The organism is Photobacterium sp. 270122K, from assembly GCF_059941365.1.
The window spans coordinates 1-55,603 of sequence record NZ_JBPOEN010000019.1; the positions used below are offsets into that span (position 1 = coordinate 1).

The 55,603-nt window shown below is 50.5% G+C and carries 48 protein-coding genes; 14 read left to right on the forward strand and 34 right to left on the reverse strand.

Going from position 1 to position 55,603, the window contains the following annotated elements; all coding sequences use genetic code 11:
• Window positions 1-253: 253 nt before the first annotated feature.
• The 9 genes from iscX to trmJ all read right to left on the reverse strand — a co-directional run bounded on the left by iscX (window position 254) and on the right by trmJ (window position 6,740).
• The gene (gene iscX, locus ACSF8W_RS23110) at window positions 254-454 is read right to left on the reverse strand and encodes a Fe-S cluster assembly protein IscX (protein ID WP_500849442.1); all 201 of its coding nucleotides are present in this window, start codon (window positions 452-454) and stop codon (window positions 254-256) included.
• Window positions 455-538: 84 nt separating this feature from the next.
• Window positions 539-877: an ISC system 2Fe-2S type ferredoxin gene (fdx, locus tag ACSF8W_RS23115; protein ID WP_500849443.1), complete on the reverse strand. Its 339-nt coding sequence runs from the start codon at window positions 875-877 to the stop codon at window positions 539-541.
• A 2-nt stretch (window positions 878-879) separates the two neighbouring features.
• On the reverse strand, window positions 880-2,733 hold the full coding sequence (gene hscA, locus ACSF8W_RS23120; protein WP_500849445.1) for a Fe-S protein assembly chaperone HscA: 1,854 nt from the start codon (window positions 2,731-2,733) through the stop codon (window positions 880-882).
• A 38-nt stretch (window positions 2,734-2,771) separates the two neighbouring features.
• The gene (hscB, locus tag ACSF8W_RS23125) at window positions 2,772-3,287 is read right to left on the reverse strand and encodes a co-chaperone HscB (RefSeq protein WP_428478741.1); all 516 of its coding nucleotides are present in this window, start codon (window positions 3,285-3,287) and stop codon (window positions 2,772-2,774) included.
• Between the two features lie 91 nt (window positions 3,288-3,378).
• Window positions 3,379-3,702, reverse strand: a complete 324-nt coding sequence (iscA, locus tag ACSF8W_RS23130; RefSeq protein WP_500849446.1) for an iron-sulfur cluster assembly protein IscA — start codon at window positions 3,700-3,702, stop codon at window positions 3,379-3,381.
• 17 nt (window positions 3,703-3,719) lie between these two features.
• Window positions 3,720-4,109, reverse strand: a complete 390-nt coding sequence (iscU, locus tag ACSF8W_RS23135; protein ID WP_428478743.1) for a Fe-S cluster assembly scaffold IscU — start codon at window positions 4,107-4,109, stop codon at window positions 3,720-3,722.
• 33 nt (window positions 4,110-4,142) lie between these two features.
• On the reverse strand, window positions 4,143-5,357 hold the full coding sequence (locus tag ACSF8W_RS23140) for an IscS subfamily cysteine desulfurase (protein WP_500849447.1): 1,215 nt from the start codon (window positions 5,355-5,357) through the stop codon (window positions 4,143-4,145).
• Between the two features lie 31 nt (window positions 5,358-5,388).
• Complete coding sequence (iscR, locus tag ACSF8W_RS23145; RefSeq protein WP_500849449.1) at window positions 5,389-5,895, reverse strand: Fe-S cluster assembly transcriptional regulator IscR; 507 nt, start codon at window positions 5,893-5,895, stop codon at window positions 5,389-5,391.
• Between the two features lie 113 nt (window positions 5,896-6,008).
• Window positions 6,009-6,740 carry a tRNA (cytosine(32)/uridine(32)-2'-O)-methyltransferase TrmJ gene (trmJ, locus tag ACSF8W_RS23150; RefSeq protein WP_500849450.1) on the reverse strand — a complete coding sequence of 244 codons (732 nt, stop codon included), beginning with the start codon at window positions 6,738-6,740 and terminating at the stop codon, window positions 6,009-6,011.
• A 241-nt stretch (window positions 6,741-6,981) separates the two neighbouring features.
• Between trmJ and suhB the strand changes: the two genes are divergently transcribed.
• Complete coding sequence (suhB, locus tag ACSF8W_RS23155) at window positions 6,982-7,782, forward strand: inositol-1-monophosphatase (RefSeq protein ID WP_428478746.1); 801 nt, start codon at window positions 6,982-6,984, stop codon at window positions 7,780-7,782.
• A 353-nt stretch (window positions 7,783-8,135) separates the two neighbouring features.
• Here suhB and ACSF8W_RS23160 read toward each other — a convergent pair whose 3' ends face one another.
• From ACSF8W_RS23160 to ACSF8W_RS23190, 7 genes are all read right to left on the reverse strand, one after another.
• The gene (locus tag ACSF8W_RS23160; protein WP_500845256.1) at window positions 8,136-9,173 is read right to left on the reverse strand and encodes an IS110 family RNA-guided transposase; all 1,038 of its coding nucleotides are present in this window, start codon (window positions 9,171-9,173) and stop codon (window positions 8,136-8,138) included.
• A 470-nt stretch (window positions 9,174-9,643) separates the two neighbouring features.
• Complete coding sequence (secF, locus tag ACSF8W_RS23165) at window positions 9,644-10,591, reverse strand: protein translocase subunit SecF (protein WP_500849451.1); 948 nt, start codon at window positions 10,589-10,591, stop codon at window positions 9,644-9,646.
• A gap of 12 nt (window positions 10,592-10,603) precedes the next feature.
• Window positions 10,604-12,457, reverse strand: a complete 1,854-nt coding sequence (gene secD / locus ACSF8W_RS23170) for a protein translocase subunit SecD (RefSeq protein WP_500849452.1) — start codon at window positions 12,455-12,457, stop codon at window positions 10,604-10,606.
• 25 nt (window positions 12,458-12,482) lie between these two features.
• Window positions 12,483-12,815, reverse strand: a complete 333-nt coding sequence (yajC, locus tag ACSF8W_RS23175) for a preprotein translocase subunit YajC (protein ID WP_500849453.1) — start codon at window positions 12,813-12,815, stop codon at window positions 12,483-12,485.
• A gap of 16 nt (window positions 12,816-12,831) precedes the next feature.
• Window positions 12,832-13,962, reverse strand: coding sequence for a tRNA guanosine(34) transglycosylase Tgt (gene tgt, locus ACSF8W_RS23180; RefSeq protein ID WP_500849454.1), 1,131 nt, complete (start codon window positions 13,960-13,962; stop codon window positions 12,832-12,834).
• Between the two features lie 278 nt (window positions 13,963-14,240).
• Entirely contained in the window at window positions 14,241-15,293 is a 1,053-nt protein-coding gene (gene queA / locus ACSF8W_RS23185; RefSeq protein WP_500849455.1) for a tRNA preQ1(34) S-adenosylmethionine ribosyltransferase-isomerase QueA, read from the reverse strand.
• A 110-nt stretch (window positions 15,294-15,403) separates the two neighbouring features.
• A complete protein-coding gene (locus ACSF8W_RS23190) occupies window positions 15,404-16,486 on the reverse strand; it encodes a trypsin-like serine protease (RefSeq protein ID WP_500849456.1) in 1,083 nt (360 codons plus the stop codon).
• A gap of 212 nt (window positions 16,487-16,698) precedes the next feature.
• On the opposite strand from ACSF8W_RS23190, the gene ACSF8W_RS23195 reads away from it, so the two are divergent.
• Both ACSF8W_RS23195 and ACSF8W_RS23200 read left to right on the forward strand, forming a co-directional pair.
• A complete protein-coding gene (locus tag ACSF8W_RS23195; RefSeq protein ID WP_500849457.1) occupies window positions 16,699-17,154 on the forward strand; it encodes a CBS domain-containing protein in 456 nt (151 codons plus the stop codon).
• A 45-nt stretch (window positions 17,155-17,199) separates the two neighbouring features.
• On the forward strand, window positions 17,200-17,799 hold the full coding sequence (locus tag ACSF8W_RS23200) for an acyl carrier protein phosphodiesterase (RefSeq protein ID WP_500849458.1): 600 nt from the start codon (window positions 17,200-17,202) through the stop codon (window positions 17,797-17,799).
• Here the strand turns inward: ACSF8W_RS23200 and ACSF8W_RS23205 are convergent.
• The 4 genes from ACSF8W_RS23205 to ACSF8W_RS23220 all read right to left on the reverse strand — a co-directional run bounded on the left by ACSF8W_RS23205 (window position 17,791) and on the right by ACSF8W_RS23220 (window position 23,159).
• Window positions 17,791-18,261, reverse strand: a complete 471-nt coding sequence (locus ACSF8W_RS23205) for a hypothetical protein (RefSeq protein ID WP_500849459.1) — start codon at window positions 18,259-18,261, stop codon at window positions 17,791-17,793. The two genes, ACSF8W_RS23200 and ACSF8W_RS23205, sit on opposite strands and share 9 nt — an antisense overlap.
• Before the next feature lie 301 nt (window positions 18,262-18,562).
• Window positions 18,563-19,867, reverse strand: a complete 1,305-nt coding sequence (gene aceA, locus ACSF8W_RS23210) for an isocitrate lyase (protein ID WP_500849461.1) — start codon at window positions 19,865-19,867, stop codon at window positions 18,563-18,565.
• A gap of 161 nt (window positions 19,868-20,028) precedes the next feature.
• Complete coding sequence (gene aceB, locus ACSF8W_RS23215) at window positions 20,029-21,636, reverse strand: malate synthase A (protein ID WP_500849462.1); 1,608 nt, start codon at window positions 21,634-21,636, stop codon at window positions 20,029-20,031.
• A 623-nt stretch (window positions 21,637-22,259) separates the two neighbouring features.
• The gene (locus ACSF8W_RS23220) at window positions 22,260-23,159 is read right to left on the reverse strand and encodes a hydrogen peroxide-inducible genes activator (RefSeq protein ID WP_428478758.1); all 900 of its coding nucleotides are present in this window, start codon (window positions 23,157-23,159) and stop codon (window positions 22,260-22,262) included.
• A gap of 131 nt (window positions 23,160-23,290) precedes the next feature.
• On the opposite strand from ACSF8W_RS23220, the gene ACSF8W_RS23225 reads away from it, so the two are divergent.
• The 5 genes from ACSF8W_RS23225 (at window position 23,291) to ACSF8W_RS23245 (ending at window position 28,077) form a co-directional block, all read left to right on the forward strand.
• Window positions 23,291-23,899 carry a peroxiredoxin C gene (locus ACSF8W_RS23225; RefSeq protein ID WP_500849463.1) on the forward strand — a complete coding sequence of 203 codons (609 nt, stop codon included), beginning with the start codon at window positions 23,291-23,293 and terminating at the stop codon, window positions 23,897-23,899.
• A 230-nt stretch (window positions 23,900-24,129) separates the two neighbouring features.
• Window positions 24,130-24,870 carry a copper homeostasis protein CutC gene (locus ACSF8W_RS23230; protein ID WP_500849465.1) on the forward strand — a complete coding sequence of 247 codons (741 nt, stop codon included), beginning with the start codon at window positions 24,130-24,132 and terminating at the stop codon, window positions 24,868-24,870.
• Window positions 24,871-25,028: 158 nt separating this feature from the next.
• Window positions 25,029-25,826, forward strand: coding sequence for a polyphosphate kinase 2 (gene ppk2 / locus ACSF8W_RS23235; RefSeq protein WP_500849466.1), 798 nt, complete (start codon window positions 25,029-25,031; stop codon window positions 25,824-25,826).
• A 325-nt stretch (window positions 25,827-26,151) separates the two neighbouring features.
• Window positions 26,152-26,865, forward strand: coding sequence for a YadA C-terminal domain-containing protein (locus ACSF8W_RS23240; RefSeq protein ID WP_500849467.1), 714 nt, complete (start codon window positions 26,152-26,154; stop codon window positions 26,863-26,865).
• Window positions 26,866-27,150: 285 nt separating this feature from the next.
• The gene (locus ACSF8W_RS23245; protein WP_500849468.1) at window positions 27,151-28,077 is read left to right on the forward strand and encodes a LysR family transcriptional regulator; all 927 of its coding nucleotides are present in this window, start codon (window positions 27,151-27,153) and stop codon (window positions 28,075-28,077) included.
• 42 nt (window positions 28,078-28,119) lie between these two features.
• Here ACSF8W_RS23245 and phoU read toward each other — a convergent pair whose 3' ends face one another.
• Genes phoU through ACSF8W_RS23265 form a run of 4 tightly spaced genes read right to left on the reverse strand, consistent with a single transcriptional unit; the run spans window position 28,120 to window position 33,607 of the window.
• Window positions 28,120-28,836, reverse strand: coding sequence for a phosphate signaling complex protein PhoU (phoU, locus tag ACSF8W_RS23250; protein ID WP_428478764.1), 717 nt, complete (start codon window positions 28,834-28,836; stop codon window positions 28,120-28,122).
• Between the two features lie 10 nt (window positions 28,837-28,846).
• The gene (gene pstB / locus ACSF8W_RS23255) at window positions 28,847-29,665 is read right to left on the reverse strand and encodes a phosphate ABC transporter ATP-binding protein PstB (RefSeq protein WP_500849469.1); all 819 of its coding nucleotides are present in this window, start codon (window positions 29,663-29,665) and stop codon (window positions 28,847-28,849) included.
• Between the two features lie 18 nt (window positions 29,666-29,683).
• The gene (gene pstA / locus ACSF8W_RS23260; RefSeq protein ID WP_500849470.1) at window positions 29,684-31,297 is read right to left on the reverse strand and encodes a phosphate ABC transporter permease PstA; all 1,614 of its coding nucleotides are present in this window, start codon (window positions 31,295-31,297) and stop codon (window positions 29,684-29,686) included.
• A gap of 60 nt (window positions 31,298-31,357) precedes the next feature.
• Window positions 31,358-33,607, reverse strand: a complete 2,250-nt coding sequence (locus tag ACSF8W_RS23265) for an ABC transporter permease subunit (RefSeq protein ID WP_500849471.1) — start codon at window positions 33,605-33,607, stop codon at window positions 31,358-31,360.
• 274 nt (window positions 33,608-33,881) lie between these two features.
• Between ACSF8W_RS23265 and ACSF8W_RS23270 the strand changes: the two genes are divergently transcribed.
• Genes ACSF8W_RS23270 through ppx form a run of 3 tightly spaced genes read left to right on the forward strand, consistent with a single transcriptional unit; the run spans window position 33,882 to window position 38,020 of the window.
• Complete coding sequence (locus tag ACSF8W_RS23270) at window positions 33,882-34,388, forward strand: glycine cleavage system transcriptional repressor (RefSeq protein ID WP_500849472.1); 507 nt, start codon at window positions 33,882-33,884, stop codon at window positions 34,386-34,388.
• A gap of 30 nt (window positions 34,389-34,418) precedes the next feature.
• Window positions 34,419-36,500: a polyphosphate kinase 1 gene (gene ppk1 / locus ACSF8W_RS23275; protein WP_500849483.1), complete on the forward strand. Its 2,082-nt coding sequence runs from the start codon at window positions 34,419-34,421 to the stop codon at window positions 36,498-36,500.
• Window positions 36,501-36,508: 8 nt separating this feature from the next.
• A complete protein-coding gene (gene ppx, locus ACSF8W_RS23280) occupies window positions 36,509-38,020 on the forward strand; it encodes an exopolyphosphatase (RefSeq protein ID WP_428478770.1) in 1,512 nt (503 codons plus the stop codon).
• 152 nt (window positions 38,021-38,172) lie between these two features.
• Here ppx and ACSF8W_RS23285 read toward each other — a convergent pair whose 3' ends face one another.
• The 5 genes from ACSF8W_RS23285 to ACSF8W_RS23305 all read right to left on the reverse strand — a co-directional run bounded on the left by ACSF8W_RS23285 (window position 38,173) and on the right by ACSF8W_RS23305 (window position 46,617).
• Complete coding sequence (locus tag ACSF8W_RS23285; RefSeq protein ID WP_500849474.1) at window positions 38,173-39,243, reverse strand: PstS family phosphate ABC transporter substrate-binding protein; 1,071 nt, start codon at window positions 39,241-39,243, stop codon at window positions 38,173-38,175.
• A gap of 64 nt (window positions 39,244-39,307) precedes the next feature.
• Complete coding sequence (gene phoR, locus ACSF8W_RS23290) at window positions 39,308-40,621, reverse strand: phosphate regulon sensor histidine kinase PhoR (RefSeq protein WP_500849475.1); 1,314 nt, start codon at window positions 40,619-40,621, stop codon at window positions 39,308-39,310.
• Between the two features lie 60 nt (window positions 40,622-40,681).
• Window positions 40,682-41,371 (reverse strand): phosphate regulon transcriptional regulator PhoB, encoded by a 690-nt coding sequence (gene phoB, locus ACSF8W_RS23295; RefSeq protein ID WP_047875890.1) that lies wholly within the window; start codon window positions 41,369-41,371, stop codon window positions 40,682-40,684.
• 204 nt (window positions 41,372-41,575) lie between these two features.
• Complete coding sequence (locus tag ACSF8W_RS23300) at window positions 41,576-45,346, reverse strand: AAA family ATPase (RefSeq protein ID WP_500849476.1); 3,771 nt, start codon at window positions 45,344-45,346, stop codon at window positions 41,576-41,578.
• Window positions 45,347-45,378: 32 nt separating this feature from the next.
• Window positions 45,379-46,617, reverse strand: a complete 1,239-nt coding sequence (locus ACSF8W_RS23305; protein ID WP_500849477.1) for an exonuclease SbcCD subunit D — start codon at window positions 46,615-46,617, stop codon at window positions 45,379-45,381.
• 164 nt (window positions 46,618-46,781) lie between these two features.
• Here ACSF8W_RS23305 and rdgC point away from each other — a divergent pair, with 164 nt between their 5' ends.
• The 3 genes from rdgC (at window position 46,782) to ACSF8W_RS23320 (ending at window position 49,585) form a co-directional block, all read left to right on the forward strand.
• Window positions 46,782-47,693 (forward strand): recombination-associated protein RdgC, encoded by a 912-nt coding sequence (gene rdgC / locus ACSF8W_RS23310; protein ID WP_500849484.1) that lies wholly within the window; start codon window positions 46,782-46,784, stop codon window positions 47,691-47,693.
• Window positions 47,694-47,930: 237 nt separating this feature from the next.
• Window positions 47,931-49,325 carry a prephenate-dependent tRNA uridine(34) hydroxylase TrhP gene (trhP, locus tag ACSF8W_RS23315; protein ID WP_500849478.1) on the forward strand — a complete coding sequence of 465 codons (1,395 nt, stop codon included), beginning with the start codon at window positions 47,931-47,933 and terminating at the stop codon, window positions 49,323-49,325.
• A 5-nt stretch (window positions 49,326-49,330) separates the two neighbouring features.
• Window positions 49,331-49,585: a YfhL family 4Fe-4S dicluster ferredoxin gene (locus tag ACSF8W_RS23320; protein WP_428478777.1), complete on the forward strand. Its 255-nt coding sequence runs from the start codon at window positions 49,331-49,333 to the stop codon at window positions 49,583-49,585.
• Between the two features lie 84 nt (window positions 49,586-49,669).
• Here the strand turns inward: ACSF8W_RS23320 and mepA are convergent, their stop codons facing one another.
• The 5 genes from mepA to ACSF8W_RS23345 form a co-directional block, all read right to left on the reverse strand.
• The gene (mepA, locus tag ACSF8W_RS23325) at window positions 49,670-50,488 is read right to left on the reverse strand and encodes a penicillin-insensitive murein endopeptidase (protein ID WP_500849486.1); all 819 of its coding nucleotides are present in this window, start codon (window positions 50,486-50,488) and stop codon (window positions 49,670-49,672) included.
• A gap of 133 nt (window positions 50,489-50,621) precedes the next feature.
• Window positions 50,622-52,571 (reverse strand): TonB-dependent receptor domain-containing protein, encoded by a 1,950-nt coding sequence (locus ACSF8W_RS23330; protein WP_500849480.1) that lies wholly within the window; start codon window positions 52,569-52,571, stop codon window positions 50,622-50,624.
• 131 nt (window positions 52,572-52,702) lie between these two features.
• Window positions 52,703-53,437, reverse strand: a complete 735-nt coding sequence (locus ACSF8W_RS23335) for a winged helix-turn-helix domain-containing protein (protein WP_500849481.1) — start codon at window positions 53,435-53,437, stop codon at window positions 52,703-52,705.
• Between the two features lie 133 nt (window positions 53,438-53,570).
• The gene (locus ACSF8W_RS23340) at window positions 53,571-54,551 is read right to left on the reverse strand and encodes a sugar-binding transcriptional regulator (protein ID WP_428478780.1); all 981 of its coding nucleotides are present in this window, start codon (window positions 54,549-54,551) and stop codon (window positions 53,571-53,573) included.
• A 127-nt stretch (window positions 54,552-54,678) separates the two neighbouring features.
• Complete coding sequence (locus ACSF8W_RS23345; RefSeq protein ID WP_500849482.1) at window positions 54,679-55,038, reverse strand: DUF2799 domain-containing protein; 360 nt, start codon at window positions 55,036-55,038, stop codon at window positions 54,679-54,681.
• Between the last annotated feature and the right edge of the window lie 565 nt (window positions 55,039-55,603).

The window sequence follows — 55,603 nt, forward strand, 5'->3', positions numbered from 1 at the left end:
TGGGGAGATGGGAATGCACGTCTGGATGGTGGGCGGGCGAGATGTAGAACATCAGATCAGGATATCAGGAAATGGGCCAAGCGGGATAAATGGAAAGAGTGAAAACGGGAGAGAGGGAGAGCGGGAAAGCGGGAACGGAGGGAAGCGGGTAAGCGGGTAAGCGGGTAAGCGGGTAAGCGGGTAAGCGTAAGGCCTAAAAAGAAAAAAGGAAGAAAAACACCGCGGTTTTCCTTCCTTCTTTTATATCAGCCCGTTAATCGGCCTCTTCAATCCAGCACATTTGCACGGCTTCTAATACTCGCTCGCTGCAATGGGCCGGATCATCATCAAAGTCATCCAGTGCTAAGATCCACTCGCGCAAATCCGTAAAACGGACGGTTTGAGGATCCACATCCGGATACGCATCCACGAGGGCAATAGCCAACTCGCGGGAATCAATCCATGTTAAGCGCATACACTTCTCCTTTTCCTGTGACACGTTGAATGGCGATGCCGGGCGACGGCTTCTCTGCCTGTTGCAACAGGCAGAGATCCCTGATTAATGGCCTTCAGAGGCCAGATTCAGGGTGTATTTCGGGATTTCAACCACAAGGTCTTCATCGGCTACTCGAGCCTGACAGCTAAGGCGCGATTCAGGCTCTAGACCCCATGCCTTATCCAGCATGTCGTCTTCCAGCTCATCACTTTCTTCCAGTGAATCAAAACCTTCACGCACAATGCAGTGACACGTCGTACATGCACAGGATTTCTCACATGCATGTTCAATGCTAATGCCATTGCGCAATGCAACGTCTAGAATCGTTTCACCTTCTTGCGCTTCCAGCACCGCCCCTTCAGGGCAAAGATCTTCGTGGGGTAGTACAACAATTTTAGGCATGCCTAAACCTCATCAATCGACTGACCAGCCAGTGCCTGACGAATAGATTTATCCATTCGACGAGAAGCAAAATCCTGACTCGCTTTATCTGTTTTCTTAATACCGGCTTCAATGGCGTACGGGTCTGTCCCCTGACGCAATGTCACCAATTCCATCATGACGGCTTCCAGTTGATCGCGTTCTTCTTTGCTCAATAACGTATCACCGTCTTGAGCCAGTGCCGCAATCAGCCCTTCGAGTACGCGATCCGCTTCCACTTGTTGCTCTGCAAGGGCGCGGGCGTCTTTATCATCTTGGGCGTAGGTCATTGAATCGCGGATCATAGTCGCGATTTCATTATCGGTCAGGCCGTAAGACGGCTTCACCTGAATAGAAGACTGAACTTCGCTGCTCTTTTCCATTGCCGTAACCGACAACAGGCCGTCCGCATCCACTTGGTACGTCACACGAATGTGTGCAGCGCCGGCTGCCATGGCAGGAATACCACGCAGGGTGAAACGGGCCAACGAACGGCAGTCACTCACCATCTCACGCTCGCCTTGCACAATATGCACAGACATCGCGGTTTGGCCGTCTTTAAACGTTGTAAATTCTTGGGCGCGCGCCACTGGGATCGTGGTATTGCGTGGAATGATTTTTTCAATCATGCCACCCATGGTTTCAATGCCGAGCGACAGCGGGATCACATCCAGCAGCAACATATCGGCATCGGGCTTATTGCCCACCAAAATATCCGCTTGAATCGCCGCGCCAATCGCCACAACCTGATCTGGGTCGATAGACGTCAAGGCCGGTTTACCGAAGAAGTTGCCGACCATGTCACGCACCAGCGGCACACGGGTCGACCCGCCGACCATGACAGTCTCGATCACTTCATCGGTGGTCACGTCCGCATCTTTCAATGCACGGCGACAGGCCATCAAGGTCTTTTTCACCAGCGGTTGGATCAATGCATCAAACTGTTCACGGCTCACGGAACCGGTCCAGCCTAATACGTCAATACTGACGCTATCTTGTGCTGACAGCGCTTCTTTCGCCGCTTGTGCCGCATCTTGCAATGCACGTTGTGCATTGGCAGTACGTACTGCATCAAAACCGGCTTGATCCGCAATCCACTCAGCCAATAGGTGGTCAAAGTCGTCACCACCCAGCGCAGAATCACCGCCGGTCGCCAACACTTCAAACACGCCTTTAGACAAACGCAGGATAGAGATATCAAACGTACCACCACCCAAGTCGTAGACCGCAATCACGCCTTCTTGACCGGAATCCAGACCGTAGGCAATCGCCGCAGCCGTGGGTTCATTAAGCAAACGCAGCACATTCAGGTTCGCCAGTTTCGCGGCATCTTTGGTGCCCGCACGCTGTGCGTCATCAAAGTACGCCGGTACCGTGATCACGACACCTTCTAGCTCGCCACCCAGTGTCTCCTGCGCACGTTGATTCAACGTTTTCAGAATTTCAGCCGACACCTGCACCGGGTTCATCTCGCCATGGCGGGTAACCAATTGCGGTAAGCCGTTATCGCTCGCCGTCAGTGCATACGGCAACTGTGGGTAACGCTGTTGGATATCGCTGAGCGAGCGTCCCATCATTCGCTTCACTGAAATGATGCTATTGGCCGGATCTTGCTGGGCAATGTCGCGTGCTTCGCGGCCCACCACAATCCCGGCTTCACCGTAGTATACCGCCGAAGGTAAGATGGCCTGCCCTTGCAGATCCTTCAATGTCTCCGGAACGCCACTACGTACCGCAGCCACGAGTGAATTAGTAGTCCCTAGGTCGATACCCACCGCCAACTTATGTTGATGCGGCGCAGCACTTTGACCCGGTTCAGCAATCTGTAACAGTGCCATTTTCTTTCCTGTGAAGTTAATACTGGGATCGGAAACCGTTAGTCAAGCAGGCTCTCTTCGAGACGCTCAACTTCCACTTGCAGCTTAACAATAAACTTAAGTTTGCGCACGGCATCTGCGGCCGCTTCCCAGTGTTCCTCGAGCAGTTGTTGCTCAAGATCTGCTAACTGTGATTTGTACAGCGAAGTCGCTTGTTGGTCGAAATCAAACAAGGCTGCTTCAGGATCGTCGGCATCGGCGATCTCCTCAAGCGCTTCGCGCAGTTCCATCTGCTGCATTAAAAAAACCGGATCTTGCAGTGTTTTTTGCTCACCGCGAATGTCCATGCCTTTTTCCGACAGCATGTATTCCGCGCGTGAGATCGGGTTTTTCAACGTTTGGAATGCATCATTGATGTGAGCGGCTTTTTGCACCGACATCAAACGGTCACGTTCTGAGGCCGTGGCAAAGTTATCGGGGTGAAAACGACGCTGCAGCTCTCGGAAGTGGGTAGCAAGAAGGCTACCGTCCAGCGGAAACTGAAAAGGTAGCCCAAAGAGTTCAAAATGATTCATATCGCGCACGCATCTAAAAAAGACGGAATCTGAAAAAGACTGAACCTGATGACCGCGATGAGGCAGTGATCAGGCTCAGTGTGTTCAGTGATTATACGTTGAAGCTTTCGCCACAGCCGCACTCACTGGATACGTTAGGGTTATTGAACTGGAAGCCTTCGTTCAGGCCTTCTTTGGCAAAGTCCAACTCAGTCCCATCGAGGTATACAAGGCTCTTGGCATCAATAATAATTTTGACCCCTTTTTCCTCAAACACCTGATCCCCTTCGTCAAGCTCGTCCACGAACTCCAGTACATAGGCCATGCCCGAACAGCCCGAAGTACGGACACCCAGTCTTAGGCCGATGCCTTTTCCTCGGGATGCTAGGAAGCTAGCGACGCGACTTGCAGCCGCTTCAGTAATCGTTATGGCCATACAACAACCCTTAGGAATTAATCTTGTTCTGCGTGTTTCTTTTTGTAATCACTTACTGCCGCTTTAATTGCATCTTCTGCAAGAATTGAGCAGTGGACTTTTACTGGTGGTAGCTCAAGCTCTTCTGCAATCGCAGAGTTCTTGATCGATGCTGCTTCGTCCAGTGTCTTACCTTTTACCCACTCAGTGATCAGTGAGCTAGAAGCAATGGCTGAGCCACAACCGTAAGTTTTGAACTTCGCATCTTCAATAATGCCTTCTTCAGTCACTTTGATCTGAAGTTTCATTACGTCGCCACAGGCAGGAGCCCCTACCATGCCGCTACCTACATTTTTGTCGTTTTTATCAAATGAGCCCACGTTACGCGGATTCTCATAATGATCGATAACTTTTTCACTATATGCCATGACCGTTTCCTCGAATATGTGATGACCGCAAGATTAGTGGTGTGCCCACTCGACCGTGTCCAGGTCAATCCCTTCTTTATACATGTCCCACAGTGGAGACATTTCACGCAGTTTATCTACCGCACCGCGGATTTGAGAAACAGCGTGGTCAATTTCTTCTTCTGTCGTGAAACGACCAAAAGAGAAACGAATTGAGCTGTGTGCCAATTCATCGTTCAAGCCCAACGCACGCAGTACATAAGACGGCTCTAGGCTTGCAGAGGTACATGCAGAACCGGATGATACGGCAAGGTCTTTCAGTGCCATCAACAGCGATTCACCTTCAACGAAAGCAAAGCTGATGTTGAGGTTATGCGGCACGCGTTGTTCCATGTCACCGTTGATTGACATTGCTTCAATGCCTTCAAGGCCAGCAAGCAGACGGTTACGTAGGGTCAACACATGTTGGTAATCTTTGTCTAAATCTTCTTTTGCTACGCGGAAGGCTTCACCCATACCCACAATCTGGTGAGTGGGCAATGTGCCTGAACGGAAACCACGTTCATGACCGCCACCGTGCATTTGTGCTTCTAGACGAATACGAGGCTTACGACGCACGTACAATGCACCGATACCTTTTGGACCATAAATTTTGTGCGCAGACAGTGAAATTAAATCCACTTTTATTGCTTGTACGTCGATTGGCAGTTTACCCGCAGATTGTGCTGCATCCACGTGGAAAATCACTTTTTTCTCGCGGCATAGTTCGCCAATCGCAGCGATATCTTGAATCACGCCAATTTCGTTATTCACGTGCATGATAGAAACCAAAACGGTATCTTCACGCATCGCATCACGCAACTTAGCCAAGTCAATAACGCCGTTTGATTCCGGCTCAAGGTAAGTGACCTCATACCCTTCACGCTCTAGCTGACGGCATGGGTCAAGCACGGCTTTATGCTCAGTTTTACACGTAATAACGTGCTTACCTTTTTTATTGTAAAAGTGCGCTGCACCTTTAATCGCTAAGTTGTCAGATTCTGTTGCACCTGAGGTGAATACGATCTCACGCGGATCGGCATTCAATAGCTCTGCAATTTGCTCACGTGCAGTGTCTACCGCTTCCTCAGCCTGCCAACCGTAACGGTGAGAACGAGAAGCCGGGTTACCAAAGTTGCCATCCATTGTCAGGCATTGCATCATTTTCTCTGCAACGCGTGGGTCAACCGGGCAAGTAGCGGAATAATCAAAATATATTGGCAGTTTCATCTTCATCTCCGAAAACACGGACGTCTGGTCTCTAGGAGCGAACATCGACACCGATTGTGGTGCTGTCGTGTGTATTTTTATGTCCAAATGATGTTTTTTGTAAGTTCTGATCCTGACGATCTGAAATGGCTTGTACATCATTATCTTGCATCAACTCACCAAGAGTGATGTTGTTCAAAAAGCCGCTGATCCGGGCACTTAAATCACGCCATAGCGTGTGTGTCAGGCAACGTACTCCGCCCTGGCAATCTCCTTTGCCGTGGCATTTCGTTGCATCAACCGATTCATCAACTGCCGCAATCACCATACCAATGGCAATGTCATTGGCATCCTCGCCGAGGCGGTAACCCCCACCGGGGCCACGCACACTGGCCACTAAGCCAGCTTTACGTAAGCGAGAAAAGAGTTGTTCCAGGTAGGATAATGAAATCCCCTGGCGCTCAGAGATATCGGCCAATGGTACCGGGCCATTCTGAGAGTGCAGCGCCACATCTAACATCGCTGTGACGGCGTATCTTCCTTTTGATGTCAATCTCATAACACACCACTACCCACGTTTATTTATGGGAAGCAGTGTCGCATACCTGACTAAAACGGTCAAGTATTTACCTGACTGTTTTAGTCAGGCTTTTAACCATAAAGATAGTGTGACTACTTATCTTTATACTCAATAGTTTTTTCAACTGAAGAAAGGATACCACGTAGAATTTGTAGCTCTTGCTCTTCCGGTCGCGCACGGGTAAATAAACGGCGCAATTTAGCCATCACCATGCCCGGATGATTTTTATTAATGAAGCGGGTTTGACGTGTCACCTTTTCTAGGTGCACGTAAAACATCTCCAACTCTTTCGCGAGCGGATACGTTTCAACCGGCGTTTGCATTGCGTTATTCTGCTGTGCAAGGAACGCCATACGCACTTCATAGCTGACGGTTTGTACCGCCATCGCAAGGTTCAGTGAGCTATAGTCAGGATTGGCAGGGATATAGACGTGACAGTGGCAGCGCTGCAATTCTTCATTCGTCAGACCGGTTTTTTCACGGCCAAACAAAATAGCGATAGGATGAGATGGCGCTTCAGCAATGACTTTTTCCCCGCATTCGCGTGGGTCAAGTTGCGGCCACTCAAGGGTGCGAGAACGCGCACTGGAGCCGATCACCAGACCGCAGTCAGCAATCGCTTCATCAAGGGTTGAAACCACCGTCGCATTGGCCACGATATCGGCAGCACCTGCCGCTAAGGCATAGGTTGTTTCGTCAATTTCACACGCAGGTGAAACCAGAATAAGTCGGGTTAATCCCATCACTTTCATGGCACGAGCCGCTGAGCCGATATTACCCGGGTGTGAGGTACCAACAAGAACCACGCTGATTTTTTCTAACATAGACGCTACGCATTCCAACAGTTCAACAGAGCCGACGGATTTTAGCACAGAGATTTTAAAAAAGGTGAAAACATGTAAAAACATTATACCATTCAAGTGTCGCCTCACAGTAAGTGGGCAAAAAGTCAGCATTCACTGCGAGACAACCGCGCCGGGTAAAAAATAACCACTTCCCTTTTGTGGTAGCTCTGCTATACTCGCCGCCGCTTTTTAGTTCTTTAACATCCGTTGGGAAGATCCTATGCATCCGATGCTTAATATCGCCATTCGTGCCGCACGAAAGGCTGGTGACCATGTCATTAAATCTCTAGAAAAACCTCAATCTATTGAAGTTGCTAACAAAGGTAATGATGTTGTTACCAATATCGATCAAGAAGCAGAAGCGCTAATTATCGAGACAATTCTGAAATCTTACCCTGACCACTGCATTATTGCCGCAGAAGGCAGTAATAAAGAAGGTCGTGACAAAGATTGTCAGTGGATCATTGACCCAGTGGATGGCACCAAGAACTTCGTTCGTGGTTACCCTCACTTCGCAATTTCTGTTGCACTACGCATGCGTGGCCGTACTGAAGTTGCCGCTGTTTACGATCCAACTCGCAATGAACTATTCACGGCAACACGTGGCTCAGGCGCACAGCTAAACAGCCAGCGTCTTCGTGTTTCTCAGCCGCGTGACCTAACTGGTACTACACTGGCAACTGGCCTACCGTTTGCTGCTAAACAGCACGCTGAAAGCTTTGCAAAAATCCAGAGTGCACTGTTCGTTGAATGTGATGACATGCGTCAATCTGGCTGTTCTGCCCTAGACCTATGCTACCTAGCTGCTGGCCGTATCGACGGTGTATTCAAGCTAGGCCTTAAGCCTTGGGAAATCGCAGCAGGTGAACTAATCGCGCGTGAAGCTGGTGCTATCTGTACTGACTTTACTGGCAACACTAACTACCTGACTTCTGGCAACATCGTTGCTGGTCCAGCTCGCGTAGTGAAGCCATTGCTTAGCAAAATCCGTGAACACGGTAGCGAAGCGCTGAACAAGTAATCTACGGATTACCGGAATATAAAAAACGCCCCTGTGCACTGCGCACAGGGGCGTTTTTTTTGGCTTGAAAGCAGGTGCGAGTCTAAAGGGGCGAGAGCCGAGTAAGGGCAAAGAGCCTAAGAACTAGGGTCCTGTGGTCCTTATATGGACTCCTAGAGAAAATCAACAAACAGCATGAAAGCAGGAATTGATACGCGCTTATATACGGGCTACTTTGAGGAGCGACCTCGCCCTACTATGTATTCGCACCAACAAGCTTATTCTATGGGGCGGTATAACTTACCATGAACCACAACGAGCTTTTGTTGGTCGGTCTGACCTGTTTCACATCGTAATTTGTTGATTACTCATATTCATAAAGCCAAACAAACAGGCTTATATTCTGAGTCATGTTTTAGTAGTGCGTACGCGGTACGCACTGTTTTGTTAGCTAACGCTATAGCTGCAATTTTCTTACCTCGACGCTCGATTAAGGATTTCAGCCAAGCTTCTTTTTGAGTTCGTGGTTGGATATGAACCACCTTACACACTACGGCAAGCGCACCTTGAAAAAGGATACTACGGAGTCGCTTGTCTGCATTACGTTTAGAGATCCGCCCTAAGCGCTCTTTCTCACCCGAACTATACTGCTTGGGGGTTAAACCGATACTGGCTGCTGCATCTTTGCCATTAACAAAATTTTCGCCTTTACCCAAGCGGATAGCTAATCCAAGCGCCCCAATTGGGCCGACGCCCTCTAACGCCATCAACTTTTGACAAGGAGCATGAGCTGCTACCAAAGCTTCCAATTGCACATTTAAACTATCTACATACTCAAGCTGCACTAATAATCTTTGCCAGGCCTGAAATAATGTCTCTCTGAAACTATGAGGTAAGCCGTTCTCGGCATCTTCTAAAATCAAAGGTAGGCTACGTTTTAACGCTGATAGACCTTGAGGAAAAATGATACCGAACTCACTGAGTAACCCCCTTAGTTGGTTACTTAATTCAACTTGTTGAGCAATCGCTAACTCACGCACTCGAGATATAGATTGTAGGCCTTGCTCCTCTTCAGATAACACCCTCACACTATGAATGTGTAATTGCGTAGCCGCTACGGCTATTGCAAGCGCATCATTTCGATCTGTTTTCTGCTTATGTTGGAATGGCTTAACAGCCCTAGCACTCATCATCTTTACTGAATGCCCGGCCGACTTTGCAAGTCTTGACCAATAATGCGCGCTGGCGCACGCTTCCATTGCGACCAGCGAAGGCTTTTCTTTCCATATCAATTCAATGAGCTTTTGTCTGGACAACTTTCGGTTGTATAGCACGTTGCCTAACGGGCCAACTTTGCAAACTTGAAAAACATTTTTTGCCAAATCGATGGCAAGCACATTATGGTTACTCATGTATGGGCTCCTCTTTGGCTAATTCTTGCTTGAATTAATACCGTACTCCCCTTGGTGGGAAGGAGTCCATACATCTGTGGTCCTGTGGTCCTGTGGTCCTGTGGTCCTGTGGTCCTGTGGTCCTGTGGTCCTGTGGTCCTGCAGGCAGGATGCCATTGCACATTCGAGATACAAGCTTCCCCTGCTCTTTTCTCCCCTACTCGAATCTCGTCACTCACCACAGCTTTATTTCCATAGGATCTCAGGGCCATAGGTCCGCTTTTGTTTTTGCTTTTTCGCTCTGACTCGTTCCTCGACGCGAAGCATGACTCGTTCCTACGCTATCCCCATAGGACCTCAGGGCCATAGCACCGCTTTTTCTCTTCCGCTCTTACTCGATACTCGTCCCTATCAACTCGCCCCTGATCTACCCATACAAAAACGGAGCCTTTCGGCTCCGTTTGTCATTTCGCGAGATTCAACACTCTGCCTTATGGCATTGCGTCAAATTCTTCGCCTTCTTTATCTACTGGCGTTGGCATCAAGTGCTCACGCTTGATACCCAACTTCAACGACAGGGCGGATGCCACGTAGATTGAAGAGTAAGTACCAACAGTGATACCGATCAGCAAGGCTGTCGCGAAGCCGTGGATCATGTTACCACCCTTCAGGAACAGCGCGATAACCACGAACAAGGTCGTCGCCGATGTGATCAGGGTACGGCTCAATGTTTGTGTGATTGAGCTGTTTAGCACTTCTACCGCATCGTCTTTACGCATCTTGAGGAAATTCTCACGAATACGGTCAAAGACCACGATGGTATCGTTGAGCGAGTAACCGACGACCGTCAGCAAGGCTGCAACAATGGTCAGGTCAATTTCGATCTGCGTGAACGAGAAGATACCAATGGTAATGATAACGTCGTGTGCCAGTGCCAATACCGCACCTGCTGCCAAACGCCATTCGAAACGTACCGATACGTACAGCAGGATACACAGCAGTGAAACCAGAATGGCCAGGCCACCCGCTTCCGCTAACTCATCACCCACGTTCGGACCGACGAATTCGATACGACGCATATCAACCGTTTGGCCAGTGCCTGTTTTCAATGCTGCGATGATCTGGTTACCCAAATCTTCACTTTTCACATTTTCACGCGGCTGCAAGCGAACCATTACATCACGTGCCGTACCGAAGTTCTGCACAATGGCATCACCAAAGCCAGCGGCTTCCAATGATTCACGGATTTTAGGCAGATTCGCCGGCTCTTCAAAGCCCACTTCGATCAGCGTACCACCGGTAAAATCCAGACCCCAGTTCAGTTTTTGAGTGGTCACTGTGGCAATCGCCGCAATGATCATCATGGCAGAAAGGAAGAAAGCTCCTTTTGACCAGCGCATAAAATCGATCGTTTTATCCGCTTTCATTAATTGAAACATGTCAGCGTCTCCTTAGATCGATAGCTTATCGACGCGCTTACCGCCGTAAACCAAGTTAACCAGTGCTCGCGTACCGACAATGGCCGTGAACATAGATGTAATGATACCGATAGACAGTGTAACGGCGAAACCTTTCACCGCACCTGTACCCACTGCGAACAAAATAATCGCGGTGATCAGGGTGGTTAAGTTGGCATCCGCAATCGTACTGAAGGCATTCGCATAACCTTGCTGAATCGCATGCTGTGGGCTGCGACCATCGCGCAGTTCTTCACGGATACGTTCGAAAATCAATACGTTGGCATCTACCGCCATACCGACGGTCAGAACGATACCGGCAATACCTGGCAACGTCATGGTTGCACCTGGAATCATCGACATCACACCAATAATCAATACCAAGTTCATCATCAATGCGACGTTAGCAAACAGACCGAATCGACGGTAGTAGAACAGGGTAAACAACATAACGGCTAGCATGCCCCACATCATCGCCTGTAGACCCATATCGATGTTCTGCTGACCCATAGATGGACCAATCGTACGTTCTTCTACAATTGAGATAGGCGCAATCAACGCACCCGCACGCAACAGTAGCGCCAGGTTGTGTGCTTCCGCTTGTGAGTCAATCCCGGTAATACGGAAGTTACGTCCCAACGCCGTTTGAATGGTCGCTTGGTTAATCACTTCTTCGTGTTTTTCCAGAATCACTTTGCCGCTTGGATCGCGCTTGCCGCTGTCTTTATATTCGGTAAAGACGGTCGCCATCAGCTTGCCCACGTTGTTACGTGAGAAGGCGGTCATCTTACTGCCCCCTTCGCTGTCTAGCGAGATGTTCACTTGAGGACGACCATATTCGTCAGCGCTTGAGCTCGCATCAGTAATATGCGAACCCGCAAGGATCACACGCTTTTTCAATACCACAGGGGTTTCGTCACGGGTGAACTTCACTTCACTGCCCGCCGGTACACGACCCGCTGCAGCGGCAGCCAAATCGACATTGCTGTCAACTTGACGGAATTCCAGTGTCGCTGTCGCGCCCAGAATTTCCTTCGCACGTGCGGTGTCTTGCACGCCCGGTAGTTCAACCACGATACGGTTTGCGCCTTGACGCTGTACCAATGGCTCAGCCACACCCAGTTCATTCACACGATTACGTAAAATGGTGATGTTCTGCTCAACCGCATAGTTGCGGATTTCTTGCAAACGGGCATCGGTGAATGTTGCGGTAAGTACAAAGCGGTTATTACGTTCGCTATCGGTGAACACCATATCAGGGTGCAAGTTCGCCAACGTCTTTTCTGCTTCGCTGAGTCGCTCACTGTCACGTAGGCGTACTTCAACCGAGTCTTTGGTTTTGCTAATGGCGCTATAACGAATTTTCGCTTCACGCAGTTCAGTTCGGAAGGTTTCTTCCTGCTGACCCAATAGCTTCTCCATCGCGGCATCCATGTCCACTTCCATCAAGAAGTGCACCCCACCACGAAGGTCAAGACCGAGTTTCATTGGAGACGCGCCAATCGACTGTAGCCATGCTGGCGTAGACGGCGCAAGGTTCAAGGCAACAACGAACTTATCGCCCAGTTCTTCATTCAGAATATCGCGAGCACTGATTTGCGTGTCAGTGTCGTTAAATCGGACCAGTACAGTACCGTTTTCGAATGCGACAGATTTGTAAGAAATGTGATTTTGTTTTAAATCTTCGGTGACTGCATCCAACGTCGACATATCTGCCGAGGCGCCACGCGCCCCGGAGATTTGTATCGCTGGATCTTCACCGTAAACATTGGGAAGTGCATAAAGCAAACCGATGATCAGTGTAAACACCACCATCAGATTCTTCCACAAGGGATAACGGTTTAGCACTGCTGTGATCCTTCAAAGCAAATTGTTACAGAGACTTCATTGTGCCTTTTGGCAAAACGGCAGAAACGAAGTCTTTCTTGATAGTAACTTCAGTTGTGTCATTTAGCGCAATAACGATGTAGTCGTTTTCTTCCGATACTTTCGTGATTTTACCCACTAGGCCACCGTTAGTCAGAACTTCATCACCCTTGCCCATAGAAGACATTAGGTTTTTATGATCCTTCACGCGCTTAGCTTGTGGACGGTAAATCATAAAGTAGAAAATTACGGCAAATAGGCCAAGCATGATGAAAAGCTGCATGCTGCCGCCTTGTGGTGCACCTTCTGCTGCTGCGTGTGCTTGAGAAATCAGACTCATTTACTAACGTCCTCTATTATTGATTATCATTTAATGGTGGAACTTCACGATCACGACGCGCGTAGAATTCTTCTACAAATGCATCGAAACGATCTTCGTCAATCGCCTTGCGGATACTTTCCATCAAACGCTGGTAGTAACGCAAGTTGTGGATTGTATTCAATCGCGCACCTAGAATTTCATTACACTTATCTAGGTGGTACAGATACGCCTTCGTATAGTTGCGACAAGTGTAACAGTCACACTGCGGATCGAGAGGGGTTGTATCTGTTTTATGTTTCGCATTACGGATCTTGATCACACCACCAGTCACAAATAGGTGACCATTACGGGCATTTCGGGTCGGCATGACGCAGTCGAACATGTCGATACCGCGACGAACACCTTCCACCAAATCTTCCGGTTTGCCCACACCCATTAGGTAACGAGGTTTGTCTACCGGCAGTTTTGGACACGTGTGCTCAAGAATACGGTGCATGTCTTCTTTTGGCTCACCCACTGCAAGACCGCCCACGGCATAACCGTCAAAGCCAATCTTCGTCAGGCCTTCAACCGACACGTCACGCAAATCTTCGTAGACACCACCTTGAACGATACCGAACAGCGCATTCGGGTTTTCTTGGCGGTCAAATTCGTTACGGCTACGCTGCGCCCAACGCAATGACATTTCCATGGATGTTTTCGCTTCATCATGCGTTGCAGGATACGGCGTACATTCATCAAAAATCATCACGACATCAGAGCCAAGATCGTATTGGATTTGCATGGATTTCTCTGCATCCATGAAGATCTTGTCACCGTTAACAGGGTTACGGAAATGTACACCCTCTTCCGTGATTTTACGCATTGCACCCAAGCTAAATACCTGGAAGCCGCCTGAATCGGTCAGGATAGGACCCTGCCAGTTCATGAAGTCATGCAGGTCACCGTGCATTTTCATCACTTCCTGACCCGGACGTAGCCACAAGTGGAACGTGTTACCCAGTAGGATTTGTGCACCGGTTTCTTTCACTTCTTCCGGCGTCATGCCTTTCACCGTACCGTACGTACCCACAGGCATGAATGCTGGGGTTTCTACCGTACCGCGTTCAAACTGCAGACGACCACGACGGGCGCGCCCTTGCGTTTTATCTAATTCAAATTTCACAAAGCCTCCAACAGCCAGAGAAACAATCTGACATATCCTCCCCGACCCGACTAGGTCAAGGATACTTCACATACTCTGACCTATAGCCAGATGTACAGACTAATGGCCAGCAGCACGATGGCTACCGACCTTTTTCCACTTGGCATAAAGCCTAGCGGAAGAATGCAATGGTGAGATTTTAGCCAGCGCGCTATTTTCCGCACCACCTAAAAACACAAAGGCTGCATTTTAGCAAATGCAGCCTTAAGTCACACTGAATTTAATAACAGAATGCGTGATTAATTCGTTTGTCGTGTGATAAACATAGAATCGCCATAACTGAAGAAACGGTATTGATTTTCAACCGCTTGCAGGTAGGCATTCATGGTGTGGTCGTAACCGGCAAACGCACTCACCAACATGATCAACGTCGATTCTGGCAAATGGAAGTTGGTGATCAACACATCCACCAGCTGGAACGTATAACCCGGGAAAATGAAGATCTCGGTATCACCAAAAAACGGCTTCAATTCTGTGCCCTTTTTCAGTGCATCTTGCGCGGCACTTTCCAGTGAACGTACCGATGTAGTGCCCACCGCCACCACACGACCGCCATTGGCTTTTGTGTCTTGAATGGCTTTTACAACCTCTTCAGGCACTTCCACGTATTCGGCATGCATGTGGTGATCATGAATACTGTCAACACGCACAGGCTGGAACGTCCCCGCGCCCACATGCAAGGTTACGAACGCAAAGTTCACGCCTTTTTCTTTCAACGCCGCCATCAATGCATCATCGAAATGCAGACCCGCTGTCGGTGCCGCGACGGCACCCGGTTTTGCGTTGTACACCGTCTGATAACGCTCTTTATCTGCGTCTTCATCAGGGCGATCAATGTATGGAGGCAGGGGCATGTGGCCCACGTCTTCCAAAATTTCCAACACGGTTTTGTCGCTGTTAAAGCGAATTTCAAACAGCGTATCGTGACGGGCGACCATCTCAGCCTGATATTCACCCTTTTCACCCAACAGCAGTTCATTACCCGGCTTTGGTGATTTAGAGGCACGCACGTGCGCAAGGATGGTTTTGTCATCCACCATACGCTCAACAAGCACTTCTAATTTACCGCCTGACGCTTTTTGGCCAAACAAGCGCGCAGGGATCACGCGGGTGTTATTGAAAACCAACAAATCGCCAGCTTGTACTAAATCCAGTACATCTTTGAAGCTTTTATGCGCTAATTCACCAGTATTACCGGTTAATTGCAGCAAGCGGCTCGCAGTACGCTCAGCTTGTGGATAACGAGCAATCAGCTCATCAGGAAGGTCAAAATGAAAATCAGAAACTTGCATCGTTAGGGCCCTAAATTACAGCAAGCGGGTAGTATAGGCTGCCTCACTGCAAGATCAAGCAAAGATCACCTGACCGGGCCCAATGCAAGATTGTGCGATTACATGTACGGTTAATGGCGGCGGCGTAAGCGGGCAAATCCGCCTAAAACCAGCAGTGATAGCCACCCCATCAGGCCGCCACTGTCGTCATTGTTCCAGCCATCCGGGAAAACAATCACACCTTCCCCTTCCCCTTCCCCCGCGCCGCTGTAGTCAGACAAAAACGGGTCAACGGTATACGTCGCGGTTTGTTGTGGCAACGCCCCCACTTGAGATTCAATCCAATCACGGTATGTCGCCGTCTCGGTATACACCCCTGGCAGGCGTCCTGCACACCCTTCACCAAAGCTCACCAACCCGACCAAGCGTAAACCAAAATCACTGTCAGCAAGGGTTTGTGGATCTTGCCACACCAATGGTCCCCCCGAATCCCCAAAACAACTGTCTCGGGCTAAGTCCGGCGACACCGATCCGGCACATATATAGATAGGGTAATCCAACACATTGATATTGGATCCCCAGAGTTGATCACAACGGGTATCTGGCACACCGGATAATAAGGTTTGGCGCAAACGGGTTGAGCCAGAGCTCGATTCACTGACAGAGGTACTGCCCCAGCCTGACACCAACAGATTAGCAACGCGCTCAGCGTTATCTACCCAGCCATTGGCAAACTCGTCATCGACACGATCTTGTTCTGCTTCAGATGCTATCGCGATGGGGATCGCCCCCTCAGGCAGCGGATCACGCAAATGCAAAATCGCAATATCATTGGCAAAACGTGACGAATTATAAGCCGGATGTAAAATCACGCGGCTAACCGCGATAGAGGTACTGCGGCTGGCATTAAAGATACTGGTAATACCGCCCCACACCATCACATCTTCAGGCAACACCGTCGCCCCCCCATTACGCATGCAATGGGCTGCTGTGATCACTACATCTTGACGCACGACCACACCGCCACAGATAAAGGTACGTGCCGTGCCACTGTCATCACGGAAGGTCATATTGATATACGCTTGCCACGGTAACTCGCCCCCTTCCGACTCAATCCCCCCGATGATCCGAGGTTGGAAAGCGGGTTCTTCAGCATTCACGGTCAACGGCAGCAAGGCTGACCAACAGAGCAAAATAAACAACAGCTTAGGCATATCAATATTCCTATGTGGCATGTCATGTATTAAGTATATTGCAGATTCTCAAATTTAACGTTTGAGAAACCAATGAGACACAAAGAAATAACTTGTCGATTATTTGACTGGGGTCATAGGTGAGAACGATAGGATTCGCTACAGTCAAAAGGTAAACAGCGCAATAGTAGAAAAAATGATAAGCCTGCAGGTGCGGGCGATAAGGAGGCGATATGTTTACCGTTGCTGATATGATGACCCCTCACCCGTATACGCTGAGCGCATCCCACACACTGGCAGATGCAAAACGCTTGATGGATAAGCACCACATCCACCATATTCCGATTACCGATAAAGATAACGCATTGGTTGGCTTGGTCAGTCAGCGCGATATTTTAGCCGCACAAGAGTCGAGCTTAGAGCGACTCTCCATCAGCCCGCTCATTACCGCACTGGATATTCCACTGGAAAAGGCCATGCACCGCGATTTACGCAGTGTCTCCCCAATGGCGGGATTAAAAGACGCCGCCTTGTATATGCAAAAATACCGGATTGGCTGTTTGCCCATTGTCAGCCACAATGAACTGGTGGGGATCATCACTGATACAGACTTTGTCTCTATCGCGATTAATCTACTGGAAATCCAAGAAGAGGTTGAACCCGTCGAACATGACGCTGAAGAGTTTTGAGCAAGCCCCAGTACACACGGCGCCACCAGCCAGAAAGCTTTACGCATGAACTTTCTGGCTCACCTGCACCTCGCGCATCATTGCAACAGTCATCTAATGGGCAATCTTCTGGGCGACTTTGTTCGTGGCGATCCCTTTCGCCAATACAGCCAACCGGTCGCCCAAGGCATTGCGCTGCACCGTTTCGTCGACAGCTATATAGATGCACTCCCCGCCGTCTTAGCCTGTCGCCAACGTTTTACACCTGAGACACGTCGCGTCAGTGGCATTGCGCTGGATCTCGCATGGGATCATTTTCTGGCCAAACATTGGCGTCAGTATGAACCGCACCCCCTCTCCACCTTTGTGAGCGACGCACAACAGGCGTTTGAACAGTTTGAGGAAAACCCACCGCCACCGTTCACCGCAATGATGCAACGCATGTGGCAACAGCAATGGCTCATGCACTACCAACACCTTGGAACGATTGATCTCGCCTTAGAAAGAATGGCGATACGTCGCCCGCGTCTGCACCAGTTGGCGCAGTGCCCGGCAGTGATCCACCAGCACTATGACGCCTTAGAACACCACTTCCATGCGATTTATCCGCAAGTGCAGCACGCCGCGAAGCAATTTAGCGAGCGGCAATCTCTCGCATCAAAATGAGGCGTTGTTATAAAACGTGATGACAGGCTTATTGTCGTTGTTATCAGGGGTCCCGAGATGCAATCGGCTAAAGTTGATTTCACACCCAATCAGGCGGGTGCTGGTTGACTGGTTCGGGGATATTTTGAAGTGGAAGGGATGATCGGTACTGAGGCGCTGCTCCAGGAAGTGTATCGCACGCTGGGTGTCATGCTTATAGTTCAACTTCGTCATTTTATGGCGTAACGCATCCACCAAAGAATCACTTTGAATGTCGAACCGGAAGGTAATGTTTTCACACACCAATTCCGTGTCTTTCGGCATACGGTAGTCGCTGATTGTCGGTGCTTTTTTCATGACGCGTAGCGAGACGGTCCAAGGAGGCGCCGCGGTGATATTCCCGACTTGGCCACGCCAAAAATGGGATTCGGCCAGGGTTGGTAAACTGATGACCGCCAGCAATAAATAACCTACTTTCTGCATCACTCACCACAACGAAAAGGACAGCTCATAGCAAGGCAATGCAACCAAATACGTAACTGCATCTTCTATATTGAGCGCACTCACTCACAAGCAACAAAGGTAACACGTTGAATTAAACCATAATTTACTGAGGTTTTGGCAGCAACACTGAAATCAGCCTCAACAACTGACACATTAGCGAGTCACTTCACACCGCCTTGCAACAGCCATCTTCTGATTACCGCACGCGCTATTGATAAAAAAGAAAAGGAGCGTGCATAACACGCTCCTTTAACACTGATATCAGCAGTATTCGTAAAAACTAGAACTGATCTTCTTCCGTCGAGCCCGTTAGCGCCGTTACGGATGAATTACCACCTTGAATCGTGTTAGTCATCTTATCGAAGTAACCGGTACCCACTTCTTGCTGGTGCGCCACAAAGGTATAGCCTTTTTCTGCCGCTTCAAACTCAGGGCGCTGCACTTTTTCCACGTAGTGACGCATGCCTTCACCCTGCGCATACGCATGAGACAATTCAAACATGTTAAACCACATGTTGTGGATACCCGCGAGTGTAATGAACTGGTATTTGTACCCCATGTCTGACAATTCTTGCTGGAACTTGGCAATCGTCTCGGCATCCAGGTTCTTTTCCCAATTGAACGATGGCGAGCAGTTGTAAGCCAGTAGCTGATCGGGATATTGCGCATGAATGGCTTCAGCAAACTTACGCGCTTCTTCCAAACACGGTTTCGCTGTTTCACACCAGATCAAATCCGCATACGGTGCATAGGCGAGACCACGGGCAATCGCCTGATCGATACCGGCACGCACTCGGTAGAAGCCTTCCGCCGTACGATCCCCGACAATGAAGTCTTTATCGTACGGATCGCAATCTGAGGTCAACAAATCGGCGGCGTTCGCATCCGTACGGGCAATCACCAGTGTCGTTGTGCCTGCCACATCCGCTGCGAGTCGCGCGGCCACCAATTTCTGCACCGCTTCTTGGGTCGGCACCAATACCTTGCCGCCCATGTGACCACATTTTTTCACCGAGGCGAGCTGATCTTCAAAGTGAACCCCTGCCGCGCCTGCGTCGATCATGTTTCGCATCAGTTCATAGGCGTTCAGTACCCCGCCAAAACCGGCTTCCGCATCCGCCACAATAGGCAAGAAGTAATCGGTGCCATTTTCCGGGGAGCCACCGTTGGCCCATTGGATCTGATCAGCACGACGGAACGAATTATTAATGCGGGTGACGACCGCCGGTACGGAATCCACCGGATACAGAGATTGATCTGGGTACATGGTCGACGCGGTATTGTTATCCGCCGCCACCTGCCACCCTGACAGGTAAATGGCTTCAATACCGGCTTTGGCTTGCTGCACTGCCTGACCGCCCGTCAAGGCACCAAGGCAGTTCACGTAGCCTTTTTTCGCGCCACCATTCACTAAATCCCATAGCTTATCCGCCCCGCGCTGGGCAATAGTATTGGCTGGTGCAAACGAACCACGCAGGTTAATCACTTCTTCTGCAGAGTAAGTCCGCTTAACATGTTTCCATCTTGGGTTTTCAGCCCAGTCATTTTCCAATGCTTCGATTTGTTGTTGGCGAGTCAATGTCATGATGATGTCCCTCGTGTCATTCGGCGATCAACCGATCCGTCTATCATTATTGGATTAAACGCATTGCTTTCCTGCCCACGCGACCACACTGTTCTGTCAGGACGACGGGCAATGTACTTTTGCTCTTATTGTTCGTTTAACGTGTCCGTTCAACGCCGTGGCTAGGACAGATACTCATAACCCGGTAGCGTCAAGAAGTTCACTAATTCTTCACTGGTGGTCAGCCGCAACATCATCGCGGCCGCTTCGTCATAGCGCCCTTGCTGGAAGACGTCTTCCCCTAATTCCTGTGCTAATACACTCATTTCTTCATATAGCATTTGCTCAAACAGCACTGCCGTCACCACTTGACCATTGCTGAGCGTTTTACCGTGTTTGATCCATTGCCAAATCGAGGCTCGGGAGATCTCGGCAGTAGCTGCATCTTCCATCAAACCATAAATCGGCACACAGCCATTGCCGTTGATCCATGCTTCAATGTATTGCACGGCAACGCGGATGTTGTGGCGCATGCCGTCTTCGGTCCGTTCCCCGTCACACGGCGTCAGCAGTTCTGCCGCCGTAATGGGCGCATCGGCGTGGCGATCAACATCAAGCTGATTAGCACGAGTACCCAATGCGTCATCAAAAACCGCCCTTGCCGTGCTGGCCAGTCCCGGATGGGCAACCCATGTGCCATCATGGCCATTGGTGGCTTCCAAGGCTTTATCGGTCTGAATTTTGTTCAACACCCAAGCATTACGCTCAGGCTCTTTTGATGGAATGAAGGCCGCCATCCCCCCCATGGCAAAGGCGCCGCGGTGGTGACAGGTTTTCACCAGTAAACGGGAATAGGCATTCAGGAATGGCTTGTCCATGGTCACCACTTGGCGATCCGGCAAGATGCGATCAGGGTGATTACGCAGCGTTTTTATATAGCTGAAAATGTAATCCCAACGGCCGCAGTTCAGCCCGACAATGTGCTCTTTCAAGCTGTAGAGGATCTCATCCATTTCAAACACGGCAGGCAGAGTTTCAATTAACACTGTGGCTTTGATGGTGCCACGCGCTAAGCCGACCTCGTCTTCGGCAAAACGAAAGACATCACTCCACCACGCCGCCTCTTGGTAGGCTTGCAGTTTAGGCAGGTAAAAATACGGGCCGCTGCCTTTTTCCAGCAGTGCCTTGTGGTTATGGTAGAAATACAGGGCAAAATCGAGCAAACATCCGGGGATCGGCTCCCCTTCCCACAACAGGTGTTTTTCCGGTAAGTGTAATCCGCGCACGCGACAAATCAGCACCGCGGGATCGTCATCCAACGCATAATGTTTACCGGTTTCTGGCTGGGTATAAGCAATGGTACCATTCACGGCATCGCGTAAGTTACGCTGTCCATCCAACACCGCTGACCACGCTGGCGCGAAGGAATCTTCAAAGTCCGCCATGAACACTTTTACATCGGCATTGAGCGCATTAATCACCATTTTCCGCTCAACGGGGCCGGTGATCTCTACGCGGCGATCTTGTAAGTCAGCAGGGATCGATTGGATCTGCCAATCACCTTGGCGGATTGATTGTGTCTCAGGCAGAAAATCAGGCAGTGCACCGGCATCAATGGCATGCTGACGCGCCTCTCGTACAGCGAGCAGTTCAGGAATGCGGGCCGCAAAGCGCTGCACTAATCGCTCGACAAACAACAGCGCGTCATCCGTCAGTATTTCCGACTGCTCAGCATTGAGCGGGGTTTGTAATGATAACTTCACTTCATGGTTTGACGCGTGTCTGTCCATTCTGCTTAACTCCCTTAAGACTGTCACTAAATCACTACATATCAACTTGTAACCAGGCAGTCTTGATACCCAACCCACTGCCTTACTAACCAAAACAGGTTTTTCACCCTGCCGTAACACGGACTCTATTGCAACTTTGCCCTCAATGCGCCGCCGTACGAAAAACCAATCAACATCCATAAATTCAAACAGTTAGAATCAACCTCTTAAAAACCTAATGCCCTGTATTGGTAAACTTTTTAGGTGAATAGTCGGTTTTACATAAATAACACGCTCAACAGCAAAAAATGTAGCCAGTTACGTAAATTAATTACCACGCACAAATTTAAAACAACCGTATAAAATTGCGTTTCAAACGACGGGCAAATAAAGACTGGTATAAGAGTGATTAAAAAACAAACACTAATTGTGAGCAAAATGGCACTTTTATACAGAAAAGGCATATAGCGAGAAGTGGATCGCGCTGTTTATTTGTGGAGAGAAATAGAATAAACCCACAAAGTCACGCCGCAGCGTTCGCTCGGTCGCATGGGGAAATATTACAAAATAGAGGGAGAGCAGGATAATGTGCCAAAAACACCAAAACGTGATTGACACACCGTAATAAGAAAGAGAAGAGGGGCTTAGAGTAAACCGGCAACGATGTCTGCTAGCGTACGAAATGTCCGTGTTCGGCTGGATGTCGGGCGCCAAACTAAGCCAATTTCACGGTATGCTTCTTCTTGGCCCGGCGGTTCTACCACCACCAAGTTTTGGTTATGCAGTAAACCATGATCAATCGCCATTTGCGGGATAAACGTGGTCCCTAACCCATTGGCCACCATTTGTACCAACGTATGTAAGCTGGTTGCGGTAAACGGATTTATCTTCTCTTTCGTGGTCAACCGGCACGCAGACACCGCATGATCGGTAAGGCAGTGCTCTTTTTCAAGCAAGAACACCGACTCGTCCGGCAAGTCAGCATACCGTAGCGGCACACTGACCTGATCAACCTGATTCTTACTGATCACCATTTTAAAGGCATCGCGTCCTACCACTTGGCTGTGCATGCCGTTGATCTCGACAGGCAACGCCAGAATCAACACGTCCATTTCGCCGTTGCGCAAAGCCGCTAATAAATTGGTGGTGGTGTCTTCTCGCAACAACAAGTTAAGTTGAGGATAACTGCGATTCACCTCTTGCACGAGATCACACAACAGAAACGGCGCAATCGTCGGAATGCAACCCACCCGGAGTTGCCCTTCCATGCCATCACCGTGGCATTTGGCCAATTCCATAAGATCTTGGCTGCGTGCCAGCAACTCACGACTGCGGATCACGACATCTTCCCCGGTCGAGGTAAAGACGAGCGATTTGTTGTCGCGTTCAATCAACTGACACCCCACCAGCTCTTCCAGGTTTTGCACCCCAGAACTTAACGTGGATTGGCTAACAAAACATTTCTTGGCAGCCTCGCCAAAATGGCGGGTTTCAAACAATGTCACAAGGTAATGGAGCTGTTTTAAAGATGGAAATTTGTTCATCGTATTTTTCGATTACATCAATCTGTTTATTCCGCTTTTTTCAATCTACCAGTTTCGCTATAGTTTGTCTCGTCCCAAGCATCGAGCTTATCGGAGATGATAAGCATTAACGAATTTTTAGGAGCGCCATCATGGTACTAGTAGGTCGTCAAGCACCAGATTTTACTGCTGCAGCTGTTCTTGGTAACGGTGAAATTGTTGATAACTTCAACTTTGCAGAGTTTACTAAAGGTAAAAAAGCGGTAGTTTTCTTCTACCCACTAGACTTCACTTTCGTATGTCCTTCAGAGCTAATCGCTTTCGACAAGCGTTTTGAAGACTTCCAAGCGAAAGGCGTAGAAGTGATCGGTGTTTCTATCGACTCTCAGTTCTCTCACAATGCATGGCGTAACACTGCAGTTGAGAACGGCGGTATCGGCCAGGTGAAATACCCATTGGTTGCTGATATTAAGCACGAAATTTGTAAAGCGTACGATGTTGAGCACCCAGAAGCAGGCGTTGCTTTCCGTGGTTCTTTCCTTATCGACGAAGATGGCCTAGTACGCCACCAAGTTGTTAACGACCTACCACTAGGCCGTAACATCGACGAAATGCTACGTATGGTTGATGCCCTAAACTTCCACCAGAAGAACGGTGAAGTATGTCCTGCACAGTGGGAAGAAGGCAAAGCCGGTATGGACGCGTCACCAAAAGGTGTTGCTGACTACCTATCTGAGCACACTGCAGACCTAGGCAAGTAATGACCGACACTGACACCATGCTCACGGTGTTAGGGCAATAAACGTATAAACGTAAAGCCAAGAAGTCAGCTCAAAGCAAAAAATAAATGAGGCCCGGACACACCGGGCCCTTTTTGTATCTGCCGTTTATCATTTCAACACTACTCACTTCTAATTTTTCACACTGATTCATCGCCCATCCAGATAATCTCCTCTACACTGCTTTTACCCTTTTTTCCCCAATAACAATCATGAAAATCAATCACCTCGAAGTCTGTATCGATAATATCGAATCACTCCACCGTGCTCAGCAAGGTGGCGCCACCCGTATTGAACTGTGTAGCTCATTAGCACTGGGCGGCTTAACGCCGAATGTCGGCTTAATGCAACTTGCAGCGAAACATGCCACCATTCCGGTTTACGCCATGATCCGTCCGCGTCAGGGGGATTTTTTCTTCTCTGAAGATGACAAAGCAATCATGCTGGCTGACATTCATGCGGCTAAACAGGCCGGTCTTGCGGGTGTCGTTGTGGGCGTGCTCAATGCTGACAGCACCATTGACAGCGATCTCCTGCGTGAACAACGCCAAGCCGCTGCAGGCATGGGCATCACCTTCCACCGTGCGATTGATCAGTGCTTAGATCCGATGGCAGCACTGGATATCATTATGCAGCACGGCTGTGAACGCATACTGACCTCTGGCTTGCAGCCAAACGCCGAAGCCGGTATCCCCATGCTGAAATCCATGGTGGACTACTGTGGTTCACGCCTGAACATCATGGCAGGCGCGGGCGTAACAGCACAGAACGTAGCGCGCATCGTACAGGAAACCGGGGTAACAGAAGTACACCTGTCCGGTAAAAGCACCCGTGCCAGCTTGATGACGGATTATTCTCGCCTTGCCTATATGGGCAGCGCCGATGTGGATGACTTTGCGATTCCCGTGACTGATAGCACAAAAATTGCGGCTGTTGTTAACGCACTACGCTAACACCACCAATCGCCTTCAGGGTTAACGCCTGTTAGCCCTGCATCTTCCCTTTCTCTCGACAGTTTCTCACATTCTGTTTTCCCCTACTCTTTCCCCTCCCCCCCAAGTTCGCCATCTTGTGTTACTGTTTTGTTATCTGCAGCAAAGAGGGATGGGTTATGACAGCGCAATGCCACAGTGACAAACTCAAAAAGAAAGATTACGACCGCGAACTTGAACGCCTGCAAATCGAACTCGTTAAGCTACAGGAATGGATCAAACAAGGGGGGCTTAAAGTGGTCGTGCTGTTTGAAGGCCGCGATGCTGCCGGTAAAGGCGGCGTGATCAAACGGATCACCGAAAAGCTCAACCCACGCGTATGCCGTGTCGTTGCCTTGCCGCAACCCACAGAAAAAGAACGGAGCCAATGGTATTTTCAACGCTATGTGGCCCACCTGCCTGCAGCGGGCGAAATGGTATTATTTGACCGCAGTTGGTATAACCGTGCCGGGGTCGAAAAGGTCATGGGCTTTTGTACCGATGATGAGTACGAAGAGTTTTTACGCTCTTGTCCTGAGTTTGAACGCATGCTGCAACGCGCGGGGATCATCTTGCTCAAATACTGGTTCTCGGTGTCCGATGAAGAGCAAGAAAAACGCTTTTTAGAACGGATTCATACCCCCATCAAGCGTTGGAAGTTCAGCCCGATGGACTTAGAGTCACGCAACCGCTGGGCGGCCTACTCTGCCGCGAAAGATCGCATGTTTGCCTATACCGACACCAAACAGTGCCCATGGTGGGTGGTCGATGCGGACAACAAGAAAAAAGCCCGCATTAACTGTATTTCCCATTTGTTGTCGCACATTCCGTATGAAGACATTCAGTATCCTGAGATCACTCTGCCAGACGTCAATAAAGAGGGCTATGTACGTGCACCGCTGGAACAGCAAACCTTTGTGCCCGATCGCTTTAAATAGCGCGGTTATGCCCTTGTGTGTCACTGATTCCACGTCTTCTTTTTAATCCTATCAACGACCTCTTCCACTCTCCTTTGAGTCATTCATGAAAAGAATGGCTCTGCCTTTTTCTCGAATTATCTCGTTGCTCATCAATGACACTTATCAGCGATATTATGAGCACGCATTAGAGTAAAAATTCGTCAAACCGTATTATCTCTTCGTCGCCAAGGAACACGACAACGAAGAGCAGGATGCTCCCTATAACGGCTTAATTTTAAAAAAGTTCTCACCAAAAATAATGAACGCATTAAGCCCCTTAACTTTTAGCAAGAGAGTATCCAAAATGAAAAAGACATGTATCGCGTTAACCATCACCAGCCTGTTTTCTGCTAGCCTGTTTGCAGCTGAAATTAGCCCACCGATGGCCAGCACGCCAACACAGCCGATCGAAATTGAACAGCCTGTAAACCCAATTGAGCCAACGCCGTCTCATCCGATTGAACTGCCACAAACGCCAAGCAACCCGATTGAGCAAACACCCACGCACCCAATCGAAGTGCCGCGAACACCAACTAATCCGATTGAAGGCCAACCTGCGCATCCTGATGAACCAATGCAGCCAACCAACCCTATCGAACAGGCGCCGACCCATCCTATCGATCCGTCGCCTGAGCATCCGATTGAGCCAGAGATCGATCCTGAGTTTGGCGTGGCACCCAAATCGAATGAATCGGTACGTATTGATTCACTCGAGAAAAGCTTCAATGCCTTTGCCGATGAAACCAACCGCCGTTTTGCCGAAGTGGATGAGCAAATGGATGGGATCCGAGCGGGCCTTCATGCTGTGACCAATGCCAGGCCGTTCGTGACATCCGGCGAATTTGCGGTCGGGGCGGGTATCGGGTTTGCGGGCTCGAAAGAAGCGCTTGCAATTGGCGGGGCCTACGGCATTAACTCTCAACTGAGTGTCTCTGGCACGTTCCACTATGAAAACAGCGGTAAGTACTCATCATCAGACGTTGCCGGTGGCGTCGGCTTGCAGTACAGCTTTAAATAACGTTCAGCACCGCATGCAGGGTGGCCGCTCTTAATGACAAACAAGGTTATAACCGGCTTAGTCATAACAGGCTACCCATAACAACATAATGCCACTTCTATCATTAACCCTGTTGGTTACTCTCGCCCCACGCCGTGCTCGCGCTGGGGCTTTTTTGCTTATCTCGACAACCTTGCCGGCTTACCACCCTCTCATTCCAGTCTTCTCGTTTTGCACAAGCATGCTGGCCTCACAAAAAATATATGCTAACGTAACCCGAGAAGGTACATGAAAGAAAGAGTGGGTATGGCCAAGGATCGCTTCACTAATTTAGATTTGAATTTATTACGCACGTTTATCGTGATTGCCCAAGAGCAAAATCTGCGCAAAGCCTCTGCACGGCTGTTTGTTACTCAACCCGCGATGAGTCATGCTTTGCAACGCCTCAGGCACCATTTTGATGACGAGCTGTTCACCAAAGCCCGCCATGGTCTGACGCCCACCCCATATGCCGAACGCCTTTACCAGCAACTCAGCCCCGTGATGGACCACTTAGCCCGCACCCTCAATACCAGCGAGACGTTCTCACCGGCCGAACTCGATGGCAAAATACGTATCGCGTTATCGCCGCAATTTCTAGCGTCTATCGGCAGCCAGTTATATCTGCACATACACCAAGCCGCACCGAACCTGCAGGTGGAAATCGTCAATTGGTCAAAAACCACGATGCTGGAGATTGTACAGGGCGAGATACTGTTAGGATTGAACTATGACATCCCCGCCACCAGTAAAGCATTGGTGCGCAAGAAATTAATGGATGGTGAAGCCAGCGTGTATGTGCGTAAGGATCACCCTTACCCTCACGCCAGCATCGGTTTAGAAGATGCGGCACAGTATGCCTTTGCCTGTTTGATCATTCCTGATCGCACAGAACAAGTCTCTGATGTCGAACGCCTGTTCACCCACCATCAGCTTACGGCGAAGATAGGCTTTCGCTCCACCTCCGCACACACGGTGTTAGAGGTGGTAAAAGAAACGGATATGCTGTTCCCTTGCATTCATGATTTGCTCAATCACGAACACGATGCCTTTCGTAAAATCACCGTCACGCTGGCAGCCAATGAGCAGTACTATGACATCGTCGCGTTTTATCCCTACAGTAACCACAAGGATCCACTCACGTTGTGGCTCACTGGATTGATCGATGATTTGCTAGCGCAGCGGTCAACGTAACCTCTGCATACCCTCTGCGCTACCTCTTCGCAGACTCTGCCGTCACCCCAATTTTAGGATATCTTCGATTTCCTCTGGCGAGGTATGACGTACGTCTTTGCCTTTGACGAAATAGATGATGTATTCGCAGATATTCTGACAACGGTCACCCACGCGCTCAATGGAGCGTGCAGACCACATCACCTGCAACACATTTGGAATAGAACGCGGATCTTCCATCATGTAGGTCATCAATTGACGGATGATCGCTTCATATTCACGGTCAATGCGGTCATCTTCCTGATACACCTGAATCGCTGCTTTCACATCCATACGGGCAAATGCATCCAGCACTTCATGCAGCATACGCACAGCGTGCTGGCCCAACGCTTCCAGAGACACTAACAAGTTATATTGCTTGTTGGTGAAGTTTTCCAACGCCACTTTGGCAATGCTTTCTGCCACATCACCAATGCGTTCTAAATCCGTGATGGTCTTGATGATGGCAATCACCAAGCGTAAATCACTGGCGGTCGGCTGACGTTTGGCAATGATACGGCTGCACGCTTCATCAATCGCCACTTCCATCGCATTCACTTTATGATCATCTTTGATCACGCGGCGTGCCAGCTCTGCATCTTGTTTGTGCATCGCTTTTAAGGCATCAGCCAATTGCTGCTCAACCAGTCCGCCCATGGCTAATACATGGCTGCGGATACTCTCTAGTTCCGCATTAAACTGACCAGAAATATGACGGCCAAGGCTAAAATTATCTAACATCTGCGGCTCCTTAACCGTACCGGCCGGTAATGTAATCTTCGGTACGTTTCTCTTTCGGGGTGGTAAATATATCATTGGTGCTGGTGTATTCCACCAGCTCGCCCATGTGCATGAACGCCGTATTATCGGATACTCGCGCCGCTTGTTGCATGTTGTGGGTCACAATAATCACGGTATATTTGTTTTTGAGATCGTTGATCAACTCTTCAATGGTCAGGGTCGAGATCGGATCCAACGCCGAGGTCGGTTCATCCAACAATAACACTTCCGGCTCAATCGCAATCGCTCGCGCAATCACCAAACGTTGTTGCTGACCGCCCGACAGGCCGAAGGCGTTTTCATGTAGACGGTTTTTCACCTCGTCCCACAAGGCGGCGGCGCGCAGTGAATTTTCTACCGCATCATCGAGCACGCGACGGTTCTTCACCCCTTGCAAACGTAAGCCGTAAATCACGTTCTCATAAATGGATTTTGGAAACGGATTCGGACGCTGAAACACCATGCCGACACGACGGCGCAATGACGCCACATCCACATGGTCATCATAAATGTTCTGGCCGTGCAGCATGATCCTGCCGTTGACCTGACAGCCTTCTACCAGCTCATTCATCCGGTTAATGCAGCGCAGCAACGTCGATTTACCGCAGCCCGATGGGCCGATAAACGCCGTTACCTGCCCTTTGGCGATCCGCATGTTAATGTTATACAACGCTTGGTGACGGCCATAATGCAGATCCAGTCCCTCAATCGACAGCGCCATTTTTTCTTCGGGCAGCTTGGATAAGTCGACCGGCTCAAACAGGCCTATGGGTGAATTGATTGAAAACATACTCTTTCCTGAATCTCATTATTGCTCTAACGAGCGAAATTTCTCACGCAAGTGGTTACGGATACCAATAGCGGTTAGGTTCAAGCCGATGATCACCGTCACCAATAAAAAGGAGGTGGCATACACCAACGGTCTTGCGGCTTCCACGTTCGGGCTCTGGAAGCCAACATCATATATATGATAACCAAGATGCATGAACTTACGCTCTAAATGCAAATAAGGGAAGTGACTGTCTATCGGCAGCGACGGCGCCATTTTGACCACCCCCACCAGCATCAGTGGTGCCACTTCACCGGCGGCTCGGGCCACCGCCAGAATCAAACCGGTCATGATCGCCGGACTCGCCATCGGCAGGACAATCTTCCACAAGGTTTCCGATTGGGTCGCACCCAACGCCAATGAACCGTGACGAATAGAATGCGGGATCCGCGCCAAGCCTTCTTCGGTAGAGACAATGACCACGGGCAACGTCAGGATCGCCAAGGTCAACGCTGACCACAAAATCCCCGGGGTACCAAAGGTCGGTGACGGAAGCTGCTCGGCAAAAAACAGATCATCAATCTGCGCACCGACCATATACACAAAGAACCCCAAGCCAAACACGCCATACACAATCGATGGCACCCCCGCGAGGTTAATCACGGCCACGCGGATCAACTTGGTGAACGCATTTTTCCCCGCGTATTCGTGCAGGTAAACAGCGGCCATAACGCCCAACGGCGTGACAATCACACTCATCAGCAACACCATCAGCACGGTACCAAAAATGGCCGGGAATACCCCGCCTTCCGTGTTGGCTTCACGCGGCGCTTCGCTGACAAACTTGCCTAACTGGTGCACCCAATGCCCCAATTTATCCCACGTGGTCATTTCATTCGGGTACCAATAATCGAGGATCATTTCGACGGGGATCTCGACCTCTTGCCCACTCATCTCACGCACCACTAAGGTGTCTTTTTCCAAGTGATGGCGCAGTTGATGTAATTGCTCGTCCAAGACAAAGAATTGTGCATCCAGATCTGCGCGCTGGGCGGTGAGAGCCGCGGAGGGTCCTTGCTTGTCGACTTGACGGCGCAGACGTTCAAACTGGCGGTTTAGCGCCGTCAATTCTGTTTTTTCTAAATGGCGAATCTGTTTTCGGACCTCTTGGGCATGGGCAAGCTGTTCCGGCAGCTTATCCACCCCTAACGGTTGATTGTCATCAAACAAGGCCACCGGATAACCGTAAAAACGGCCATTTTTCAGCCGCTCAATCACCACGACGCCCGTTGCTGGCGCCTGATGGGCAATATACGGCTGGATTACGGTCACAAAATCACTGCCGCGTAATTCACGGTTACCGGATTTGATCACGAGGCGATCGACGGTGGGGCCGGTAAAACCACGGGTATCAATGCCCGCTTCCGTTAATTGGGTTAACGGCACGGCCTGACGCTGATAAATTTCACCGATCACCGTGTTGGTCTTGCCCTGCTGAACCAAATCAAATTGATACACGGGTGCCGGCCAGAAAAAGCTCAACCCTTTCCAGCCAATCAACAACAACAAGCCCAGTACGGCTAATAAACTGAGGCTCACCGCACCCGCTGTGAGCCAGATCCACGGTGTCCCCGCTTTGAACCACTTAATCATGGCGTATCATTTTCATCGTAAACAGGCTCTTTCCATCAGGGTGAGTCACGTGATGCCCGATCACAGTGAGCTGTATTTTTCGCGTAACCGCTGGCGAACCAGTTCAGCAATCGTATTAAAGAAAAACGTAAAGACAAACAAGACAAAGGCGGCCAAGAACATGATGCGGTAGTGCGAACTGCCGACTTCACTTTCTGGCATTTCAATGGCGATGGTGGCAGACAAAGTCCGCATCCCCTCTAACACGTTCCATTCCATAATGGGCGTGTTACCGGTGGCCATCAGCACGATCATGGTTTCCCCGACCGCACGGCCTAAGCCCATCATCACGGCAGAAAAAATGCCCGGACTTGCGGTCAGTAACACCACGCGGGTCAAGGTTTGCCAATGTGTCGCCCCCAGTGCCAACGAGCCGCTGGTTAAGTGCCCCGGCACAGAGAAAATCGCATCTTCGGCAATGGAGAAAATGGTCGGGATCACGGCAAAGCCCATGGCAATGCCCACCACCAAGGTATTGCGCTGATCGTATCCCATGCCCCACTCGTTCGTCAGGTATACGCGCAAATCACCGGCAAAAAAGGTGTGTTCAATCACATCACTCAGGGCAAACGCGCCATAGGTGATCAACACTGACACCGGTATGAGCAATAAAACATGGAAACCGTTCGGCACGCGGTGACGCCATCGACTCGGCAAAACCATCCAACCGGCACCGGCCAGAACCATACCCAACGGCAACAACACCAGCAGCAGTAAGACCCCAATCAGGTGCATTTCAACGATAGGCGCCAGCCAAATACCCGCCAAGAACCCCAAGATAACGGTCGGCAAGGCTTCCATCAATTCGATGGTGGGTTTCACCACACGGCGCATACGCGACGACATGAAATAGGCGGTATAAATCGCCCCAGCCAGTGCCATTGGAATAGCAAAAAACAAAGCATACAGGGCAGCTTTTAGGGTACCGAACACGATCGGCACCAAGCTCAATTTGGGTTCAAATTCATCGCTGGCCGAGGTCGATTGCCACACGTACGCTGGCTCGGGGTAGCCTTCATACCAGATTTTCTGCCACAGCGAGGCGATCCCGATCTCCGGGTGACGGTTATCCACGTTAAATAGCTGCCACCCATTGCCCGACACGGCCAGTAAGCGATTCGCGCGCGGGGAGATCACCAAATGATCCGGCAAGGCACCGGCAAACATCGGCTCACTGAAAATCGCTCCCTCCACCGTGGTGTAAAACGCGGACAGTTGACCGTCTTGCTGCAAGGCGAAAAAGCCTTTGCGCGCATATTCCGGCACGAGGGTATCGATGTGACTGGCGGACAGCGTAAAGGTACGGGTATTCGTTAGCGTACGTTTGCCATCATGCAGCACATCAAACCATTGCGAAACGGTACCGTCCGCATGGCTCAGTAGCAGCGAGTTCGCGCCGGACAACAAGGTCAGTTGCAACGGCGCTTGCCCCGCTTTGGCCACATCCACCACTTCACGTACGTAACCTGAGGCCTTCCCCAGTGTCACCACGTAGAGTGATGGCCCAGCCAACACGTACGCCGTGCGTGCATCTGGCGTAACCGCCATATCTTGCGCTTTTTGTGGCAGTCCCTTAATGGCATACGACAGGGTTTCCCACTGCTCGGTGGAGACATCCAATCCGGTTTCACGGCGGCTAAATTGCATGACCCGTGTCCGGCCATCCTGCGTCATGCCCATGATCACCGCATGCTCCAGACGTACCGCCACGGCTAATTGCACAATCGGCTGTCTGCGCGGGTCGAGAATGATCACGTCAGTCCCTAACGGGCTATCGACAAAAACCGGCTCAGACGGAGAGAACGGGGCGATAAAACGGGGTTTTGCCACCGCCACCTCACCGTGCGTACCGCCAACGGCAAATACCCCGTCCGCCGGTAGCGTTCGGGCGACACTCGTGACATCGTTCAGTAAGGTATGTTGCCCCACCACGTGGCCGGGTTCAGGATAATCAGCGGCGGATTGGCCCGACACAGAGACCAAAGGAAGCACGCTAAGCACGCCTTGGTCTGACAGACGAAATGCATAATCATTTTGATCACTGACGGTCAGTGCGGCGGTTTGATCTGGAAATGCGGTGGTGAACGTTGACGTCGGAGTCACTTTGACCGATGAGAAGATCGGTAAGATCACATAAAGCAAATAGAAGAAGATAAGAACGAGCGTAATAAGAACGAAGATCCCGCCCGCGGTAACACCGATGCGGGTTAGCTTATCTTTTACCTTGCGGCCAGGACTTTCTCCCATCAAAAATGCGCCGGCCTTTCCCATTCTTACCTCAATAAAATGACACGTTTACTAATACTATTTCTTTAAGATGACAATTATATGACAACACAAGGGCGGGAGCTATTTTCCCGCTCACACTCAGTAGAAAGTGTTCGCTCACTCTCAAACCCCACATTTCAGCAAGATCTACGCCTCCTTCCTGCATAAGCTATTTGGCTTTTCATCGACCCCGCAAAGCGGCGTATTAGGTATAGACACGTGATTTGTTCTGGTCACATAATGAACACTCCACTGCGACGAGAATAAGGATATAGGTATGAAATATCTCATCATTACCGTGATTGGCAAGGATCAACCTGGCTTAGTCGACACCTTGTCAGACACCGTCTATCAACACCGTGGCAACTGGCTATCGAGCAGCTTCAGTAAATTAGCAGGCCACTTTGCCGGGATCGTACAAGTTGAGGTGGCGAATAACGACATTGCCACTTTACGTCAAGCACTCGATGCTCTCAGTGGGCTGCACGTCCAGATCGTTGAAGATGACAACCACACGCCCGCGGCCACGACGTTGCACTCGCTGCTGGTAACCGGCAATGATCGGGTAGGCATTGTGAAAGACGTCACCGCCAAGTTGCATGAACTGGGCATCAACATCAACAAACTCAAAACGGACAGCCACAGCGCGCCCAATTGGGGCTACCCCATTTTTACCGCCGCGTTCCAACTGGAACTTCCCGACCCGCTCACTCTTGAGCAAGTGCAGGACGCACTGGAAGCCATTGCCGATGATCTCACTATAGATATCGACAACGACGCGTAATCACACCACAGACATACAGCAGGAAGCATGATGAGCACGGAATCGCTTTATATCGACAAAGAATTAAGCTGGCTATCGTTTAACGAACGGGTGCTGCAGGAAGCCGCCGATAAATCCGTACCGATCATTGAACGTGTGCGTTTTTTAGGGATTTACTCCAGCAATACCGATGAGTTCTACAAAGTACGCTTTGCGGATGTCAAACGGCGCATTCTGATCAATGAAGAGCAAGGGGGTGATGAAGGGCCAAAGCAATTGCTGAGCCGTATTCAAAGCCGCGTATTAAAGCTCAACCAAGATTTCGATACCCTGTATAATGAAATCTTGCTGGAAATGGCCCGTCGCCATATTTTCTTGGTTAATGAGCAACAACTCAATGACAACCAACAGATCTGGCTGCGTAAGCATTTTCGCACGCACATCTTGCCGCACATCACGCCGATCCTCGTCACCGATGACATCGACCTGCTGCAATTTCTGAAAGATGAATACACTTACCTCGCGATTGAAATGCAGCAAGGCGAGCATAAACGCTACGCCTTGATTGAGATCCCGACCAATCAGTTGCCGCGCTTTATTCAGTTACCGGAAGCCAAAGGCAAACGCCACAAAACGCTGATCCTGCTCGATAACATTATCCGTTTTTGCTTGGATGATATTTTTAGCGGCTTTTTTGACTACGACAGCCTTGCCGCCTACTCCATGAAAATGACGCGCGATGCAGAGTACGATCTCAGTCAAGAAGTCGAGCACAGCTTGCTTGAGCAGATGTCTGAAGGGCTCAATCAGCGGTTAACCGCCATGCCGGTGCGCTTTGTGTACCAACGCAACATGCCCAACGACATGATTGATGTGTTCTGTGAATTGCTTCAGGTTTCCAGCTACGACAGTATTATTCCCGGTGGGCGCTACCATAACTTCAAAGACTTCATCGGCTTTCCTAATGTCGGCCGCAGTTACTTGGAAAACAAACCGCTGCCGCCGATTGAAAGCTACGCATTTGTCAGTGCCCGCAATGCGTTTGAAGCGCTAAAAGCCCAAGACATCTTGCTGTATTACCCGTATCACACCTTCAATCACATGACCGAATTGGTGCGCCAAGCGGCGTATGATCCGAAAGTGCGCAGCATCAAAATCAACATTTATCGGGTGGCGAAAAACTCCCGCATTATTGAATCCATGATTGATGCCGCCAACAACGGCAAGCGCGTTACCGTGGTCGTTGAGTTGCAGGCCCGTTTTGACGAAGAAGCCAATATTGAATGGGCACGCCGTCTGACTGAAGCCGGGGTGCAGGTGGTGTTTGGGGTACCGGGGCTGAAAATTCACTCCAAGCTCTGTTTGATCACCCGTCGGGAAGGCGATGAACTGGTGCGCTATGCCCATATCGGGACCGGTAACTTTCACGAAAAAACCGCCCGCATCTATACCGATTTTTCGTTAATGACCTGCAATAAGGTCCTGACTGACGAAGTGCGGATGGTATTTAACTACATCCAGAATCCGTATCGCCAGGTGAAATTCAAGCACTTGATTGTCTCGCCACAGAACTCGCGCTCACGCCTGTATGACTTAATTGATCGTGAAATTGCCCATGCCAAGCAAAACTTGCCAGCACGTATTACACTAAAGGTGAACAACTTGGTGGATAAGGGCTTGATTAACATGCTCTACCAAGCCAGCAGCGCCGGTGTCATCATTCATCTGATTGTGCGCGGTATGTGTACCTTGGTTCCCGGTATCAAAGGGATCAGTGACAATATCCATGCCATCAGTATCGTCGACCGGTTCCTTGAGCACCCGCGTGTCGTGGTGTTTGATAATAATGGGGATCCTGATGTCTATATTTCTTCAGCTGACTGGATGACCCGTAACATCGACAACCGCATCGAAGTCGGTTGTCCGATTTTCGACCCAGCCCTGAAGAAAAAGATCATCGATATCCTCGACATCCAGCTTTCTGACACGGTCAAGGCGCGCATCATCGACAAAGCCATGACCAACAACTACGTGCCGCGGGGGAACAAACGTAAAATCCGCTCTCAACTGGCGATTTACGATTACCTCAAGCACGCAGAGAAACAGCAGAAAAAGAAAGCCGAAAAAGAGTGACAGTGCCTATGACGGAACCCGCACGCCCGAGAGAAATCGCCGCCATTGACCTTGGATCCAACAGTTTTCACATGGTCGTGGCGCGCGTAGTCGGGCAAAGCCTGCAGATCATCAGTCGCCACAAGCAACGTGTGCATTTGGCGTCCGGGCTGAATGAACACCACCACCTTGACCAAGCCGCCATGCAGCGCGGCTTGCACTGCTTAGCGATGTTTGCTGAACGCTTGCAGGGCTTTGACCCCGACAATGTTCGCATTGCCGCCACCTATACCCTGCGTCAGGCGCAAAATGCTCAGGTTTTTCTTCAACGCGCGGCGCGCGTGTTGCCCTACCCGATTGAAATTATTCCCGGCACGGAAGAGGCGCGTCTCATTTATTTGGGCGTCGCCCACACCCAACCGGATACCGGGCAAAAATTGGTGGTCGACATTGGCGGTGGTAGTACCGAAATGGTGATCGGCGAAGCCTTTTCAACGCACTTGGCTTACAGCAAACACATGGGCTGTGTCAGCTATAACCAGCAGTATTTCCCCAAAGGCAAAATCAGCACTAAACACTTCAACGCCGCGCAATTGGCCGCGCAACAGAAACTCGAAAGCATAGCCACCAAGTACCGAAAAGCCGGCTGGCAAACCGCCATTGGCTCGTCGGGCACTATCAAAGCGATCCGTGAGGTACTGATCGGCCTCGGCCACAGCGATGGGATCATCACCGCGAAACGCCTCACCCAATTGATCGATGAAATCCTCAAGGTGAAACAGGCTGATGACTTAGCGCTGGACGGCTTAAGTGATGACCGCAAACCGGTGTTTGCCGCGGGGGTGGCGATTTTGCATGCCGTGTTCCAATCCTTGCAGATTGAAGAAATGATTTTTTCTGACGGCGCCCTGCGTGAAGGCCTACTGTATGAAATGGAAGATCGCTTTCGCCACAGTGATATTCGCACCCGCACGGCCGAAGCCATGGCCAAGCAGTACACCGTAGATCACGATCAAGCCCAGCGGGTGAAAGACACCGCCGAACGCTTGTATAACCAGATCGAGCCGCAACCGGGCTTGGCCAAAGCCGAACTGGCGACATTATTGCAGTGGGGCGCCTTGTTGCATGAGGTCGGACTGAGCATCAGCTATTCAGGGTTTCATCGCCATTCGGCTTATTTGCTCCGTTACAGCACCATGCCGGGCTTTAACCTTGAACAGCAAACCGTGTTGGCCTCTTTGGTGCGCTACCAACGCAAGAGCTTAAAACTGGAAGAAATGCCCGAGCTGAGCATCTACAAACGCAAGCACTTGTACCCGTTGATCCGCACCTTGCGTTTGGCTGTCGTCCTTAACGGTCAACGCAGTGACGATCCGCTGCCACCGTTCATATTGCACGCCGATAAAGAACATTGGCAACTGACCTTACCGGCAGGCTGGGAAGACAATAACCGACTGTTGGCTGCCGATCTCCAGCAAGAGCAAGCCTACTGGCAAAAAGCCGGCTGGACACTCACGCTGTTAGAAGATGAGGCCACCTGACAGCCGGTTCATCTGATCGCTTTTCTGCCATAAAAAACAAGGCCCATCATAACGATGGGCCTTGTGCTAAAGCGGCTTGATGCGTGACATCTGCAACGTGCGGATCATCGCGTAAATTGACTCGGCGATTAACACACTGAATCCACCACGGTTTATTCAGTCACGGCAGATAAACCCAGTTTTTCCAGCGTGGTATTCACGTCATCCACCGGCAGCGGCACGTAACCGTCTTTGGCCACTAAATCCTGTCCGTTACTGGACAGAATAAAGCGAATAAATTCTGCCTCTAACGGGGGTAACGGTTTGTTCGGCTTCTTATTGATATAAATATACAAGTAACGCGACAACGGATAACGGCCGCTGGCGGCATTTTCTTGCGTGGCTTCCACGTAATCGGTGCCGGTTTCGGCAATCGGGATCGCACGGATCCCCGTGGTTTGATACCCCACGCCCGAATAGCCAATGGAGTTCAATGAACTGGCCACCGATTGCACCACCGAGGCCGACCCGGGTTGTTCATTCACATTGTTACGAAAATCCCCGAGGCAGAGGGCTTTTTGTTTAAAGTACCCGTACGTGCCCGATACCGAGTTACGGCCAAACAGCTGAATATCCCGCACCGCCCAACTGCCGGTTAACCCTAATTGCCCCCAACGCGTGATTTCGCGTGTGCCACCACAACGTAGCGTTTGCGAGTAGATCGCATCCAGTTGGGCAAAGTTAAGTCCTTTGAGGGGGTTGTCTTGATTCACAAACACCGCCAAGGCATCAATCGCGACACGGATTTCCGTGGGCTTATAGCCGTATTCTTTCTCAAAAGCCGTGATTTCTTTGGCCTTCATGCGGCGACTCATTGGGCCAAACTGGGCGGTTGCTTCAACCAGTGCGGTGGGAGCCGTTGATGATCCCGCCGCCTGTACCTGAATGTTCACACTGGGATAATGGCGCTTAAATTCTTCCGTCCAGTAAGTCATCAGGTTCGCAAAGGTATCAGAACCAACGGAGGATAAATTGCCGGCAATGCCACTGACTTTTTGGTATTGAGGCAACACATCTTGCCCGGCCACATTGTCTGAAGTCGATGCGTGGGCGGCATAGGCAGGCGAGGCAGATAAGATCAGCCCAACGGATAAGCAGAGGGGTTGCAGGGCACGACGGTAAGCGTCACGCCATTGTGTCAGGCTCCGTCGCGGCCATCGTGATGGATTGTTTCGGTATGTCATTACCGCAGTGTGCCTCCCTTTTGCTAACAAGAAAAGCGGCCACAAGGGCCGCTCCATTTTTTCATTACTTCAATGACACTGTGTGCGCGATCAATCGCTTGGGCAACGTAAAGGCGAACGTACTGCCTTCGCCGACCACACTTTCAATTTCTAAGTGTGCATCATGGTGGCTAAGAGCATGCTTCACGATCGCTAAGCCAAGACCACTGCCACCGGTTTCACGGGAGCGCGCTTTATCAACCCGATAGAAACGCTCCGTTAAGCGGTGGATGTGTTGCGGCTCAATACCCTGTCCACAGTCCGTCACTTCCAAGCGCGGTCCGGTCGGTGAGCGGAACCAACGTACAGAAACTGCCGCATGGGTCGGGGTGTGTTTCACCGCGTTATACACCAAGTTAGAAATGGCACTGCGCAGTTGATCTTCATCCCCCAGCACTTTCAGCGAGGTATCCACATCAAACGTGAACAAGTGCTCTTCGCCACCACTCAACGAAATGGCTTCTTTTTCTAACACATCCAACATCGCTGGCACATCAATAGTTTCTTCCAACTCGATGTTCGGTGCCGCTTCAATCTTAGATAAGGTCAGTAACTGCTCCACCAGCGAGTTCATGCGCAACAGCTGCTCGGTCATCACGCCATGGGCTTTATCCCACATCGGGCCAATCAACATTTCAGGATCTTTGGACATTTCCAAATACCCTTGCAACACCGTCATCGGCGTACGCAATTCATGCGATACGTTCGCAAAGAAGTTGCGGCGCATACCTTCAAGCTGCTTCACTTGCGACACATCACGCACCACCATCAGGTATTCGCCTTCGGTGTAGTGCATGATCCGCAATTCCAACGTACGGTCATAATTAAACGGCGACGTAATTTCTAACGGCTCATCAAACGTCTGCTTGGTCAGGTAACGGACAAAGTCCGGGCTGCGCAGCAAGTTACTGATCGGCTGACCGGCATCATCCGGCCAACGAAAACCAAGCAGGTGTTGGGCCAGTTTGTTACACCACACAATGTTGCCTTCGCTACGAAACACCACCACCGCATCGGGCAGGGATTCCGCACCGTTACGGAAACGGCGGATCAAGGTCGCTAACTCTTTGCGACGGCGACGGTTGCGCTGCTGCAAACGGTAGATACCGTTAAATAACGGCTCCCAACTGCCAGATCCTGACGGCGGGGTTAAACTGCGCTCTTTCCATAGCCAGTTCGACATTTTCAATTGATTATGGAAATGCCAAATCAACTGGATCCAAGTGGCAATTAATAAAAACCATGGCATATAGCCAAATACCATGCCGAGCACAATCCAAGGCAAGTAGAAAAACATCAGTTCCCAGACCAACTTTTTCCACGAAAGCCGCTCTACCATCAATGACTCCGTCATCATCACCGCGTCGGCCTGACGCGGCAATACTCACTACAATTACGACTATACGCGGGTTGAGAATCGGTATCCTGCGCCACGCACAGTTTGTACCAACTTATCATGGCCACCCGTCTCCAGTGCCTTACGCAGGCGACGAATATGAACGTCTACCGTGCGGTCTTCTACATACACATTGGTGCCCCACACGTTGTTCAGCAATTGTTCACGGCTGTACACACGCTCTTGGTGGGTCATGAAGAAGTGCAGCATTTTAAACTCAGTCGGGCCCATTTCAAGCGGATCATCATTCGATGTCACACGGTGTGAGACCGGATCCAGTTTCAACCCTTGCACATCAATCACGTCATCCAGCGATGTAGGGGAAACACGGCGCATCACGGCCTTCAAACGGGCCATTAACTCTTTTGGCGAGAAAGGCTTAGTGATGTAGTCATCCGCCCCTACTTCAAGTCCGCGTACTTTGTCTTCTTCTTCGCCGCGTGCCGTCAGCATCACCACCGGAATTTGGCGGGTCAGTTCGTCACGCTTTAAATGCTTGATCAGGTTGATGCCTGAACCGCCCGGTAACATCCAATCCATCAGGATCAGCTCAGGGTAAGGCTCACAAATTTTCTCTAAGGCATCATCATAATCTTCAGCTTCAATAGGCTGGTAGCCTTTCTGCTCAAGAACGAAACATAGCATTTCGCGGATTGGTGCTTCGTCCTCTACCACAAGAATCCGTCTTACCATAATGTTCTATTCCTACTCGTTGCTGTTTTTGATTACTGTCTGTTGTGCGCCATTATGTGTGTTAAGTATGACACTTTTGTGACCATTCACGACAACTATGCAATCAAACACGCATAAATGTATCATCCACATTCACCGACAGCCTTTGTCTATCGGTGAATAATGGCGTTTATTTGAAGGTTTTGTTTTGTTGCTTGTGAGCGGCTAGCCGCGGATCGCGATGCAACTGCGACCGCCCCCTTGTGCCTCAACCGCGACTTGCACCCCAATACGTTCGACCAATGTACCCACGTGAGAGATCACACCGATCTGGCGGCCATCGGCTTGTAGCGCATCCAAACAGGCCAAGGCCATTTCCAGACTTTCAGGGTCTAATGTGCCAAAGCCTTCATCAATGAACAGCGAACCCAATTGACGCGTATCCGCCGCCAGCGAGGCCAATGCCAGCGCCAGCGCCAAGGACACCAAGAAACTTTCGCCGCCGGATAAGGATTCCACGCTGCGCACTTCATCCCCCATGTCATGGTCAATCACCTGCAAGGCAAGCGGACTGCCCGGCACAGGTTGCAAGGCATAACGCGGGGCGAGATCGTGCAAATGCTGATTGGCCAATACCACCAGCTGTTGCAAGGTCAAGCCTTGCGCCAAGGTGCGGAATTTATTGCCAGTTGCTGAGCCGATCAACTCACTCATTTGCAGCCACAATTCGGTCGTGGCTTGTTGGGTTTTGACTTGCTCGGTTAACGCCCCTGACTGAGCCTGGGCTTGTTCGGCCTGTACCAGACGCTGACGGCTTTGGAACACCTGTTCATCCAGCGTGGCTTTTTCCGTTAACCAGGTCGACACGACCGCCGGTACGCTCTCACTCGTCGCATCCATGGCGATATCATGCGAGGCAAGCCATTGCTCCGCCTGCGCCGTTGCGGACTGATGATCCACCACCGCTTGCTCACGCTCCACCCGTACCGTTTGCGCTGCGACCAAGGCTTGCTCTAATTGAGACAGCGCCTCCCGCTCTTGCGTTAACCACGCCTCATCATGCGCCAATAACGCGGTCAATGCCGCTTCGGTTAACGTAAAGCGTTCCAACCATTGCGCCCACGTCGCCTGTTGCGCAGCCAAAGCCTGCTCAGCTTCGGTATGCTGCACAACCAATGCCTTATGGGCCGCGTCAGCGGCGGCCATGGCTTCGCCGGATTGACGCTGCTGTTGCTTGGCCTGATCCAACGCGTGTTGCTGGGTTTGAATGGCCAACTTATGTTGTGCCGTTAACGCAGACAGATCTTGCTCAGCAATACACGCGATACGCTGTTGCCATTGCTCATCAATGGTGGCGGTCAGGCGGGTGATCGCCGCGGTGATTTCACCGTCCCGTTGCTGTGTATTACGCAGCGTAGTGTGCGCTTCCGCCAGTTGTGGCGCGATCGCCGTCAACTGTTTTTCCGCCTCAGCTAACGCCGTTTGGTTCGCCGTATATTGAGCGATGTGCTCACGCAACTGCGTCAGGAACGTATCCTCTCCGACGGCTTTAAGCTGCGCCAACCACGTGTCATTGCCATATTGCGTATTCAACGCCTGCGCACGCGCGGCCAAAATATCGGACTGCGTCACTTGCTGTTGTTGCACCGACTGTTGACGCGACTGCCACTGCACGGCGTGTTGAGCATGAACATGTTGTTGTTGTGTTAACTGGCTTTGTGCGAGTTGAAACTGCTGCCATTGCTGCTCTAACTGGCGCCCTTGTACGATGTGTTGCTGACGTTGTTCACCCACCTGCTGCAACTGCTTGAGGGTGATTTCCGTATCTTGGATCTGCGCTTGCCATTGCGTTAACCACGCTGCCAATGCCGCACTATCCGCATCGGCTGACACGGCAGGATCGAGCTGAGAAAACACGGCCTGATGCTGTTCATACCACTGAGACAGGCTGACTTGTGACGCCTGTAACTCGGCCTCCAGCGTGGCGATGCGCTGCTGCTCCGTCACGACCTGCTGATGGCAATGGCTGATCGCCGTTTCGGCGGCCTGCTTTTGCGCAGCCAAACTATCTAAACGGGTTTGCTGCGTCTGGATCAGACCATCCACCACCGGATTATCACTGGCATAAGGATGATCTAACGCACCACATAACGGGCACGCTTCACCGTCAGTCAATTCAGCGCGGTAATCATCCAACTGCATCACTGCGCGACTTTGTTTGAGTAACGACGCCACTTCCTGATGCTGTACCGACAAGGTGGCGATCTGCGGCGTTAACGCCGCAATGCGCGTATTGGCTTCTGCTAAGCGTGTACTCGCCAGATCCCTTTCCTTGAGGGCTTTATCAGCCTGACGGCATAACGATTGCCACTCGGTCAGCCCGAAAACACCCTGTCGCAAGGTATCACGCCATTGCTGTTTCTCGGCATAGCGGGCGCGATCCGCCGTTTGTTCGGCCTCCAGCGCCACCACATCCAGCGTTTGTCGCTGCGCGTCGCACGCCTGTTGCTGTCCTTGCAGCTCAATCGCCTGTTGATTTAACACGGCTTCATGCTGTGTATGTGCCTGCAGCTCTTGGCTGATCTGCTGCTGCTCTTTTTGCAGCACCGTATTCGCACGATGCGCCGCCAAATACTGTTGAAGGTTATCTTCAACCGATGACGCCTGCTCGGCCAGACGTTTCACGGCCGGGTGCTGAATGAAATACTGCTGCAATTGGTCAACGTGCTGTTGGCACGTCTGCTGTGACTGTTGTAACTGCGTCACATGCTGCTGGTGTACTTGCAAGGTGTGACGTTGCTGCTGACGCTGGGTATCGTGTGTCTGTTGCTGCTCACGCAATCCTGCAATTTGCAGATCCCACGTTTCCGCTTGTTTGATGTTCGGTTCAGCCGTTTGCCACGCCTGCTCCGCTGCTTGCAACGCCGTTTGCTGGCTATTGACCGCCACATCCGCTTGCTGATGACGAACTTGCTCTGTCGTCAACTGGGTTTGCGCCACGGCTAATGCGTCAGTGATTTTCGTCTGCTGGGCATGGGCTTGCTGCAACAACGAGTGATCCCGTTGCGCGGGCTGCACCTGTTCAATCAGGCGGATCTGTTCATAACGCGGAGCCGCCGCATTTTTCGCCTCGGTCGCCTCATGGATCTGCGTTTGGGCTTGCACCACACGTGCAGCCAACGTCGTCGCGACCTGCAATGTTTGTTGGTGCTGCTTGAACGCGTGCACCTGCGCCTCAACGTGATCAACCTGTTGTTTCAACGTAATCAGGTGATCTGACAGCGCCTGTTTGTCTTCCTCCGACAACAAGGCGATATCACCCAATTTATCTTGCAGTTGTGCCAAAGCTTGCTTTTCCGTGCGGGCACGCTCATACGCGGCGACCGACAAACGGCCGTAAATTTCCCCGCCAGTCATGCGTTCCAGCAAGGTCGCACGCTCATCGGCTCCCGCTTTCAAGAACGCGGCAAACTCCCCTTGCGGTAGCATCACCGCCCGACGAAATTGCTCAAACGACAAACCAATCAACCGTTCGATCTCGGTTTGCAATTCGGCTTTTTTACCGGCAAAACGCTGGCCAGTTTCCAGGCTCTCCAGCCATTGCTCAGACGCCTGAATACGCCCTTCGGCTTTTAATCGAGAGCGGCGGACATGCCAGTGCGCACGCCAGTGGCTGCCATCATTGGCGACAAAATCCACCTCGGCATACCCTTCGGCTTTGCCGCGCGACAAAATACTGCGCACATCATTGGCTTTGATCCGACCGGCATCGTCTTCCCGGCCAATCTCGGCATCGTTTTTCTTGTTAGATTGCAAACGTGGAATACGATCGTACAAGGCCAGGCAAATGGCATCGAGCAAGGTCGATTTCCCGGCACCGGTTTTGCCGGTAATGGCAAACAAACCCGCCTCGCCCAAACGGCCGGCAGCAAAATCGATATCAAACGGTTGTTGTAAGCTGGCAAGGTTCTCGCCACGTAGCGCTAGTATTTTCATTGTTCGTTATCTCGCTATTGCCACTTAATCCACTACTCAATCACTTCGTCGTCAAGTTGAATCAGTAAGCTGTCAAAAGCCGCCACCATCTCGGCATCCGGCTCACCTTGATACTTCTGACTCCAGCCCAGACTAAATACTTGCTGTGGTGTCACTTCTGACAGACGCTGCTGTCCTAAGCCTTCGGCCTGCTGTGCCGCCGTATAATGCGGCACAATTTTCGCCAATCGCACCGCTTTGCCTTCGAGCGCTTCCAGTACTTTTTCGCGCAACAAGGCTTGGGGCTTATCCAGCAAAATATGCACTTCCAAGAACGGCTGTTGATCTCGGGGCAAAGCGTCCACACTCAACGCCTGCAATTCATCCAACACTTGTTTCAACGGCGCGGGCGATGCCGGTACTTTTAACATATCGACCTTACGCGGCACCGACAGCGGTTGGATCTCGCTGACGTCGCGGCCGGTTAATTCCACCAGCACAACCTGGTGGTTATAGCCTCGCTCGGACATCGACAGCGGCAACGGCGAACCGCTATAGCGCACGTGCTCTTTTTTCGCGACACGTTGTGCCAAATGCAAGTGTCCCAAGGCCACGTAGCTGATGTCATCGGCAAAAATCGACGCGGGTAAAGCATGCTGATTGCCGCCCAACACGCGGCGTTCTGACATTTCAGATAACTTGCCCGAAGCCATGAACGCATGCCCCATCCCGATCAAGGCTTGGGTATCGGTTTGCTGTTGGCGCGCCGCCTCCGTCACTTCCGCATACAAAGTTTCGACCCCTTTGATCAAGCGGTCATCGTCATCATTCAGGCCGTCTGTACGCAAATCGGCGCTGCGTAAAAACGGCACGGCGAGGACATAAGCAGCGGTCTGTTGCTCTTTATTGGTGATGGGCACCAACATCCGCTCAACATCTAACGCACCATCTTCTAAACGGTGAATACCGCCGACCATGTGCAAATCAAACGCTTTTAATAGCTCATGCGGGGCGTCCAGTTTGCTGGGCGAATCATGGTTTCCCCCGATCATCACCACATCCAAATGCGGGATACTTTTCGCCAGTCGCGCCAAAAAGCGATACAGCATGCGCCATGCACTGGCGGGCGGGTTGGCGGTATCAAAAATATCCCCCGCGACCAGCAAGGCATCGACTTGTTCGGCTTCTAATGTGTCAGCCAGCCAGTCCAAAAAAGCCTGATGTTCCACATCCCGGTTATAACCATGCAGTTGATGGCCGAGATGCCAGTCTGACGTGTGAAGTATTTTCATGACAATTCGCTCTATGCCGATGGGTAACGGGCTTGATTGTACCGCACTTTCTTCTCCCCGAAATCATCATGCTTTCGCGCTTTCGGCGAAAACCTAAGACAAAGCCCCATCAATGCAATAAGATTGACAACCCAATGCACAACCTAGGATCTGTAACAGCCATGATGTGGTTTAAAAACGTACTCACTTATCGCTTCAGCCGCGAGATTGACCTTAATGCCGATCAACTTGAAAAGCAGCTGGAAGAGTTCCGCTTTACACCATGCGGCAGCCAAGACATGCACAAATTTGGCTGGGTGCACGCGCTAGGCAAGCACGGCGATATGTTCACGCATGTGGTCGGCGACAACATTTTGATTTGCGCGCGCAAAGAAGAAAAAGTCGTGCCAGCATCGGTGATCAAAGAATCGTTAAACGCCAAGGTTGACACACTGGAAGCCGAACAAGGCCGCAAGCTGAAGAAAAGCGAAAAAGACACCATCAAAGATGAAATCATGATGGATTTGCTGCCACGTGCATTCAGCCGCAAGCAACAAACGTATGCCCTGATCATGCCAAAAGAAGGGTTTATCTTGGTCGATGCGGGCAGCTTCAAAAAAGCCGAAGACATGCTGGCGCTGCTGCGTAAATCGATTGGTAGCCTGCCGGTTGTGCCTGTGACACCGGAAAAACCGACCGAGCTGACGCTGACAGAATGGGTACGCTCAAACGCGTCACCAACGGGGTTCACCATTGGTGAAGAAGCCGAGTTCAAAGCCTTGTTGGAAGACGGCGGTGTGATCCGTTGTAAACAGCAAGATCTGTCTTGTGATGAGATCCTGGCACACATCGAGGCCGATAAAGTGGTCACGAAACTGGCGCTTAACTGGCAAGATCGTATCGATTTCATCTTGTGTGATGACTTGTCTGTGAAACGTTTGAAGTTCGCCGATGAACTGCGCGATCAAAACGATGATATCGACCGTGAAGACATGGCGCATCGCTTGGATGCGGACTTGTCGTTGATGGCGGGTGAATTTTCTGCCTTCCTGCCGAACCTGTTTGAGGTGCTTGGTGGGCTAGAAGCGAAAGCATAAGCCATCACCATAAGCCAACAGGCTTATTCTTCTATTCCGTGCTGAGGGGCAACCTTCCCCCTCAGCGCGATTTTCTGCCCTTTCCCTGCCTGTTTCTGTCTTTCTTTCTGCCGCTATTCCTGACTCATTCTGCCGTTTTCATTGCCTTTGTGTGGTGGATCACAGTAAAATCTCGCCTCACTTCCGTATCCCTACGATACGGCCTGATTTGCAATCAGACACTGGAATATAAGAGCTATGTTTAAACCTGAATTGTTATCGCCTGCGGGCAGCCTAAAAAACATGCGTTACGCGTTCGCCTACGGGGCAGATGCCGTATACGCTGGTCAGCCACGTTACAGCCTGCGTGTTCGTAACAACGAATTCAACCTCGACAACCTGAAAATCGGTATCGATGAAGCGCATGCCCTAGGCAAAAAGCTTTACGTGGTATGTAACATTCAGCCGCATAACTCTAAATTGAAAACCTTCATTCGCGATTTGAAGCCTATCGTTGAAATGGGGCCTGACGCCCTAATCATGTCCGATCCCGGCTTGATCATGATGGTGCGCGAAAACTTCCCTGACATGCCGATCCACCTGTCGGTACAGGCAAATGCCGTTAACTGGGCGACCGTGAAATTCTGGTCAACCCAAGGTGTTGAGCGTGTAATTTTGTCACGCGAACTGTCGCTAGAAGAAATCGAAGAAATCCGTGAACACTGCCCAGACACTGAACTGGAAATCTTTGTTCACGGCGCACTGTGCATGGCGTACTCAGGCCGTTGCCTACTGTCTGGCTACATCAACAAGCGTGACCCGAACCAAGGCACGTGCACCAACGCTTGCCGTTGGGAATACAAGACAGAAAAAGCCACTGAAAACGATGCCGGCCAGATCGTTGAAGTGCAAGATGCTGCTGCCGTTCAGATTCAAGACGCCGAAGCACGTCCAGACAACACGCTGGGTCTTGGCAAGCCAACGGACGAAGTGGTACTACTGAGCGAAGCTCACCGCCCTGAAGAAAAAATGGCGGCGTTTGAAGACGAACACGGTACTTACATCATGAACTCAAAAGATCTGCGTGCGGTTCAGCACGTTGAGCGTTTGACAAAGATGGGCGTACACTCACTGAAAATCGAAGGCCGTACCAAGTCGTTCTACTACTGTGCACGTACTGCACAGGTGTACCGTAAAGCGATTGATGATGCCGTTGCGGGTAAAGCCTTTGATGAAAGCTTGCTAGGCACCCTAGAGAGCCTGGCACACCGTGGCTACACGGAAGGTTTCCTACGTCGTCACACACACGATACGTACCAGAACTATGATTACGGTTACTCTATTTCTGATTCACAGCAGTTTGTGGGTGAGTTCACTGGTAAGCGCCGTGGCGACTTGGCAGAAGTCGAAGTGAAAAACAAGTTCGTCGTGGGTGACAGCCTAGAAGTGATGACACCAAAAGGTAACGTGATCTTCACGCTTGAAGCGATGGAAAACCGTAAGTCTGAAGTGATTGATGATGCGAAAGGCAATGGCCACTTTGTGTTCATCCCAGTCCCTGCTGATATGGATCTCGATTTCGGTTTGCTGATGCGTAATCTAAACTCAGGGGAAAACACCCGTAACCCACACGCTCCGAAAGACGGTCAGTAATCAATATGGCACTGCTCATTACCGGTAAATGCATTAACTGTGACATGTGTGATCCTGAATGCCCGAACGAGGCGATCACCATGGGTGCCGATATCTATGAGATCGACCCGGACAAATGCACCGAGTGTAAAGGCCACTACGACAAGCCAACGTGCCAGTCGGTATGCCCGATCACAAACTGTATCATTACCGATCCTGATCATATCGAAAGCGATGACGAGCTACTTGAAAAGTTCGTCACTCTGCAAGGGATGGTGTAACCGTTCCCAAACGGCTCACCACTCCTAACAAAAAAGCGCCCAAGGGCGCTTTTTTTCTATCCATATCAGGACGAATCACATACCTTATGTTTCCAGAAGAACCAAGCACTGAGCGGGCGGCGGTGGCGGCACTTTTTTCTTCGCTTTCACCACTTCTTTCTTTTTCTTCGGTTTTTTCTCTGACTTCGGTTTTGGCTTCCAAGAGGCTAATTCCGCCCCACACCCGTCTCCCGGTGGCGGTGCGGCCTGCTCTTTACAGCTGCTATCGCCTTCCGGGCAATTGAGTCTGACGTGGAAATGGTAGTAATGCCCCCACCATGGACGCACTTTACGTAACCAGTCGCGGTTATTCCATTCACGCTCGCACAGTTGTTCCTTGATCACTGGATGGACAAAAATACGTGCCACGCGCGCATCAGCGGCAGCTAGTTGGACCATTAAGGCTTGTGATTGCCCCCAGTTTTTCTGATTGATTTTGTACTGCTTCAAATGCACCATCGGCAAGGGTTGTACATCAATCAACTCATCATCACTGAGTGGCTTATCCACCACTTTCAGCCAGATATCGGCATCTAATCCGGTCTGATGACTGGCATGGCCGGAGGCAAAACGACCGCCACGTGGCATCGCAATATCCCCGACTAATAGTTGCCCTAATTCCAGCTTGTGGGCTTTTTTCGACAAGTCAGTCAGAAACTGAATCATATCCGGATGGCCATAATAACGACCACGGTAGGAACGCATCACCTGATAGCCCTCCCCCGCGAGCGGTAACGATGCGCCCCCCGCCAAGCACCCGTTGTTATAGGTGCCGATAGATTCAGACTGCCCATCACTCGGTGACTCTACCTGCTCCCAGGGGGTGCTCCATACCTGCGCACTCCAAATCATGCCCAGTAACATTACAATGCCATATTTCACGGGTACTCCTTTACTCGCCAACTCAAATTGCAAAGACGCAGATCGCAAAAGAGGAGCTGTGCTCCTCTTTGATTGCATGTTATGTCGCTATATAACTATAGCTTTTTATGGCTATTTAGAAGGCATAGGAGACATTTAATCGAATATCCCGACCCGCATCTAAGGTTCCTTGGGCAATATCACCGTTGTTACCGTAACTTGCATGATCGCGATAAGCCTTATCCAACAGGTTCTTAACCGTAAACGTCAACGCCAAATCATCATTATTCAGTGGGTACCATTGCGCATAAATGTCATGCAAGGCATAGCCCGGCTTTTCCGCGTAACCTTCCGCTACATCGGTTAAGCGTTCCACATAGCGCCCGATATACCCGATTTCCACGCCATCCATCACTTGGTAACTGACATCAGCGACCCAGGTATCACCTATAGCCGTACCGATCCCTTTGGTGTCATCATTCAATGGCTCACCATTCAGCTCCGGACGTGATTGATTGTAGCTCAACCCCGCTACAACACCTTGCCACTGATACCCCACCCGAGCGGTAAACCCTTTGGTTTGTAAATCACCGAGGTTAGCTAACTCTCTTGGGCGCTCGTCCGTTTCGCCCACGACATCTTCAATTTCACTCCAGTAACCGGTGACCGACACCTGCCAATTTCCCGTTAACCAGTTGAAGCCCACTTCAGTATTATGTGCGCGCTCTTCTTTGCGTCCCGCTTGGCTTTTAGCGCCATCCAATTTGAAGATCTCACGGACTTGCGCACCGCGCAGCGCTTGCGCATAGCCGGCGTACACATCCAGACCCGGTATCACTTGGTAGTTCAGATTAATGTTCGGGCTAAAGCCGTCGTGATTAATTTCGTCACTGTTCGACGCTTGCAACTGGTAGTCATCGTAACGGAGACCCATGCTCAATAAGACGGCATCCGTCAGTTGCAGATCCCCCTGCACGTACACACCCAGCACACGCCCTTCATCCGTGTCAGATCCATAAATCGGGCTGCCTAAATACCCTTCATCGTCACGGTATTCAATCCCATACGTGATCAGGTGCGGGCCAAGCGCGCTGACATTACGCACATCTATACCGTAGCTTTTCGCTTCGCCCAAGTAATCCCCCCATGGGCCATCGAGATGCTCCAAAGAGGTTTCAGTGTGATAAGCCGTAATGTCCAGCGCCAGCCAATCATTGTTCAGCGGATCAAACTGATAATTACCCGTGATCGTTTCACGAACCATTTCTTGATTGATCGGCGCATTTTTCACGCTCTCAACCCATTGCGGGCGATGGTAGCGGTAGGCTTCGTCTTCCTGGCGATCGTAACTCACGGTCACTTTTTGTGCGTCACTCAACGTACCCACAAGCTTAACAAAGCCGACTTTATTTTCTGCCGCGGTGTAGGGTTGCTCATCGCCATTACCGTCAGTGAAGTCACCTTGATCGCTGTACGATAATGTCGCCAATACGCTGAACTGATTAGAAAGGTAACCATAACCGCTCAGGCTGGTTTTGTACCCTTCCGTATTATCGTAATAACCCGCTTTCACCAAAGCCCCGAAACGCTCATCGCCTTGCAGTAGATCTTGCGGATCTTTGGTCACAAAACGGATCGCGCCACCCAATGCCCCAGGGCCTTCTGTGGCCCGACCGGCACCCGCAGACACTTCCACTTGGCGGATCAATTCAGGCTCAATCGATAAACGGCCTTGGTGGTGATACACGTAGCCCGATTGCGTTGCGCCATCGATAGTGACATTGAGCAATGTATCTTCGATACCGCGGACATAAATTTTCTGTGACACGCTGGAGCCACCGCCAATCGAGACCTCGGGATCAGTGCGGAAAATATCACTCAAATCCGTCGCTTGGCGTTTATCGAGCTGCGCTGAATCAATCACGACCTCTGGTAATTGCTGCTGACTCCCCGTGACGACCATCGTTTCATGCATGGTCTCGTGCTTGGCCTCGTGCGTATCCTGCGCCTGTGCTGAATACGCCACCATCGCGAATGCGACCGCTAACGACACGCGTGTTTTGTTGAATGAACCACCCTGTTCCATATACCCCACCAAATAGAAATAACAATCATTTTCAATAAGCCGCGTATTTTGGTAAGCCAGAAACAGGTTGTAAATCACTTTTACAACCGTTACACATCATGCGTAGTTCCCTCGCAATTTGGGGTGCACATTTATGTAAAACGGTAACCTCGGCCATGCAGGGTTTTAATCCTGCCGACAGCCATACCTGCGCGGTGGAGCTTCTTACGGACACGACTCAAGTGCATATCGATACTGCGATCATAAGAACGATAAGTTCGTTCTAACACGCTGTCGCACAAATCCGGTTTACTGACGATACGATGACGATGCTGAGCTAAGTACCACAACAACTTGAATTCAATGGGGGTCAGTTTCAATTCGTGCTCGGCATACTGGGCACGCATCACCGTGTTATCGAGGCGCAGCTGATCAATGGCTAAGGTATGAGCCGGATTAGGGCGATAATGCGGACGCTGTAAAATTGCATTCACACGGTACGGTAATGTCTCTAACTGTTGAGGCAGACAAATGTAATCATCAGCCCCTTCAAGAAAGCTAGCCATACAGGTTGCTTGGCAATATTCCCGAGTAAAGATAATCGTCGGTAACGCGGTTTGTCGCGTCACAGAGAGCAGAGACTGACGGAGCGGCGGATTCATGGTGGCGGGAATGAATACACACCGCCCTTTGCGTTGGCGAATAGACTGAATGGCAGCCGTCTCCTCGATACACAATGCATCATACCCTTGCACACTTAACGCTTGTGCAATGTACTCGTGATCAGACGGATAAGGGGGAGAGGCTGTCACGACGATCACTTTTTCACTAACCGGCTTAGACGCAATCGTTGTGCTTATTGCTGTATTAGATTGTTCGAATTTCACGCGCCCTCAAATGATATTCATTCCTATTTAAGGGTTATACTAATGAAATCAAATAGCAACACAAGCGGGAGAAGAAAACCGATCACACAATAAATAAAAAGGCCCTAATGGGCCCTTTCTGCAGAGAAAAATGCTATTTCATTTGCTGATCCAGATTGAGGATCGTCAATGCATTACTCACACTCGTCGCCAGCACATCAACAACACCGGATCGCAGCACGCCGAGCAAGGCCAACGCTTTGCTGTTTTCTGCGGCTGTCACCACCACTGTAGGAATGTGGCGTAATTCTTCCATACTCAAGCCAATCACACGATCACTCATCATGGTATCTGCACGTAAGCCTTTACTGTCAAAGAAGTCATAACCCGCCAGATCGCCGACAACCCCTTTGCGGATCCTCGCTTCCACGATCTCTTGCGGTGTGAACCAACCGAGTTTCACCATATGACTGTTTTCGTTCATGTCTCCGACACCGACCAACGCGACATCAGCACGACGGGCGCGATCTAAGGTCTCTTTTACGGTGCCATTTTTCATGATGGCTTCTTTTACTTTAATGTCTTCGACATACGCGGGTGCATACAAGGTTTCACTGATCCCACCGTATTTTTTCGCTAACAAACGACAGATATGATCGGCGTTGATGGCATTACCCGAACGGTGAGTACCTCCGATCCCGCACACAAAGCGGCATTTACGGTGCGGCACGACACCCACATGACTGGCAATCGTGGCAATGTTACGCCCTTGCCCAACCGTCACGACCATGTCATCAGTCAGGGTCGCCGCTAAATAGGTTGAAACCAAACTGGCCACTTGCTGGCGTTGGCTTTCATCATCCGGCTGATCCAAGGCAATCAACGCGCGTTTCAAGCCAAAACGCTCAATCAATTGCTGCTCCAGTTTTTCACTGAAGACTGGATGATACTTTACGGTAATTTCAACGACGCCTTCATCACGCGCACGACGCAATAAACGGCCGACTTTCGCTCGCGACATGCCAAACTTTTGGGAAATTTCTTCTTGCGTCGCACCATCTTGATAATAGGCAATCGCAATTTCCGTCAACATATCACTGTCGACTTGAGGTATATCATTCACAGGCAGGCTCATTCATTTCCCAAGTAATACATGGCATAAACACGAGGTACTATCTTACCTTGAAGGCTATACTGGTGCGAGCCTCACCACCGTGATATGCGGGCTCTTTTTGACAAGAAAAACACCAAAAATCACTCACTCACAAGCTGTTACCTTCTCGCCCCGTCTCCCAATTCTTCTCAAAGGTTCGACCTTCAGGACTGCCATCAATGCAAACGTAATTTTTCGGTTTACCGAGTAACCCAAGGCGGAATGCATTTTTCGGGTCACAATAAGTTTCAACATACGCCTGATAAGCTGAACGATAGGCTTTTTGCTGCGCGGCATCTGCCGCCCCCAGTTCGGTTAACCCAGCGGATGTACGTGCCTGATGGCCCATTTCCACATCATACTGTGCTAATCCTGACCAATTACTCATCTCTGCATATTGTGCTACCTGAGTATTACTGCACCCTAGCAGCCCCAACAATACACAAGCAACAATCGCTATTTTTTTCATATAGACCTCCTTATACGCGTTCCTTCAGTATAGAAACTCTCCACCCTGATGATGTAATCAACGAGCAGAGAAAGAAGGATATGACACAACACCATGAGGTATCTTGCTGATGATCATGGTTCAGCACTGCAACAAATAAGATAAATAGAGCGGGATTTGCGAAACCAAAAGATACAGACGTAAAAAAGCCAAAGTCTTTCCTGCCCCACCTTAAATAAAAAGGGAGCTTAGTATAAGTGACTTAGCGGACGGGACTTTCTATCAACCTTGAGAGCAACGCGTCCCCCGGCGTGACAGGCCGCCACCTTCAAGGTGAATAGGCTAACCCACTGAACTATAGCGGCAACAGGACTAACAATATTGGTGATGATATTGCGCAGGAAAAAATGTTCATAGCAAGACGGCTATTGCGGGAACTAGTGGGCTAATTTCAAAATAGCCAACGTGGCGATGGGCATTTTTAACAAGCAATAGACGTAAAAAAGCCCGAGTCTTTCGACTCGGGCTTAGTATAAGTGGCGGAGCGGACGGGACTCGAACCCGCGACCCCCGGCGTGACAGGCCG

Excerpts from the sequence above, each read along its gene's own strand:
- aceB (WP_500849462.1), bottom strand. The coding sequence starts at position 21,636 with ATGGACAGACACGCGTCAAACCATGAAGTGAAGTTATCATTACAAACC.
- ACSF8W_RS23265 (WP_500849471.1), bottom strand. The coding sequence starts at position 33,607 with ATGGGAAAGGCCGGCGCATTTTTGATGGGAGAAAGTCCTGGCCGCAAG.
- mepA (WP_500849486.1), bottom strand. The coding sequence starts at position 50,488 with ATGTTACTGGGCATGATTTGGAGTGCGCAGGTATGGAGCACCCCCTGG.
- ACSF8W_RS23190 (WP_500849456.1), bottom strand. The coding sequence starts at position 16,486 with ATGCCTAAGCTGTTGTTTATTTTGCTCTGTTGGTCAGCCTTGCTGCCG.
- hscB (WP_428478741.1), bottom strand. The coding sequence starts at position 3,287 with ATGAATCATTTTGAACTCTTTGGGCTACCTTTTCAGTTTCCGCTGGAC.
- ACSF8W_RS23160 (WP_500845256.1), bottom strand. The coding sequence starts at position 9,173 with ATGAGTAACCATAATGTGCTTGCCATCGATTTGGCAAAAAATGTTTTT.
- rdgC (WP_500849484.1), top strand. The coding sequence starts at position 46,782 with ATGTGGTTTAAAAACGTACTCACTTATCGCTTCAGCCGCGAGATTGAC.
- secF (WP_500849451.1), bottom strand. The coding sequence starts at position 10,591 with ATGTTTCAATTAATGAAAGCGGATAAAACGATCGATTTTATGCGCTGG.
- ACSF8W_RS23320 (WP_428478777.1), top strand. The coding sequence starts at position 49,331 with ATGGCACTGCTCATTACCGGTAAATGCATTAACTGTGACATGTGTGAT.
- yajC (WP_500849453.1), bottom strand. The coding sequence starts at position 12,815 with ATGAGTCTGATTTCTCAAGCACACGCAGCAGCAGAAGGTGCACCACAA.
- ACSF8W_RS23285 (WP_500849474.1), bottom strand. The coding sequence starts at position 39,243 with ATGACATACCGAAACAATCCATCACGATGGCCGCGACGGAGCCTGACA.
- ACSF8W_RS23240 (WP_500849467.1), top strand. The coding sequence starts at position 26,152 with ATGAAAAAGACATGTATCGCGTTAACCATCACCAGCCTGTTTTCTGCT.
- ppk2 (WP_500849466.1), top strand. The coding sequence starts at position 25,029 with ATGACAGCGCAATGCCACAGTGACAAACTCAAAAAGAAAGATTACGAC.
- ACSF8W_RS23330 (WP_500849480.1), bottom strand. The coding sequence starts at position 52,571 with ATGGAACAGGGTGGTTCATTCAACAAAACACGCGTGTCGTTAGCGGTC.
- ACSF8W_RS23225 (WP_500849463.1), top strand. The coding sequence starts at position 23,291 with ATGGTACTAGTAGGTCGTCAAGCACCAGATTTTACTGCTGCAGCTGTT.
- iscU (WP_428478743.1), bottom strand. The coding sequence starts at position 4,109 with ATGGCATATAGTGAAAAAGTTATCGATCATTATGAGAATCCGCGTAAC.
- ACSF8W_RS23195 (WP_500849457.1), top strand. The coding sequence starts at position 16,699 with ATGTTTACCGTTGCTGATATGATGACCCCTCACCCGTATACGCTGAGC.
- iscX (WP_500849442.1), bottom strand. The coding sequence starts at position 454 with ATGCGCTTAACATGGATTGATTCCCGCGAGTTGGCTATTGCCCTCGTG.
- queA (WP_500849455.1), bottom strand. The coding sequence starts at position 15,293 with ATGCAAGTTTCTGATTTTCATTTTGACCTTCCTGATGAGCTGATTGCT.
- hscA (WP_500849445.1), bottom strand. The coding sequence starts at position 2,733 with ATGGCACTGTTACAGATTGCTGAACCGGGTCAAAGTGCTGCGCCGCAT.
- fdx (WP_500849443.1), bottom strand. The coding sequence starts at position 877 with ATGCCTAAAATTGTTGTACTACCCCACGAAGATCTTTGCCCTGAAGGG.
- trmJ (WP_500849450.1), bottom strand. The coding sequence starts at position 6,740 with ATGTTAGAAAAAATCAGCGTGGTTCTTGTTGGTACCTCACACCCGGGT.
- ACSF8W_RS23230 (WP_500849465.1), top strand. The coding sequence starts at position 24,130 with ATGAAAATCAATCACCTCGAAGTCTGTATCGATAATATCGAATCACTC.
- ACSF8W_RS23205 (WP_500849459.1), bottom strand. The coding sequence starts at position 18,261 with ATGCAGAAAGTAGGTTATTTATTGCTGGCGGTCATCAGTTTACCAACC.
- ACSF8W_RS23270 (WP_500849472.1), top strand. The coding sequence starts at position 33,882 with ATGAAATATCTCATCATTACCGTGATTGGCAAGGATCAACCTGGCTTA.
- ACSF8W_RS23300 (WP_500849476.1), bottom strand. The coding sequence starts at position 45,346 with ATGAAAATACTAGCGCTACGTGGCGAGAACCTTGCCAGCTTACAACAA.
- ACSF8W_RS23200 (WP_500849458.1), top strand. The coding sequence starts at position 17,200 with ATGAACTTTCTGGCTCACCTGCACCTCGCGCATCATTGCAACAGTCAT.
- ppx (WP_428478770.1), top strand. The coding sequence starts at position 36,509 with ATGACGGAACCCGCACGCCCGAGAGAAATCGCCGCCATTGACCTTGGA.
- phoB (WP_047875890.1), bottom strand. The coding sequence starts at position 41,371 with ATGGTAAGACGGATTCTTGTGGTAGAGGACGAAGCACCAATCCGCGAA.
- pstB (WP_500849469.1), bottom strand. The coding sequence starts at position 29,665 with ATGTTTTCAATCAATTCACCCATAGGCCTGTTTGAGCCGGTCGACTTA.
- ACSF8W_RS23305 (WP_500849477.1), bottom strand. The coding sequence starts at position 46,617 with ATGAAAATACTTCACACGTCAGACTGGCATCTCGGCCATCAACTGCAT.
- trhP (WP_500849478.1), top strand. The coding sequence starts at position 47,931 with ATGTTTAAACCTGAATTGTTATCGCCTGCGGGCAGCCTAAAAAACATG.
- ACSF8W_RS23345 (WP_500849482.1), bottom strand. The coding sequence starts at position 55,038 with ATGAAAAAAATAGCGATTGTTGCTTGTGTATTGTTGGGGCTGCTAGGG.
- ACSF8W_RS23340 (WP_428478780.1), bottom strand. The coding sequence starts at position 54,551 with ATGAGCCTGCCTGTGAATGATATACCTCAAGTCGACAGTGATATGTTG.
- phoR (WP_500849475.1), bottom strand. The coding sequence starts at position 40,621 with ATGGTAGAGCGGCTTTCGTGGAAAAAGTTGGTCTGGGAACTGATGTTT.
- phoU (WP_428478764.1), bottom strand. The coding sequence starts at position 28,836 with ATGTTAGATAATTTTAGCCTTGGCCGTCATATTTCTGGTCAGTTTAAT.
- iscR (WP_500849449.1), bottom strand. The coding sequence starts at position 5,895 with ATGAGATTGACATCAAAAGGAAGATACGCCGTCACAGCGATGTTAGAT.
- suhB (WP_428478746.1), top strand. The coding sequence starts at position 6,982 with ATGCATCCGATGCTTAATATCGCCATTCGTGCCGCACGAAAGGCTGGT.
- ACSF8W_RS23220 (WP_428478758.1), bottom strand. The coding sequence starts at position 23,159 with ATGAACAAATTTCCATCTTTAAAACAGCTCCATTACCTTGTGACATTG.
- pstA (WP_500849470.1), bottom strand. The coding sequence starts at position 31,297 with ATGATTAAGTGGTTCAAAGCGGGGACACCGTGGATCTGGCTCACAGCG.
- ACSF8W_RS23140 (WP_500849447.1), bottom strand. The coding sequence starts at position 5,357 with ATGAAACTGCCAATATATTTTGATTATTCCGCTACTTGCCCGGTTGAC.
- aceA (WP_500849461.1), bottom strand. The coding sequence starts at position 19,867 with ATGACATTGACTCGCCAACAACAAATCGAAGCATTGGAAAATGACTGG.
- iscA (WP_500849446.1), bottom strand. The coding sequence starts at position 3,702 with ATGGCCATAACGATTACTGAAGCGGCTGCAAGTCGCGTCGCTAGCTTC.
- ACSF8W_RS23245 (WP_500849468.1), top strand. The coding sequence starts at position 27,151 with ATGGCCAAGGATCGCTTCACTAATTTAGATTTGAATTTATTACGCACG.
- ppk1 (WP_500849483.1), top strand. The coding sequence starts at position 34,419 with ATGAGCACGGAATCGCTTTATATCGACAAAGAATTAAGCTGGCTATCG.